Raw genomic sequence first — 47,052 nt, forward strand, 5'->3', positions numbered from 1 at the left:
CCGCTCCCGTGTACACACGTCGCGGTCGTGAGACGTTAAGACGCTGGAATCATTTTATAAAAATAAAAAAGTCCTGTCAACTTGATTCCATTGGCAGGGCGCTGTCTGCGGGGCCAAATTCTTTAGTCCTCCATTGATTTTTCGATGCTGTAGAGGGTTTTATAGAGCAGTGAGTAGAGTGTCCGAAACTCCTCTCTCGTGAGCTTTATGCAGTCTCCCATATCCCTCGGTATTGTGAGTGCGAGGTCCCGGAGCTTCGTCCCCTCTTTCGTGATTCGGACCTCCAGGGAGCGCTCGTCCCGCTCGGAGCGCTTTCTTGTGAGAAGTCCCTTTTGTTCCAGGCGCTTTAAAAGCGGCGTCAGAGTGCCCGAGTCGAGATAGAGGCTCTCTCCCAGCTCCTTGACGCTCAGCTCTCCCTTCTCCCAGAGTACCATCATCGTGATGTACTGGGTATAGGTCAGGCCGATCCGGTCGAGGAAGGGCTTATAGCGCCTTGTAATCTCCTTTGCGCAGGCGTAGAGCGGAAAACAGAGCTGATTTTCCAGCTTCAAAGCATCATAATCCGACATCGTCACTCCCTTCTAAGCTTCTCTTCCGGGGAAGCGCAGAAAACCGCCGCCCGCCGCACCAAAAGGCGCGGCAGACGGCAGAAATTCCGGTTTCAGCGGGGTTCTGCATCGAGGTAGGAAGCCGCCGCAAGTGCCGCAACTGCCCCATCCGCCGCCGCTGTGGCAAGCTGTCTCACTGCCTTCGTCCTGCCGTCTCCCGCGGCAAAGATCCCGGCTGTCTTGGTGAGGCAGTCCTCCCCGGCCACAATATAGCCCTTCTCATCCAGCTCCACCAAGGAGGAGAAGGCCGCGTTGTCCGGGCTCTGCCCGATGGCAACGAAGAGTCCATCCACCGGAAGCTCTCTCTCCGCCCCCTCCTTATCCTTTAATTCCAAGGCTGAGAGTCCGCCCTCATTCTCTTTGAGAGCGGAGATCGTGGTATTCAGGATGAACTCCACATTCTCCCTCTTCCTCAGACGTTCCAGATCCTTCTCCGCCGCGCGGAAGCCATCCCTCCTGTGGATCAGATAGACCTTCTTCACGTAATTCGAAAGAAAGAACGCGTCCTCCACTGCGGTGTTTCCTCCGCCGTTCACCGCGACAATACGGTTTCGGAAGAACATCCCGTCGCAGGTCGCGCAGTAGGACAGCCCTCTTCCGACGAGAGCCTTCTCATTCGGAAGGCCGAGCTCGCGGTTCCTGGCCCCCGTCGCGAGGATCACAGCCCTCGCCTCGTACTCTCCGCCCGTTGTCCTGACCTTTTTCGTCTGCCCCAGATCCTCGATCGAAAGCACTTTCTCGATGCGAAGCTCCGCTCCGAGATCCTTCGCCTGCTGATAGAGTCCTGTCGCGAAGTCATAGCCGGAGATATGCTTAATTCCCGGATAATTCTCGATATCCGGCGTATTGACGATCTGCCCCCCGTAGGAGCTCCCGTCGAAAAGGAGCACGGATTTCCCGGCCCTGAGTCCGTAAATCGCCGCGGATAATCCCGCCGTCCCCGCTCCGACAATGATAATATCCAACATGGTCTTTCCTCTCCCTGCCTCCGGCTCTTACTTCAAGAGCTCGAGAATCTGCTCCTTGGGAATGACGCCCACGGACTGCTTCGCGATCTCTCCGTCCTTAAAGACCAAAAGACTCGGGATGGAGCGGATGCCGTAGCGGCTCGCAAGCTCCGGCTCCTCATCGACATTTACAGCATATACCTTAAAGTCCTTCGCCTCCGCCGCAATCTCAGATACAACGGGAGAGAGCATCTTGCAGGGCCCGCACCAATCCGCCCAGAAATCCACCAAAACCGGGAGATCCGAACGTAAAACCTTTGCCTCAAAATCGCTTCCTCTAAGCTTTTCTGCTGCCATGAAAGCTATCCTCCTTTACTGACCGGCGCCCGGGAGGCGATTTCGCTCACCGCCGCTCTCCCGGACGCGTCCACCGGCTCTGCCGGAATCTAAATTCTGTGCATTTATTATTCGGCGCCGAGGATCCTTCATTTCCTTTGCGCAACTGCATTGTACACAATTTAGTTTCCTCTGTCAAGCCCTGCAGCAAACATTTCTTCTGCATTCTTTGTTCTTTGCTCCGCTCATGGGTCCGGGTCCCAGATCTCCTCCGCGCAGAGAGCCGCTCTGACTCTCTCATAGGAAAAGCCCTTCCGACAGAGGGAGGCGCAGAGCTTCTGCTTTTCCCTGGGATCCAGGCTGCGGGGATCTTCGCAGCGCTTTCGGATCTGAAGGAGAAGCGCCTCCTCTTCCCGCTCGGAAAGAGCCTCCTCCTCCCGAAGCTCCTCCTCGGCGAGCCGGATCTCCTCCCGGGGAACCCCTCTCTGAAAGAGCTTCTGCTCAATCTCCCGGAGGGACTTCTTCCCCGCATAGCTCTGGATCATCCTCTTCGCATAGCGAAGATCATCGAGGTAGCCGTATTCCTTCAGGAAGGTGATCGCCTCCTCTATGATGTCCTCCGGATACTTCCCGGAGCGGACAAGCTTCTCCCGTATCCTCCGCTCCGACTTCTCCGAATCCGTGATGAGATAGAGGCAGCGCTCCCTGCAGCGCCGGAGGAGGCCTTCTCTTTCTGAAGAAGGACTCCCCTCCGCCCCCGGCTTATTGTCCCGCATCGCTCTTCTCCGAATCCGCGGGATCCGGGACCGCTGCGGCGGCAGCCTCGTAGGGATCCGGTTTCAGTCCGAACTTCTCCCGGACCTTCCCCTCGATCTCCGCCATCACCCGGGGATTCTTCTTCAGATACTCCTTCGCATTCTCCCGGCCCTGACCGATCTTCTCCCCTTCATAGGCGAACCAGGCTCCGCTCTTATCGACGATATCCTCATTGACCGCAAGATCCAGCACATCGCCTTCTCTCGAGATGCCGCTCCCGAAGCTGATATCAAACTCGCACTGCTTGAAGGGCGGCGCGATCTTGTTCTTCACGACCTTCACCTTCACCCGATTCCCGGAGGGCTCTCCGCTGGCACTTTTGATCGGCTCTCCCTTTCTGATGTCGATGCGGATCGTCGCATAGAACTTCAGCGCGCGGCCGCCCGTCGTGGTCTCCGGGCTTCCGAACATCACTCCCACCTTCTCACGAAGCTGATTGATGAAAATGAGGATCGCGTTCGAGCGGGAGATGATAGAGGTCAGCTTCCGGAGCGCCTGTGACATGAGACGGGCCTGCAGTCCCACATGGCTGTCTCCCATCTCGCCGTCGATCTCCGCCTTCGGAACCAGCGCCGCCACAGAGTCGACGACCAGGATGTCGATCGCGCCGGAGCGAATCATGGTCTCCGCGATCTCCAGCGCCTGCTCGCCGGAATCCGGCTGCGAGATATAGAGATTGTCGATGTCCACGCCGATCTCCTTCGCATAGCGGGGATCGAGCGCATGCTCCGCATCGACAAAGCCCGCGATCCCTCCGCGCTTCTGTACCTCTGCGACCGCATGGAGCGCGAGAGTCGTCTTCCCCGAGGACTCCGGACCATAAATCTCGATGATCCTCCCCCGCGGAAATCCCCCTGCTCCGAGCGCGATGTCCAGAGAAAGCGCCCCGGTGGGCACCGTCTCGATGTCCTTGTTGACACGGGACTCGCCGAGCTTCATGACGGAGCCCTTCCCGAAGTCCTTCTCGATCTTTGTCAGCGCGACATCCAGTGCCTTCAGCTTCTCCTCGTGATCCGTGATCGCCGTAATCGCACTGACCGGCGCCTTATTCGCTTTTCCTGCCATGGCCTTTCTTCCTCTCCCCCTTCTCCGCCTCTGTCCTCAGACGAAAATATCTCAGACGAAAATATCCCGATCGAAATTATTATAAGTCATTGTCGAAGTCAGCGGCGGCAGCGTCTCCTAGATCTCCATAACTCCCTTCGTGACAGCCTGCTCGTAATCATAGATCGACTGCTCGTAATCGAGCTTCGCGGTCTTCGCCTCGCTCTCCTTCTGGAGTGCGGCGAGCTTCAGCTTCGCCGTGTCCTGGCGGCTGCTCATACCCACTGCTGCGAGATGTTCCGCCTTCTCGGCCTGCGCCTTCGCGATCTCCGCCGTCGTCTCCGACGCCTCCCAGGCGGCCGCCTTCTCCCTGGTATTCCGGGAAAGCTCCCTCACCGCAGCGCGGACTCTCTGCTCCGTCTCCGCGATACTGATCTCCCTCTTGTCCCAGGTCGTGAAATCCTTGTCCGCGATCCTCTGCGCATCCCCGAATTCCTTGTTCTGCTGCAGGGCACTCTTCGTGTCTGCCTCGAGATTCCTGCTGTCCATATAATTTCTGGGGTAATCCGGAGTATCCCCGAAGGAAACCCCCCCGCAGTTCTCCGGCTTCCAGCCCAGGGAAACCCCGACCGCGCGGCGAAGACTCGAAAGGCCGTTCTCCGCAGTCTGAAGATCCGCCTTCGCGCCGTTCAGCTCGACAAGCGCGCTCTGCAGCTCCTGCTCTGTCGCCTGACCCAGCGCCTTTTTCTTCTCCGTCTTCTCGTACTCCGCCTGATAGAGCGCCACTCTCTGCTCCTGCAAAGAGCGCGCGAGCTCCTGCTTTTTCACGCTGAAAAACTGCTCCTGCATCCCATTTTCCAGAAGCTTCTTCCCGGTATAGAAATTCGCCTTCACAGCGGTCTGCGCACTCCTCCGTGCCTGTGCCACGGAGTCCTTCGTACTGCGAAGCTGCGAGAGCGCCTCGCTCACCGCGCCCAGACTCTGATCCAGTCCGCCCACCAGCTTCCTGCTGTCCCGGACTCTTTCCATCTCCCGGATCCTGGCGGAGAGACTGTTTCTGAGCGACTCATCCCGGCTCTCCGTCCTCTGCGCCTTGAGCTCCGAAATCTCATCATTGAGCTCCGCGACGATATCCTTCCTCTGCGCGTCCACCGCATTGTCCACTGCGCTCATCCCGGCGGTACTGCTTTCCATCACGGCCTGCTCCAGCTTCGCGATGCCGCTGTACTTTTCCGTCAGCGCCGGGACCTCATAGAACTCAATCGTATTGTCCTCCAGATTCCAGGAGCTCTCCTCCGCAAGCGCCGCGCCCGTCTGCGAAAGCGCGAGACAGGAAAGGAAGAGCGCCGCTCCGGCGCACAGAGCGCCCCTTCGTCTCCATTTCTTCATTCGTTCTCCTCCTGTATAATGTTTCTTATGCCTTCCGAAGGGCTGCCGCTTTTTCTGCCGTTTTACCCACCCGGCAAAGGGCGCTCTCGCTCCGACTGCCGCAGCCAACGGCGCGTAAGCGATTTACAGAACCAAATCGCTAAGCGCCGGGGCGGCAGACGGCCTGTGCCCAGGCGGATATAAACGGCAGAGCGGCAGGCATCCCTGTGGATCCCTCTGAGGGAGATCGGCTGATGCCTCCCGGGCGAAGCCGAGTCTCTGAGCTGCGGATGCAGCGAAGAAAAAGCGCAGAAGTCCGAGCCGGATGTTTACTGGCTTCCTCCCGCCTTCGCAAGCCCCTGCTTCCCGGCCAGATAGTCATAATACGCTTCCGCGAGGCTGAGCTCCGCGATCCGCTCCGAGCGCTTTGCGCTCTCCGCCTGGTTCTTCGCGGTCTCCATCTCCCTCCGGCTCTTGCTTCCGACCGAATAGGCGCGCTCCGCGCTGCTCTGCGCGGCCTGGAGGTTCGAGCTCTGAAGACGAGCCTGCTCAAGGCCTGTCCGAGCCTGCTTCACGGCCTGATAGCGCGAGATCATATCGGCGCGCACAGACTCCTTCTGGTTCTGGAGCGTCGTATTCAGACTCGCAAGCTGAGTCTCCGTCTGAGAAACCGCAAGCTTTCGCTCCGTGATGCGGATTGGATAATTTTCCTTCAGCGCGGTCTCCGTATCCGCCTGGAGATCCAGCGCGTTGAGCTGCTCCTCCCCGGGGATCGGAGCCTCCGGGAGCTCAGGCTCATCGTTATAGCGCCATCCGAGATCTACGCGGATGAGCTCTGTATTCTTTTCCACAGAGGCATTCTCCTGAGAGAGGGAAAGCTGCGCCTTCTCTCTCGCCTCCTTCGCATTCAGGACGTCGAGATTCGTCCCCTGCCCCGCGTTGAGCTTCCGCACAGCCGCATCGTAGTTCGCACTCTCCTGATCGATATTTGTCTTCGCCGTCTCCGCCTTGGCCCTCGAGCTGTACATGGACAGGATCGACTTCCGGATCGTCTCTGTCGTCGTGAGCTCAGACTGCTCGATCTGAAGCTTCGCCGCCTCCCGATCGGAGCTCTGGGCATTGCTGTCCACATCGGAGCGGGAGGAATCGCTCTGGTAGCGCATCTCCGCCAGCGCCTCCGCGACCTCATTTCCATCCGCGGCTTCCATGGCCTTCTGATAGGCATCCTCGATCTTCTGCTCCGCCTTCTCGTAGTCGATATGATAGGCTCCGCGGTGATCGTTCTGCCGGAAGGAGATCCACATGCTCGCGATCGTGGGATTATACTCGTGAACCAGAGTCTGAATCTCATCCCACTCGATCCGGTTGTCTCTCAGCTTCGCCCACTCCTCCGCGCTCCTCTCCCTCTCAAAGGAGGTCTGATGCGGGCTTTCCGAAACATTGTCCGCGAAGACCTTGCGGCGCGGCGCGGCATACGCCGCCGTGGAAAGCGCGGAAAAAAGAAGCGCCGTACTCATGCAGGCCGCTGTCCATCTCATCTCTTTTCTTATCATATGATCCTCCGTAAAACGAAATTCGGCCTCTGCCGGAATCATCATACCACATATTTCTGTTTATATTCCTTACGACTTTTCCATGTCTATTCTGTGATCATTTCCGCTTTGTACTTGCAAAAATGCAAGAAATCGTTTAAAATTCGCTTTGTATTGTATACAGGATGTGAAAAGCTGGAAGCATTGCGCGCGCAAAGCTTCTGTTTCATCTATTTTCAGCTTATCTTGGCTTATATTTCCGATGCCGTAGGGTGCATTGGTATTGATGACAGAGCGGCATTGACATCAAATATGGCATAAGCATCCGGAGGAGAGAAGCGGGGAGAGGCATGGACATTGTCACAGACGGGCTGAAGCTTCAGGCCTATGCAAAGATCAACCTGTCTTTGGATGTTCTCCGGCAGCGTGAGGACGGCTACCATGAAGTCCGGATGGTCATGCAGACCATTCAGCTTCATGACCGGATCGATCTTTTCCCGAAAAAGGAGCCCGGCATCGACATCCACACCAATCTGAGCTTTCTTCCCGTAAATGAGAATAATCTTATGTTCCGGGCTGCAAAGCTCCTGATCGATGAGTTCGGGCTGGAAGGCGGCGTTCGGATGAGGCTCCAGAAGATCATCCCGGTCTCCGCCGGTATGGCGGGCGGCTCCAGCGACGCGGCCGCAGTATTGGATGGGATGAACCGCCTCTTTTCCCTCGGCCTGAGCCGGGAGGAGCTCCGAAAACGGGGGCTTCGGCTCGGAGCGGATGTCCCCTTCTGTCTCATGCGCGGCGCAGCGCTCTCAGAGGGAATCGGGGAAAGGCTGAATCCCCTCCCCGGGATGCCGCCCTGCTGGATCGTGATCGCAAAGCCGGCCTTCTCCATCTCCACGCGTTTCGTCTACGAAAATCTCCATGTGGGCCGTCTCCCAAGGAGCGCTCATCCCGACGTGGATGCCGTCATTTCCGCTCTTAATGCGGGAGAGATCCCGGCCCTGTCAAAGAATATGGGAAATATTCTGGAGACCGTGAGCTGCCGGGAGCACCCGGAAATCCGGTCCATCAAGGAAAGAATGCTCTCCCTCGGTGCCCTCGGCACTCTGATGTCCGGCTCCGGTCCGTCCGTCTTCGGGCTCTTTTCGGAGAAAAGTGCCGCGGAGCGCTGCCGCCGGGATTTCCGCTTCGGAGAGGGGCGGAAGCTTGCAAGGCAGGCATTCCTGACGGAGCCCTGGTTTCCGAAAGCGGCGAAGGGAAGGAAGGGCCGCATGGCAAAAATACAGCAGGAGGTTGTATGAGTGATTTTACCGTGAATATGAATGAATATCTTCCCCTCAGGGATCTGGTTTTCAATACGCTCCGACAGGCGATCCTGAAGGGGGAGCTGAAGCCCGGGGAGCGGCTTATGGAGATCCAGCTCGCGGAAAAGCTCGGAGTATCCCGGACACCGATCCGGGAGGCGATCCGAAAGCTGGAGCTGGAGGGTCTTGTTCTGATGATTCCCCGCCGCGGTGCCGAAGTCGCTAAAATCTCTCATCAGGCCCTGCAGGATGTCCTGGAGGTTCGCGGCGCACTCGAGGAGCTTGCGACCGATCTCGCCTGCCAGCGGATCACGGAGGAAGAGCTCCGGAGCCTCCGCGCCGCCGAGGACCATTTCAAAAAGGTTGTGGAATCCGGCACAGAAATGCAGATCGCCGAGGCAGACGAAGCCTATCACGACATCATCTACAAAGCGACCGGAAACAAACGCCTGATCCAGATGATCAATAATCTGCGGGAGCAGATGTACCGGTACCGTCTCGAGTATATCAAGGATGAGGCGCAGCGCGGAACACTCATCAGTGAGCACGAAAAGATCCTCGAGGCCATCCGCATCCGGGATATCATCCGGGCGAAGGCGCTGATGAAGGAGCATATCGACAATCAGGAGCTGACCGTATCCCGAAATCTCGATGCCACAGAGCACGACAGCAGGAGCAGCGGAAAGAGACGCGGCCGCTGAAGAAAGACAGAGGGCAGCAGAGCGTTGGGAGTGAAAACATCCCTCTGGCTCGAGACACGGCCTCCGAAGGAAGGCTGAGGGCAGCAGGGCGCTGAAGATACATAACCATCATCCCTCTGGCTCGAGACACAGCCGCCGAAGTAAGGCGGAGGGGAAATGCAAACACGCATGAGGCAGAGAATAATAACGCGCTAACACAAAGCAATACAGGCTTTCAAAGGCCCCAAGAATCAAAACAAGGCAGCGCCGATACCCGCAAAGTCAGAATGCAGATATCGGCGCTGTTTTTGATCCCTTGAGTCTTTGATTTTTCGATCCTTCGATCAATTCCTCAGTCAGTGTGAGCCCTTACCGTCCTCCATGAGGTCGATCGTCAGTGTCTTCTCATCCTCGTTGCAGTTCAGCAGGTAGTGATGCTGATCCACGAGATAGCTTCCCTCCACCGTGCGCTTCAGAAGATCCTCCATGAGGAGCTGCATATCCCCCATCTCGGCATCGGGACCGGCCTTCAGGAGATTCACGCTCTCCATGAAGTATGCGGCGAGCTTCTGCGCTCCCAGCTTTGCCTCATTGCCGTGCAGCGTGACACTTATGATCTTCCCCTTCTTTGTCTCGTAGCTTGCCCAGCAACCGCTCTCCTCGCTGCCCACCTTGCCGTCTTCCGCCTTCGGCGTCTCCGAGCCATAGTTTCCGTGCGTCTTTACAAAGTCGGTGAGCTCCTCCACGCTGAGCTCTGTCAGCTTCGTGGAGCCCCCCTTCCCGCCGCAGGACAAAAGCAGCATAGAAAGCAGCGCTGCCGCAAGGATAAAAATTATCGTTTTTCTTCTCATAACACCCCCATGCTCAGGACAGAAGCAGCTCCATCTGCGCTTCCCGGAAGATTCCATTCATGTTTCACCCCTCCGCCCGCATAATGCTGCTGAAAAACGCGACCGATCTTTTCCAGACAGCGGACATTGCGAAGTCCCTTTCTATCTCATGATAACGACTCAGAGCGAGCAGGACGACATTTCTGCCCTCCTCTCTATCCCTGATAGAGTACTATATCCTATGCGATATCACAAGCAGTTTCGAGCCTCAGCTTAGAGTATCTGGATGCAGGACATAGAAAGCGGGCTGCAAAGCCTCAGACACGGAATGCAAATCCCTGCCCGCGATCGATCCGGATGTTCTTTTAATTTCCGGCCGGTGCAGCGGGCGCTTCTTCCAGCCATTCCCGGATCCTCTCCAGCTTCTCCTTCATAATCCTCGCGATGCGCTCCGTCGACATCCCCTCATCCCGAAGTGACCTCGCCATCTCCCTCTTGGTCTCGGCGACTCCCTCCTGTATGCCTTCCTGTCTGCCTTCCCGTATGCCTTCCTGCCTGCCTTCCCGCATGCCTTCCTGCCTGCCCTTTTTCATGCCTTTTTGCATGCCTCGTTCTTCCGCTGTCACCATCAGCTCTTCCAGTTCCCTGCACATACGCCTGACTCCTTTCTCAGTCTCCTTCAGTTCACAGACTCGTCTCGCCAGCACCTCACTGTGCATCTCCGAAGCCTTTTTACAATGCAGATCATGCATCAGTTTCCCAAGCTCCGTATCGTCCTGAATCTTCGAATTCACATAAATGATGTGAGTCCCGTCCCCAAACTCCGCGTTCCGCTCCTGGATGATCCTCTCGATATGATAGATTGGAAGCTCATGACCGAGGACGTCGCTTCTCGTGATGAAGATCACATAACTCTCCCTCAGCTTTTGAAAATCCTCTCCGGCCTTCAGTGAATGCATATCCAAAAGTCCGCTGTAATACCTCGCACGCTTCGGGGATGCTCCCTCCCGGTCTCCCTGAATTTCGATATCGTAGAGCCTTCCCCTGCTGTCTCTCGCGACGCAGTCCATGATCGCAGAGCGCCCCTGCATGTTCTTATAGTCCTTCTGGATCTTCTGCTCTACCAGCTTAAGCTCCTTCTTCTCCAGAATTACCCGCAGGATAAATTCCGTACAGCGCTCGTCTTCCAGGACATTCCTCATGAAAAGATCGTCCATGATCGTGAGCCCCTCCAGCGCTCTCTGCCGAAGCTCCTCCTCCGTGAGAAATGCTTTCCCATCCTCTCTCTGTTTCATTCCCACCCTTCTTCTCTTTTAATCTGATCCAGGCCCTCCGCTTACCTACACCCTACTATATTCTATACATTTTCACAAGCAGCTTTCATCGGTGCTTGTCCTATTTCCGCTTTTTCAAGGACAGAAAAAGAGGAACGGCATTTGCCGCTCCCCTCTCTCTTTAGCCCCATCCGCCCTGCCTTCTGTTTGAAAGGCCGGGCGGAGATTCGGGCTTTTGTCTGCCCCGCCTGAGGCGGAGCAATCCATCCGTTGGATCTTTCCTTTACGGTCTCATCTGGATCCAAGCGCCGTCGCGGTCAACATCGTGGTTGTCCGGTGTGCGCTCTCCCATGTAGAGAGAACCGTAGGGACGTGCATTCTCCGGATTGCTGTAGACCCACTTCTGCAGATTGTGGTCGTAGCTCCAAGTCGTGCGCGGAGTATTCGGGTTCAGGAAGTACCATCTCCCGTTGACGAACTGCCAGTTGATCTGCATCGCGCCGGTCACGGTATTCAGATAATACCATCTTCCGTCGCTCTCGTCATGGTGCCAGCCCATCATCGCTCTTCCGAACCAGCCGTCGTGCGTCGTGCAGAGGAAGTACCAAGTCCCGTCGACGTCCTTGAACCAGCCGGAATCCATGATCGCGTCATCCGCGAAGTGATAACGGTAGACCACCGTCTTCCCGTCAAAGGTGTAGGAGAGGTTCGCCCAGGTCCCTCTGAGGAGAGTCTTGTTCTTGAGCTGGAACTCCCACTTGTGGTTTGCCGGGTCGATGTTGATCCAGTCTCCGTCGATTCCCACGCGGTAAGCGTTATTGTCCTGGATGGCATTAGCTTTGATACGGCTTCCTCCGGAATAGGATCCGCCGCCACCGCCACCGCCGCCACCGCCGCCGCGATGGCGATCCGGAGTATTCGGGTTCGGTCCGGGTGTCACGCCGCCGCCTCCCGTGAAGGAGTCGATCAGTGCCTTCAGACGGGCCAGTGCCGCCTCCTGCTCTGCGATCGTCGCAGAAGGATTATTCTTGTTGAATACAGCAAGGGCATCGTTTAAGGCATCCTGAAGCTGTGCCTGCTGATCTGCCGTGAGCTTGCCGCCGTTCAGGAGATCCTGTGCCTTGTCGATTCCGCCCTTCAGATCTGCGTGCGCCTTGTTCCAGTCCGGATTCTCCTCGTACCAGACATAGAGCGTCTTCTCACCGTTGAGCGGATTCGAAAGCTCATAGGCCTGATAGCTCGTCGCGGACTTCGAGAAGCCCTTCCGGATGTAGCGCTCATTGTCGAGCTTCTCCGGAATCGAAGCGGCCAGGAGAGCGTTGAAGGCATTGCTCATGGAGAGCGCCTCGCCTCTTGCCACATCGTTGATGGTCTGCGGAAGTCCCGGAGCGTCTGCGCTGTCCCCCGAGGCATTCGCAATCGTGACCGAGTAGGACCTCTTATAGGTCAGGACATAGGTCGCTCCGACCTTCGCATTCGGGATCTCCACCTGTCCGGTCGCCGGGTCGATCGAAAGACCGGCCGTCGTCAGATTGTTCACATTGTCGTCCGCATCCACCTCGACCAGCTCGAGATTGCTCGCGCCGTTTGCGAGGAGGTTCGCCGGGATCGCCCCGTATACCGTTCCGATCACGAGGTTCTTCCGCTCCGCTGTCACATCGCGGCTGGAGCCCGGCACTCTGGTTCTCCGAAGACGAACCCGCATCGCCCAGGCATACTCGAGGTTATTGCTGTCTGTGACAGCGCCCTCGACCAGCGGCTTCATGGCAGCGTTCGGTCCCGCCTTCTTCTCCAAAAGAATGCTGTAGTTGATCTTATCTGTCAGGTTCTGAATATCGTTCAGATCGTCCGTTGTGATCAGGTCTCCCTGCAGGAGATCCTGGAGGGACTTGCTCGATACGCCGAATTCCCCGTTCTTCGGGCCGAAGTCGACATTGAACATTCCCACCGGCGGGGTAGGATTCCCCGGTATGTTCGGAAGAGTAGAGGATGTCGCAAGCGCCGGGGTCTCATAGACCGGAGCCAGACGCACCGTCTCTCCCGGCATCGTGAAGCTCGAAGACCTCGTACCCGTGAAGTTTCCGGGATTTCCGAGAAGGATGTTCCAGTTCTTAAATGACTTTCCGATACTATTCGTGCTCGCCGCGTTGATCATGACCTGATCGCCCGCCTGAAGCCGAATGTGCTGATACTCTACCGTCGTGACGGTTACGGTATTCCCGCCTCTCGTATAGGAGGTCACCTTTCCGGGATCCTCGACATAGAGATCATAGAGGGTGCCTGTGGTTGTACCGCTCGAGAGATTTCCGGTGTTCACATTGGTTCCATAAGGAACACGGTTTGTCGCCGGGTCACTGGAGCCGACCGGGCGTGCCACAACGGTGTAGTTCGTGTTGGGATCCAGGTTCCGGAAGGTCGCGGGACCGCCGTTCGGATTGATGAAGCCGTCCGAGGAGCCGTCCACCGGGACCACGCGGCCGTTCTCATCGACCAGCGCATACTCGGTATTCGGAGCCGTCGGGTTCACGACCAGGGTTCTCGTATTGTCCGCCCCGTCGCTGGTGTTGAAGTTTGTGCCGATCGCGGGGATCGTGACGTCGCAGGGCGGCGCCGGATGTACCAGCGTGTCGACATAGGGGACACCGTGCGTGTCATAGTTGTGGAGCTCCGAGCTCGGGACCTCGTAGACCTTGTAGGGAGAGCCCGGGGTAAGGCCGGTGAAATCTCCGCTGCTGAGCGCAGTTCCGCTCTTGTTGTCCACGACATTTCCGTTCTCATCCACAACGACATAGGCGCGCTTCGCGTTCGGAGCCTGCACCGTGATCGTGCCGGTTCCCGTGGAGGAATCCAGCTTTCCGACCGCGGACGGCGTATGATTATAGCCGTCGTCGACGATGTTCGGAGCAAAGTTAAAGGTAAAGGTATCGGAAGCCGTGATCGCGTCTGTGGCATCGATATGCAGCACATTGCTGTCGTCATAGTGCGCAACCTGAACTCCAGCGCTGTTGAACCAGCCTGCGCCCCTGCTCTCCGCCATGCTGTAGCCATTGTTTGCGGCGACCGCGATACCACTAAGAAGATTCGAGAGCGTCGTCGTAGTGACACCCGCCGCGTCATAGGCCGGGAGCTGGTTGTTCCCCTTATAGGAGAGTCTACTAGCAGAGATACTTCCGTCTCCGCTTCCCTTCTTGAACTCGATATCGAGCCAGGCGCTCTGCTTCTTTACAACCTCTGCGACGTAGTCTTTCTCCGTATCAGAGGAGGTAAAGCTAATGGAAGTGTCCATCGCAATCTGAGCAGCGCTCGGTGCCAATGCGCCGGAGCTTGTGGCCGGGAACCAGCCCTTCAGCTCATAGTAGGGAGCATCCGTGGAGGACATCGTGATCAGTCCGCTCTCCACTGCGCCCTCCGCGACGCCGCTCACCTCAGAGAGGAGCTTCCGCATCGTCATGGAGCTGCTTTTCGGGAAATTCTTCTCCTGGTTTCCGGAGATGCTCGCACTGCTTCCGCCCGGATGCACAAAGAGCTTTACCTTCACAAAGGAAGCGGAAGAAGTATCCGGCGTGTAGTAGACCGTGAGTATTCCGCCGTGCACCGTCGGATTGATCTTCAACTTAGCAGGAGCAAGCGGGGGGACAGAGCTTCCGGCATCACTAAAGTAAGCTGAGTTGAAGTGGTAGGACGCCGGGTTCGAACTGGTATCAACCGCGACATCCGAGATCGTTCCAGTCTTATATCCCTCAGGGACATTGGGAAGCGTCACCTCTGTCTCCACGCCCGGCGTGAGATCCTTCAGATCGTCCGCAAGCGTCCCGCTTCCCGCCGCATTCGGAACCGGCTCCGTCGTTCCATCCGCATTCTTCACAAGGTATTTGATCCTGACATTCGCCTTGAACGCGGGATTCACCTTGTAAACGCAGTTGATGATGACATTCTGGTTTCCCATCTTCCACTTATTGGCGTTAAAGGAGCCGGGGAAGACGAGTCCACTGTCATTCTGTGCCGGTGCGGTATCGATATGATCAAAGAGATACTGCTTATTCCCGGAGCCGTCTACCAGGAAATGGCTCTCATCGGCCAGCGGGATATCCACCTCTTCATCCGGAGCCTTTCCGGTGACCTGACTGTCTGCGATTGGAGTCGCGACATTTCCCCCGTCTGCGAGAGTGGAGCCGTCATCCAGGCGGTAGCGCGCCGTCAGGGTAAAGGTCTGCGAGTTTCTCTTGTACTTAAAGCCGATCGCCGCATCCCGGTTCGGCATCGGTCCATCGACCGACTTCGGATCGGTCTGGGGACTTGGCTCAACGATACCTTCGTCGATCTCCGTCGCACCGTCCGGCCTCACAAATTTGTTGTTCTTAAGGATAATGGAATCCAGCTCATAGCCCGGAGGAGTGAGCGCTTCCTTCGAGATGTGGTCCTGCTTAGGAATCTGCTCTACATCCGAGAAAGCAAAGCGGTGCATATTTGCAGGCTCCGCTCCGCTCGCAGCATTCTCAAAGCTTCCCGAGGCAGTGCCATCCTTGTCAAAGAAGTGCACTACCTTCAGATGCTTCTTATGAGCACTGTCTCCCATCCAGACCGCCCGGTAAACCTCCAGGGGCTGATAGGGGAAGACCGGAACCTCATAGCTCGTCACCGTCGACAGGGTATTCTTCGAGATTGAGAGCTTCTGCCAGGCCTGGAACTTCATACCGTCCCAAGCAGGAGCATTGCCGGTGTTCCAAGGAAGCTTCGGGAGTGAAATCCCCGGAGGATTCATCGTCTCTGTTCCGGCGGTTCCTCCATTGATCGTGTTGGGATCACTCAGCCGATCTCCCGCCTTGCCCTTGATCAGAGTTCCGATCGCCCTATAGCCGGTCGGCAGGGTGGTATCAACCTCCGATGCAGTGACATGACTTCCATATGTATAGCTGCCTCCCACGGCCGGCCCATAGCCCGTATCCAAAAAGATCGCGGAGTCCTGACCCAGATTGAGCGGATGGTTCAGATCATAGTTGCCGGATATTCCCAGAGGACCGAGATAATCCGCCACCTGGTCCGGCGCCTCCACGCTGGCTGCAAGAGCCGTTCCCAGGGAGAGCTGGGAGAGCAGCATCGCCCCCGTCAGCACCCCCGAGAGAGCTCTCCTGAGCCTTCTTCGATTTGTTTTCTGTTTCATCTTCTTCTCCTTATACCGGGCGGGCTTCCCCGCCCGGTATCAAGATCATGTCGGTGCTTACTGTACGTATGCCCCGTTTGCATCTACATGGTAGCCGTCCGGAGTCTGCTCAGAGACATACATCGAGCCGAGCGGCTTCGTCGACACCTCCATGAAGACCCACTGGTCGATCCCCTCATCGAAGCGGTAGGTGATCGCCGGCGTCGCCTTCTTCTCGTTGAAGTAGTACCACTTCCCATCGATCAGATGCCAGCCAACGAACATCATGCCCGTCTCCGTATCCAGATAGTACCAGTGCTTGTCGACCGTATCATAGTGCCAGCCGGTCTTCATCTTTCCGAACCAGCCGTCGTGGATCGTGTTGCAGTAGTACCAGTTAAGCTTCTCGTCCCGGAACCAGCCGTAATCCATCAGTCCCTTCGAATTGAAGTGATACCAGCCGTTCTTCGAACGCTGATCGTAGGTGTACTCCAGCTTGGCCCAGGTGCTCTGCAGACGGATGCCGCCGTTTAAGACGAAGGCCCACTTGTGACCGGCCTCATCCACGAGCTCCCAGACTCCGTTCGTTCCAACGATGTAGTTCTTCTCCGCCGGCTGCCGGAAGCTGTTGCCGGTCACTCCGGCTCCTCTTCCGCCGCCGCCCGCAGACGAGCCGCCGTGCTGGCCGCCGTCTCTCGTGCGGGAACCGTAGTCCTCATAGCGCGGAACCAGAACGTCATCCTGATAGTGATCGTATACCTTTTTCAGCTTTCCAAAGGCCTCGATCAGCTCTCCGATCGTGGGACCCGGACGGCGATAGAGAAGCGCCTGCGCCTCTGCGATCGCATCCTTGATGACTCCCGCTTCCTTTCTCTTCAGGAAGTAGTCGTCCGCCAGGCGAAGTGCATCGTCCAGAAGCTCCTTGAATCGGTTGTACTCTCTGTCTCTCTCCTCCTTGTTGCTCTTATAGAAGGCGTAGGCAAAGGTCCTCTTCCGGATTTCGTCCTTCGCAGGATCAAACTTCTTCAGGCTGTCACGGCTCTTGCTCCAGCCCTTATAGGTCCACTCATAGCCGTCGTCATCGGTGTAATGCTCTGTCGGCACATTGACTGTGGCCCACTCCGGGTAATCCGCGGCGAGCTCGCCCCTTCTTACCTTGTAGTCCACAACCTGCTTGTCGTGATCGTTTGTGAAGGTCACATGATAAGCCCTGCTGTAGGCCATCACATAGCGCTTCCCGACATGGGCGTCGAAGCTGAAGAGCCCCGCCGTCTGCTCCGGATCGTCAGACATCGCAATCGGCGTCGCAACGACGGTTCCGCTGCTGTCGTCCACCTCGTAGAGCTGATAATCCATCTGGTCGACGTCGTCCTTATCGAGCTGGATGATCGTCTTGAAGCTCTGAGAGGTATAGCGGCTGTCATAGGTGTGGCTTCCCGGCGGATTGTAGAGCGGGTAGTTCACCTTTCTGCCGTTGACATAGCGGTCGAGGTCGATATTCAGAGACCAGGCTCCCGTATATGCCTTTTCATGCATATTGTAGGGATTGTCGTTCTTGATGATCTCATTCTCTTCCCGCTTCGGATGTCCCTTCTTATAGACGATGCGGTACTCGACGTCCGCGCCGTTTATATTCATGAGAACCTCGTCCGCGTTCGTCCGGAACTGATTCTGCAAAGCGGCATCCTCGTCCGGATCGTGGGCGAACTCACCGACCGCGCCGCCCTTGACTTCATCCGTCACCTCGACATTACTCGGGGACGCGACGGAAGGCGTGTAGTAGGCCGCCAGCACGACATTCGACTTCGGCATGGTAAAGCTGTAATTCTGATCTGTGATGTGTCCGGATACGCCCGGAATCGTTCCCGCGATTACCTTCCAGTAAAGGAAGCCGGTTGTGCTCTGCGGGCTGAGCACCACGGTCTCGCCCTCATGCGCCTCGGTGAAGCGGTTCGTTCCAACCGCGTTTCCGTTGACGCTCTCCACGGTTCCTCTCTTCGTCTCGACGATGAACTTCGGAACCTGCAGATCTCCGGCCGGATCCGTAATGATCTCCGAGCCGTCGGGCATCTGCTGCTGCGGTGTCAGGCTGCTGCCCTTCGGGCGCGCAACCACGATGTACTTCTTGTTGATCTCCAGTCCGGAGAAGGTCGCCTTCGACGGATTCGAGCCGGACGGCGTCTGCCAGCCGTCTGATCCGCACTCAGGAGTAACCACGGCGTTTCCGGTATCCGGGTCGATAACCGCATAGTCGGAATCCGGGTCCGCCGGATTGATGACGAGGACGGTCTTTCCATCGTTGTCCTCATCGTAGTTTACGACGTAGTTTGTCTCTATCGCGGGGATGAGCACATCTGTCGGGCCGCCTCTCGGCGTCACGGAGGAGATGTTGTCTCCCGGCTTCGGGGTCGGCTGAGAACGGTCGACCTCATAGACATCGTAGTGGTGCTCCGGGTAGAGGTTCTCGAAGTAGTTTTCCCTCGTGGGACTGCCCGGCTGTACCGCGATAATCTCTCCCGTAGCGGGATCGGTGATCACGTAATTGTAGTTCTGATCCGTATCGTGGACGCGGATCTGTCCCTTTCCGTTGTTGCTGTTATTGATGTGGCCGCTTGCATTCGGCGCCTGAGACGGGATGCCCCAGGGGATCGGATCCTTTCCGAACTGTGCATGGTAGGTCTCGCCCGGCTTTACGGTATCGGTCGCCTCCATCTTGTGTCCGTTCAGGAACCAGCCGTGGTGCAGGTAGTTTGGCTCCGGCGTAACGCCCGGCACGGAAACGGTCGACCACTGCTGCTCGTCATTGACATGCGCGCTCGTGGGATCGCCCGCGTTCAGGCTTCCATGAGCATCCGCGACGAACTGGATATCGCCCCAGTGCGCCGGATCCTCGATGAAGGAAGCGGTGAGCGTCTCTGTCGCGCCGCTCGCGAAGACCTCACTGTCCGGAAGCAGGGCTTCGCCCGCCTGACGGATGCCGTCTCCGTTTGTATCCCGGAACCATCCCTCAAAGAGATAGAGGTGGTCCGCCACCGCGTTCGGGATGAGGTGCTTGTCCTTCATGACCTGAATGCTGTAGGCCTCTGCCTGGTGGCTGCCGTCATTTCCGAGGACGTCGACCTTGAAGTCATTTCCGCCCGCGGAGGTCACATCCGGAGATACATAGCCCGGCGCCGTAGGATTGCTGTCATCGTTCGGCTGATTGTTCAGGCTTCCGTGTGCTCCCGGCTTAAAGATAATGTGGGACCACTTCGAGAGATCCCGATCGAAGCGATAGTTCAGATCCAGCTCTCCCTGCGGCATCATGCCGGTGAAGTCCCCGTTCGCCGCGATCGAATTCGTGACCGGCGGAGTAGCATCTGTCGTCACCGACGGATCTACATTGGAGTTTCCGACATCCAGGTTGTAGCCGTAGTACGGCATATGGTAGTCGCCCGCCGCGGACTTATTGAGTGCGGTGAAGGGCGCCGGCGTCTCATTGATCGGATCCCTGAAGTTTCTCAGGTTCCGGTCTACGGTTCCCTTATCCAGGAAGCTCGTGATAAACGGAGCCGCCATGCCGTTTGACTTATAGATAAAGACAATGTGCGTATCCCGGTTCCCTATCGTTCCGGTAAAGCTGTTCCCGGTAAAGCTTCCCTGGCTGTCCGAGTAGAGGTCCGTCGCCGGGGTGATAGGTGATCCGTCATAGTCGTCCACGACAGAGTTCGGAACTCCCGTCGGCGGCGTCTGCGTGTGGCCAAAGCCCCACTGCTTCTCTCCGTTTTGGAAGTCATAGCCGAAGATCGTGGGTGCCGTCACATTCAGAGACTCCTCCGGGAAGTGATCCGTCACGGTATCCGCCTTGATCGTCACACCGGTATCGCTCTTGTAATGGACATAGAACTTCGATTTCTGGCTGGGGTCCGTGCTCACATTATAGATGAAGTGCATCGAACCGTCCGTCCCCTCCAGCGTGGAGTGGAAGTTGTTTGAGCCGTCGAAGCCGTCTCCGCCATTCGCTATGGCGGTCGCCGTCTGCTTCAATGTGCTCGGAAGGACACTCGCCTTCGTCGAGGCCAGGTTCAGCTCATATCCCCTCGCGTGGTAGGGTCCGACCAGAATCGGAGTGCCGTAGGGGCCGTTCGCCGCCGGAGCCAGTGTCCGGAAGATGATCGAGCCGTTCGCGTTCTGATAATCAACGTTGAACTGCCTCTGGGTCGTAGTATCCAGCGTAAAGACCGCATAGTAGGTTACATCGGCATTCGGGAAATTCTGAATGCCAGGGGTCGTAAATACATCAGGAGCTGTCGCCGAAGCGGTCGTCGCCCAGCCGCGGAAGATCTTTCCATCCGATCTGCTGGGGAGAGGCACACCGACGATTGCGCTTCCCGCCTTTCCGGTCAGAGCGACCGGCGCGGTATTGCCATTCACGTTCCCGCCATTTAAGTCGAAGTTCACTGTGACATCCTTCACCTTATAGGTGTAGGTGATAATCACATCGGCATTCGGCATATCGACGGGCGTCGCTCCGATCTCGCCATTCGCTGCGGGAGCCCAGGTGGCGCCGTCAACTGTCGCGCTGCTAAAGACATAGGGAAGCTGTGTCCCCACCGTCCAGGTGGCTGCCTTTACAGAAGCTCCGGCTGTGATGTTTGCGGGAGGCGCGGCGATCTTAACCTTCGCCGACTTCGTCGCCTGTGTGGAGAAGCTTGCGCTGTCTCCGTCCCAAACACCCGCAATCCCATTTCCATCCAGAGTCGTCGTCGGAATCGCGCTGACAGGTTGTCCCCCGCCCGTGGTGAGGAGCTTCTTCCCGCTCTCATCCACGAAGTTATAGGTAATCTTGTTTCCCTCTCTGCGGAAGACTACGTTCTCCGCAGAAACCGGGGCTTCCCCATGCGCAACATCCAGGAGAGCAAGATCCGACTTGAACGGGGTGGTAGGAACCGTATTCCCACTGTTCGTCGGCACTGCTACAACCAACTGCTGCTGCGCCGAATAGCCCCCGCTGACATGGGCAGCCGGAAGCTTCTCCGTCGTGACGCCGATCGTTCCGGTAAGCTGTCCGTTTACCTTGATCTGCTGTCCATCATGGAGATAGACATTTCTGTCATTATTTCCGGCATCCTTTGCCCCGGTGATCTTGATATCCTTCTCGCCGCCGATCGTGAGGTCCGCTTCCACATTCACGAGTCCGCTCTTCTTCACGGCTCCGCCGGCCTGAATCGTAACTTCTTTTCCGGCGGTGAGGATCTCTGTGTTGCCTCCGGTAAGATTGAGTGCACTTCCCTTACCATCCACAGAACTGGAGGAGCCAGTAAGAGTGACACCGGACGTGACGGCCAGCGTTCCGCCAGTCACTTCAATCGCGGTATCCTTCGCATTGGTCCCGTTCACCTTAAGATCAGAGAGGTTCAGAGATCCGCTGCCACTCACATCCATAAGATGCCCGGCAGTTCCCGTGAACTTCAGCTCATGCGTATCGCCATACGGTTGGACATAAGTCCCATCCTGCTTATAATCCGTAGACTGGAGCGAAACCACCCGATCTGAGATCGAGATCGTCGAGGGCTGCGGGATATCCGTCTGCAAATAGATATAGCCGATATTTCCCGCCCCGATCTTATCGATCGCGTGCTGGATCGTCTTAAAGGGATGATCAAAGGTTCCGGCATTGCTGTCGCTTCCGACGCTGTCATTGACATAATAGGAAGCCGCCTGCGCGGAAAACGCAACCCTCTTTGTGATCTGCTGGTAGGGCTGCAGATAGATATTCCAGGAATAGGCAAATACGGAGTCGGTAACTCCGCTCTCGCTATGCCCCTTTCCACCGTAACGACGATTATTCTGCTTCCTGTAGCTGGAGGTGTGGAATTCTCCTGACCAGAAATTATCCACCCCTGTGATTCCCAGGCCGTAGCCCTCATCCGTCGTGATAATATCAAAAACCTGATAGGTCGGCGCCTGTGTGCCGGTCTTAGCGCCGGTTCCCACATTCACCATGTGGATGATTTTATCATGTACGTTTGTGACATTCGCGGTATCCGCGGCACTGGCTCCGGCCACCGCGCCGTCCTGCCCTACATAGGTATCGCCGTCCGTTCCGATCTGGATCGTATGGTAGTCTCCGTTGATCTCCTGCAGAGTGTAATCTGCAAGGATCATATTTCCATCCGCGCTGGGATGGAGAGTGAAACGAGCCCGTACGCCCAGGTTTCCAAGATTCTGTGCGACCCCGTTGCCCGGCAGAGGCATCTGCGCGGAGCCCGCGCTGGATCCTTGCCAGTACGCGTCATTCTTCGCGGCATTTTTTGCGGCATTCCCCGAGTCGAGCTGGCGGTAGAAGACGCAGAAACGTCCATCATTCGGCGTATGGCCGTAGCCATAGGCTGTCGTGACCTGTACCGTCTCTCCGTTCTTAAAGGAATTATCGTTGTTGGTGATGCTGCTGGCGTCCCAGTTCTTCCCATTTCCGTACTGCCCCGGCTTTACGATACCGTGCAGGTCGAATTCGTCCCCGACGCTACCGCCGCCGGAAACCGCCGCCGGAAACTGCCAGGCGGTTCTCTTTCCGCCGTTATTGTTTACATTGTAGTATTCCGGGTGGTTATCCAGTCCTGCGGCCTGAGCGGTGATTGTCGGCATCGCCACCTGCAGTCCTCCGGCGATCATAGAAGCGGAAAGCACGATCGAGAAAGCCCGCTTCGGTTTCCGAAGGAGCTCCCAGATTGCCTCCCATCTCTTTTTTCCTTTCGTTTTCATCATTTTCCCCTTTTACTTAGAGTCGGAAGCCTCCCTACTCATCCTTGAAGTTCAGCTTCATCTCCTCCGGCAGATAGGAAAGATCCGTCGTGCTTCCCGCTCCCGCGAGATATCCTCCGGCGTAATGATCCGTCTGATTCTCGTTGTAGCCGTAGAAGCCCTCTCCGCGATCGCCCTTCATCCACTTCGGAGCTCTCGACTGATCCGTCGCATATCCGACCAGCTTGTCGTCTACGATGAGGAGATATTCTCCCTCTCCCAGGCTGAGCGCTTTCCGGGTCCCCTTCATGAGGTTTCCGGCGCTGTTGATTACCCGGTACTCCGAATTCGAGACCTTGACCACACCATAGCGGTACTCCGGATTTGCCTGGAACAGAAGTCCGTTGATATAGTAGCGGTTTCCGACCTTCTCGAGGATATTGCGGTTTCCGTAAGCCTTTCCGTTTGCGGCAAAGCCGAAGGTATGCTCGCCGTCATCCAGCTTGATCTTGATATTCTTCCCGGTCTGCATGGAACCGTCGTTCCACTCGTCGACATTGAAGAAGTAGAGATCCGCTCTCTCGATACCGTAGAGGTCGCCGTTGATGAAGTTCTCCGATTCCCAGCTGTCCACGTCGTACTGCGCCACGAACTCTCTCCTCTTGTCGAAGAGGACGAAGCCCGTCTTCATTCGGCCGATGCCGTCGAAGGCGTAGCGCTTTCCGTTGATGTTGAAAATCTTGTTCCGGAGGACCTTTCCGTTGCTTCCGGCTCTCCACCAGCTGCTCTCCTGATCCTGATAGTCCTGCTCATCAAGCTGCTCGGAGGGATACATCCAGAACCAGCGATCCTTGAAAAGCTCCCCGCCGTTGTAGCCGGAGTAGAACTTCACCGGCACATCACTCGTCGGATTGGAGCGGCGGAGTGTGCTGACCGATGCGACAGAGCCCCACCACGGATCCATGACACCGTTCTCATCGAAGCCGTAGGTGATTCCCTTGACCGTCTTCTCCTTGATCTTTCCGTCTGTGCTCGCGACCTTCTTGCCCTTCTCGTCGAAGTAGAACCACATATCCTTATACTGATAGTAGTCCCGGTCTACGAGCTGGCTCTTCGTATCGGAGCCTGTGAAGGGGACCAGCTTGTCCGCGTAATGGTACCAGCCGTCCGTGACCAAAGCCCCGTCGTCTCCCCCATAGTAAACTCCCTGTACGAAGGGGTCGTCGCCGTCCACGATTCCGCCGTTCTCATCCAGCCATCCGGTGAGCATGAGACCATCCTCATTAAAGGCATAGTTCTTGCCGTCGATGACCTTCTTGAACTTGTCCCCCACCTTCCGGTAGGACTTTCCGGTGGGCCCGAAGTAGTACCAGCCCTCCGCGAAGCTGCCCTGGTCCGAACTCTGCTCGCCGCTGATATGAACCCACTGGTTCACAGCCATGACGCCGTCCTTATCCAGGTAATAGGTATCATTCTGCCAGCTGAGAAGCGAGTCTTTCAGCAGCTTCCCATCTGACCCCAGGTAGTACCAGCGCGGTCCGGACTGACGCCAGACATTTGTCATGCTCTCTTCCCGGGCGTTGTTGTACTTCCACTCCCCGCTGGAATTGTCCCAGCCGGGCAAGGCATAGCTCATTATGCCTGAAGCGGAGAAGTACAGCGCCCCGGCGGCAAGACCCGCCAGCACTCCCAGTGCTTTTCTCCTTTTCATCGCTCTTTACCTCTCTTCTCCCTCGCGGGAATACTTATTTGGAAAGATCTGGCAGGACTTCAACCCCGTTTCGAAAGGAAACGGGCGATGGACGCGCGTCATAAACGGGGAAAGCCCCGATCTTCGCCTCGATTTTACCATATTTTAAGAATATTACAAGAATTATTTTCCCTCCGTCTCCTTTTCCTTTCCGCAAACGGAAGATTTCCGAAAAATCCGGCTCGATTTATCCCCCTCCGGGGGTGATTACGGGCATTTATAAACTCAATCCACCGTGGGTGTCGACTTATTGTTTAATATTTGTTAGGAATTTTTAAAGAAAAGAGAAAGGGCAGTGCTTTCGCATTTTACATCTGTGGGAATCCATGTATAATAAATAATGAAAAGAAAGGGAGCCTGAGCCCGCGGGGAGGAAAGAATGGATGTACAGCAAACGGGTCGCTTTATACAAGCAATTAGAGGAACAGTTTAACAGTAAGATCTTGGCCTACATAACCAGTGATCGTCCCTATATGAGTGCCCAGATCTCTCCGGACGTCATCGATTACTTCATCGATCACCTCGATAAAATCGGTCCCTGCAAAAAGATTTCCCTGTATCTCTATACTCGGGGCGGAGATACCTCTGCGGCGAGAAATATAGTAAATCTTCTGCGCATATATTGCGACAGTTTACAGGTCATTGTTCCTCATAAAGCACATAGCTCCGGTACTATCATAAGCCTTGGCGCCAATGAAATCGTCATGACCAAGCAGGCCACCCTCGGCCCGATTGATCCGAGTCTCCATACCCCTTTAAATCCAAGACTAGCGGATGACCGTATCTACCCGGTAAGCGTTGAAGCGGTAAAAGGCTACTTGGAATTCGCGAAGAATGAACTATCCATTACCGACAACGGATCTTTGGCAAGTATCTTCGAAAAGCTTACGGATTTTGTCCACCCTTTGGTTTTAGGAGAGGTCTATCGTTCGAAAGCCCAAATACAGATGATGGCAAAACAGCTGCTTCAAAATCAAGTCACGGATCCGGAAAAAATCAAAAAAATAATCGCCTTCCTTTGCAGCGAATCCGGCAGTCATGATTATACCATCAACCGAAGAGAGGCCCAAAATGAATTAGGCCTCCGGATAAAAAAACCTACGCAAGAACAGTATAAGATCATAAAGCAGCTTTATGACGATATCAACGATGAGCTGCTCTTCAGCAAACCTTTTTTATTAAATGAGATCAACGGTGCTTATGCCGTCAGGAGATGTCTGCTGGAAAGTGTAATCGGCGGATCCGATTATTTTTCAACGGAAGGGCTTGTCATAAGAGCAGCTCTGCCGGATGGGCAGACTGCTCTCCAAAACCGCATTCGTTTTGAAGGATGGCGTCACGATCGTTCTTTCGATAATGAAGAAATCACAATCCACAACGGAGAAGAGGAAGTCGTTTATGAACGAGGCACAAAATATCAGACCTAATACCACAGCAGGTACTTGCAATAACGCATACTATCCTTATGTCACTTCGGCGGTTTCCACCGATACGCCGAATTATGTCCTGCTGTCGACCAAGGAAATGCCTGATGTCAGTCCGGAAAACACCGGCAAATATTCCGTCTTTGACATTGCCAACTGGTTCCTTTCAAAAGGAGAAATGACCCATAAAAAGCTTCAGAAGTTATGCTATTATGCTCAGGCTTGGTGTTATGCCCTTAAGGGATATCGTTTAGAAGATACTGATTATCAGGCCTGGATTCATGGTCCAGTTTCACCGGCACTTTGGGAACGATTCAAGTCCTTTGCTTATGATCCCATTAAAATTAAAGGGACGGTGAGATTAAGAATAGCCCCGGAAGATGAAGCACTTTTGAATGATGTGTGGGATACGTACGGAGAGAATACGGGAAATGCGCTTGAGACACTGACTCACAGAGAGTTACCGTGGATAGAGGCAAGACGAGGTTATGAGCCGGACGAAAGATGTACCGTCGTTATCTCTCCGGATACCATGGCGTCTTACTATAAATCCATCTACAGCGGCGATTAGCGATGGCAAAATTAACGCAAAAACAAAATAGAGAGGTGCCCTTCGAGTTGTGCTTTAAGTACCCCTTGGAGAATGGTTACTCCTTTAAAAATCTGAAGCCTGAAAACATAAAACAGTTTCAGGCCTTTTTAGATAAAGTATCACATATGACCGTTACTCAAGTGGATAAGGCCTTTTCCAGAAAACCGGACAGCAACGATACCTACAGGGGCATGCAAATCTACCATTATGGAGTAACGGATACTTTCCGGATCCATGTCGTAATCGAAGCCGGCTATTATAAGATCATCCGATTAGATCCCAGACATCAGGTTCACCGTGGTTGATGTTGATGAGTCTGCAAAAGGCAAAAGTCTTCCGCTGCCTTTTTCCCGACCGCGATGCCGCTCCACTCGCCCTGATGGGTGATCGAAAGGATTTCCCAGAGCGCTTCTCTCTCCCGGAAGGCGAAGAGAACCTCTTCTTCCCGCTCCCTCAGGATGCCGGAGCAGAGAAAGACGCCGCCCGGCTTCAGGAAATCTCCGGCGATCCCGCTGAGGAGGATAATGACCGGCGCCAGGATATTGGCGAGGACGATGTCAAAGCAGGAAAAGCCGAGCTCCTTCCGAAGCTCCTGTCCCTCCGGGCCGATGACATTTCCGATGCGAAGGCGAAAGCGGTCCCGGGAGAGACGATTTGCGAGGAGATTTTCTCTCACGGCCTCTGCCGCTGCCTCATCCAGGTCCGTGGCATCGACCGATACCGCGCCGAGCTTCAGCGCGGCGATCCCGAGGATGCCGGAGCCGGTCCCGATATCCAGAACCCGCATGCCGGGCCTTAAGTATTTCTTCAGACTGCGGAGACAAAGCTGCGTGCTCTCATGTCTTCCGGTCCCAAAGGCGGTCCCCGGGTCGATCTCAATCACCGTTTTCCCTTCCGCCTCCGGCGGAAGCTCCTCCCAGCTTGGCTTGATGAGGATGTCGTCCACGCTGAAGGGATGAAAGAAGCTCTTCCAGCTGTCGATCCAGTCCCTGTCCTCGGTCTCGGAGCTTTCGATTCTGCCCTCCCCTATATCACAGCAGGCCCTCATTCTCTCGATCCGATCGCGAAGCTCCCGGAGTAAGGAAGAAATCTCCTCCTCCGTATAGAGATTGTCCGAGTTTGGGAGGTAGCTTGCGTCCACGCCGGGATCCTCCCGCCTCTTTTTCAGCTCTGAAAGACGTCTTTCCTTCTCATCATGCGGCAGAATCTCCACATAAAAGCAAAGCTCCGCCCTCCCATCGTCCGGCCCGAGCTCCGGGAGGATGTCGATGAACATCTCCTTTTTCTCGGACTCGGAGAGCGGCACGCGGTCTCTGATCTCCGCCCCCAGGATGCCAAGCTCCGCGAGCTCCGAAAGCAGAATTTCCTCCGCCGATACCGTCGTATGGATCGTATACTTCCTCCAGACCATCTCTTCTCCGCCCCTTCCCGCGTATCCGCCTTTCACAGCGCTTATGCTTCACTCCCTGCATTCTCCCACAGGGCGTTCCCCCCTGTCAAGGCTGCCGGAGGGCATGCCCCCCCTTTCCATGCTCTTCCCTCCTTCGGCCGGGTCCGGGGTCCGACCCCCAAAAGAAGGAAAGGAGATAGAAAGGCGAATACCCTCTCATATCGGAGAGGGATGAGGCGGAGCGCGGATTCGGAGCGCCGGATTTGGAGAGTCGGGGAATTAGAGAGTTTTCTTCCGGCAATGGATTTTTCCCGGGGGATGCTCTATCATAGGCAACGTAGACAATGAGGCTGCCGCCCTGCCGGCCGGGCGGCAGGCGGCAAAGCGGTAGTATAAGACGGCGGGGAGGGAATTTTGCATCATTTTTTTGCGGAAGCAGCGGATATCTCGGAGAGGGAGGTGCGGCTCCGGGGAGAGAATCTAAGACATCTGAAGAATGTGCTGAGGGCGCACCCCGGAGAGCGGGTTCTCATCTCCGACGGGGAGGGGACGGATTACGAGTGCGAAGTGGCGGAGCTCGGGGAGGAGGAAATCCTTCTCAGGATCTGCTTTCGGGAGGAGATCCATGAGCTCCCGGCGGACATCTGGCTCTTTCAGGGGCTCCCAAAATCCGACAAGATGGAGCTCATCCTCCAAAAGGCGGTGGAGCTCGGCGTGCGGGGGATCATCCCTCTTGAAAGCCGGAACACGGTCGTCCGGCTGAACCCGGGGAAGGCCGCCGCAAAGAGGCAGCGCTGGCAGGCGATCGCAGAGGCCGCCGCGAAGCAGTCCAAGCGCTCGATCATCCCGGAGGTCATGCTCCCGATGCGCTGGAAGGACGCGCTCTCGCTGCTTCCGGGCTTCTCCCTCCGCCTGATCCTCTATGAAAATGCGAGGGGGGCGGAGCGGACGAGGGAGCTCCTCCTGGGCCTCCGAAAGCCATGGAAAGAGGCCGCCCGTCCAGCAGAAGCAGGAGCGGGGGCAGAGAACGAAAAAAAGACGCCGGATAGGCGTCGGAAAATCGCGGCTTTCATCGGGCCGGAGGGCGGCTTCTCCGAGGAGGAGATCGCAGAGGCGAGGGCGGCCGGGATGGAATGCCTGAGCCTCGGAAAGCGCATCCTCCGAACGGAGACCGCGGCGCTGTGCGCGCTGAGTCTCCTCATGCTCTTCCTCGAGGACTGAAGGCAAACGGGTGATTGGCTTTCCCGGAAGCCGCCGATCCAGGGATCGGACGGCGTGCATGCCGAAAAGTGCATACCGAAAAACGAGGTATGCCGGAAGCGGTCGGATCAGCGCCTTGAGAAGCGGCGGAGGATCGGAAGAAGCTCCGAGAGGGCTGCGAGCACCGCGTCGACATCCTCCGGCTCATTGTAGAAGCCGAAGGAGAAGCGGAGCGTCGAATCGAGAAGTTTCTCCGGGACGGAAATCGCGCGGAGCGTGCCGGAGATCCCGGGGTGATTCGAGGAGCAGGCGGAGCCGGAGCTCACAGAGATCCCTCTCTCCTCCAGGGCATGGAGGAGAACCTCCGCCCTCACCCCCTCAAAGGAGGCGGAGACGATCTGCGGCGCGGAGCCCTCCCCCTTTTCCGAGTATACTCTGACCCCGGGGAGCGCGAGGAGCCCGTCGATCAGCCGGTCCTTCATCTCCCGGAGGTGCTGCACCCGGACGGGGAGATCCCGGTAGCAAAGCTCCGAGGCGAGGCCGAGGCCCGCGATGCCGGGGACATTGTGCGTGCCGGAACGCATCCCCTCCTGCTGTCCTCCTCCGAGGATCAGGGGGTGGATGCGGACATGCTCGTCGATATAGAGAAATCCCGTCCCCTTCGGCCCGTGGAGCTTATGCCCGCTCGCGGAGAGGAGGTCGATCCTCTCTTTTTTCGGGCGAATCTCATACTTTCCGTAGGCCTGGATCGCATCCGTGTGAAAAAGCGTCTCCGGATTTTCTTCTTTTATAATGCGCCCGATCTCTCCGATCGGCTCCAGAGCGCCGATCTCGTTATTCACATACATGATGCTCACGAGGACAGTGTCCCGGCGGATCGCATTTCGAAGCTCCTCCAGGGAGATATGCCCCTTTTCGTCCACGGGAAGCAGGCTGATCTCAAAGCCCTCTTCCTCGAGGAAAGAAAGCGTCTGATAGACCGCCGCGTGCTCCACATTGGAGCTGATGATATGCTTTCCCTGTCTCCTCTTTGCGAGCGCCGCGCCGATCAGCGCCGCATTATCCGATTCCGTCCCTCCGGAGGTAAAGACGATCTCCCGCGGCTTCACCCTGAGAGTCTTTGCGACCTGCTCTCTCGCCCTCCGGAAAAGACGCTCCGCCTCCAGACCCTTTCTGTGCTTTGAGGACGGATTGCCGTAGTCGGAGAGCATCGCCTGCTCTACGAGCTTCGCCGCCTCGGGGAAGACTCTGGTCGTCGCCGAATTGTCCAGGTAAATCTCTCTCATCCCTTCCGTCTGCTCCACTCCCCTTTCTTCCTAACAGATATTCGCATCCCCGGCCCGGGCGCTGCCCGCTCGGCGGAGTCTGCGCCCGGAAATAAGGAGCTCATATCGCTGGTGCTATGCCGTCTCCCCGACCGCCTCCGCATAGGCTTTCAGCGCCTCCTGCTGCTTTTTGTTCAGCTTCGTCGGGACCGATACCACCAGTGTGACATACTGATCCCCCCGGACTCCGGGGCTCTGAAGATGCGGAACGCCCTTTCCGCGCAGACGGACTCTGGTATCGGTCTGTGTCCCCGCCTTTATGGAGAGCTCCACCGGCCCGTCCACGGTCTTTACGATGGTCTTCCCGCCGAGCGCCGCCTTCGCGAAGCTGATGGCCTCCGTGGAGTAGATATTGGTGCCCTGCCGCTTGAAGAAGGGATGCTGCCCCACCGCGATGTTCACAAGGAGATCCCCTCTCGGTCCGCCATTTAACCCGGGGTCGCCGCTTCCGCTGAGTCGGAGGGTCTGTCCGTCGTCGATCCCCGCCGGGATCTTGACGGAGAGCTCCTTCTCCTTCGTGATATAGCCCTCGCCGCGGCAGTCCGGGCACTTTTCCTTAATGATTTTCCCGCTCCCATGGCACTCCGGGCAGGTGACGACCTGCTGCACAGAGCCGAAAAAGCTCTGCTGCGTCATCACAAGCTGGCCCTTCCCCTTGCAGCGCGGACAGGTCTCCGGCTGCGTGCCGGGCTTCGCGCCGCTGCCGTGACAGTTCGGACAGCTGTCCTTGCTGCGGATCTTCAGCTTTTTCTCGCAGCCCTTGATCGCTTCCTCGAAGCTGATGCGAAGCCCCGCCCGGAGCGAATCCCCCCGCATGGGCCGGCTGCCCCTCTGCTGCTGTCTCCCGCTAAAGCCGCTGAATCCTCCGAAGCCTGCTCCAAAGAAATCGGAGAAGATATCGGAGAAGTCCATGTTCGAGAAGTCATAGCCGCCAAAGCCCGTGCTCGCGCCCGCCGCGGAGTTCGGGTCAAAGGCCGCGTGCCCATAGGTATCGTAAGCCTTCCTCTTTTCCGGGTCGGAGAGAACCGCGTAGGCCTCAGAGCATTCCCGGAATTTCTCCGCAGCGCCCTGGTCCCCCGGGTTCGCGTCCGGATGGTATTTCTTTGCGAGCTTTCGGTAGGCCCTCTTGATGGCAGCGTCATCCGCCGTCTTCTCTACTCCGAGCACCTCGTAGTAATCCCGTTTCTCTGCCATTTATCGTCTCCTGTCTTTCCTAAAGCACAAAATGCCTATGACCCGGAGCAGTTGCTCCAGGTCACTCTCGGGGGCTCCGGGGATTTTTGCGAAAAAGAACGCATCCATCCTTTCCAAAGCCCCCTCTTCCTTTCCGTCCCGCCAAGGATCCGGGGATCAGACCTCCTTGAAGTCCCCGTCCACGACGCCGTCATCCTTCGCATCGGACCCCGCTTCGCCCATATTTTCCGAGGAAGCGCTCTCCTGCGCGTTTGCGCCCTGTCCACCGGCCTGCTGCGCGTTCTCATAGACCTTCGTAAAGAGCGCCTGAGAGGACTTCATGAGCGTCTCCTGCGCGGCCTTGATGCGCTCCGCGCCGTCCTTCGTGATGCCCTCGAGCGGATTTGCCGCGAGCACATCCTCCAGTGCCTTAAGATCCGCCTCCACCTGGGACTTGTCGGACTCGGAGATCTTGTCCCCTACGTCCTCGAGTGCCTTCTTCGTCTGGAAGACGATGGAGTCCGCACCGTTTCTGACCTCGATGGCCTCCTTCTTCTCCTTGTCCGCCGCCTCGTACTGCGCGGCCTCCTTCACAGCCTTATCGATATCATCCTTCGACATATTCGAGCCGGAGGTGATGGTGATGTGCTGTTCCTTTCCGGTTCCCTTGTCCTTTGCCGAGACATTGACGATGCCGTTTGCGTCGATATCGAAGGTCACTTCGATCTGCGGCGTGCCTCTCTGCGCCGGGAGAATGCCGTCCAGGCGGAACTGTCCGAGAGTCTTATTGTCTCTCGCAAACTCCCGCTCTCCCTGTACGACATGGATATCCACGGCGGTCTGGTTGTCGGCCGCAGTCGAGAAGATCTGGGAGGCTCTGGTCGGGATGGTGGTATTCCTCTTGATGAGCGGAGTCGCCACACCGCCGAGCGTCTCGATGGAAAGTGTCAGCGGGGTCACATCCAGAAGAAGGACATCGCCCGCTCCCTCATCTCCCGCGAGCTTTCCGCCCTGCACCGCCGCGCCGAGAGCCACGCACTCGTCCGGGTTCAGGGTCTTGGAGGGCTCCTTTCCGGTGATCCTCTTCACCTTCTCCTGCACCACGGGCATACGGGTGGAGCCGCCGACCAAAAGGACCTTGGAGAGCTCCGCGGACGTGAGTCCGGCGTCCTTCAGGGCGTTCTGCACGGGGACCGCCGTCCTCTCCGTGAGATCCGCAGTGAGCTCCTCAAACTTCGCCCGGCTTAAGTTCATGTCGAGGTGCTTCGGCCCTCCATCCGTCGCAGTGATGAAGGGCAGGTTGATCTCCGTCGTCGTCGCAGAGGAGAGCTCCTTCTTCGCCTTCTCCGCCGCCTCCTTCAGTCTCTGGAGCGCCATCTTGTCCTTCGAGAGATCCACGCCCTCCGCCTTACGGAACTCGTCGATCATCCACTGCGTGATCCGCTCGTCGTAGTCGTCTCCACCGAGCCTCGTGTCCCCGTTCGTGGAGAGAACCTCGATGACGCCGTCTCCGATCTCGATGAGGGAGACATCGAAGGTGCCTCCTCCGAGATCATAGACCATGATCTTCTGCTCGGACTCATCATCCAGTCCGTAGGCGAGCGCCGCCGCTGTCGGCTCGTTGATGATCCGCTTCACATCCAGTCCCGCGATCTTTCCCGCATCCTTCGTCGCCTGTCTCTGCGCGTCGTTGAAATAGGCCGGGACGGTGATGACGGCCTCCGTGACCTTCTCTCCGAGATAGGCCTCTGCGTCCGCCTTCAGCTTCTGAAGGATCATCGCAGAGATTTCCTGCGGCGTATAATCCTTTCCGTCAATCGATACTTTATAATCTGTCCCCATGTGCCTCTTGATGGAGGAGACCGTCCTCTCCGCATTGGTCACGGCCTGACGCTTCGCGGGCTCTCCCACGAGACGCTCCCCGTTCTTCGTAAACGCCACCACGGACGGGGTCGTTCTCATACCCTCCGAGTTGGGGATGACCGTGGGCTTTCCGCCCTCCATGACTGCCACACAGCTGTTTGTCGTTCCAAGATCAATTCCGATGATTTTTCCCATAGCTTCCTCTTCCTTTCCCAAGCTCTTCCCCGGATCCTTCCGGGTTCCGCTTCGAATCCGTTTTCTTTTGCTGCTCTTCCTTCGTTCTGCTTCTCTTCGTTTTCTTAATGCTTTTAGTTCTGCTGCTTCTTCCTGCTGGCTCTGCCTCTTCTTACTGCTCTTGTTTCTTTCTTGCTGCCTTCCTCTGCTTTTTCTTTCCCTTCTGTCTCTTCTTTTTTCCTCTGTCTTTTTTCTGTTTCTCTAAGCTCTTTGGTTTTTACGGCTTTTCCTTGCCGAGTGCCTGTAGTGCCTGTATCAATTCCTTTCTGCTTCACCGCCTTATCTGCCGGGCAGTCGCTCCATAAGCAGGCCGTCTGCCGCCCCGGCGACTCGGCTTCGCCCGGGTGGCTTCAGCCGACCTCCCTGCGGGAGGCACTTCTCTACGAGAAGTGGTCAAGAACGCTCCGAGTCTGCCTGATGGCAGACTTCTGCGCTTGCGCCGCTGGCCGCGGCAGTCGGAGCGAGAGCGTCCTGTGTTGGAGCGGCTGCCCGACAGATAGAGATGCAATCAACAGAAAGTTATTCTCATTTTTTCACCTTTACCATGGAGTGCCTTATCACCGAGCCCCGGAAGGTATAGCCCTTTTGGAGGTCCGCGGTGATCGTGCCTTCCTCCGCATCTCCCTCCTCGTCCGCCATGACGGCATTGTGAAGCGCGGGATCGAACTTCTTTCCCTCCGCCTCGATCTCCTTCACGTCGAGATCCGAGAAGAGCTTTCGGAGCTGGCGGTAGATCCCGTCTACTCCCTTTTCAAAGGGTTCTTCCTTCTCCCCTTCAGAGAGCGCGTCCAATGCTCTCTCGAAATTGTCCGCGATGGGAAGAAGCTTCTCTATGACATCCCCTGCGCCGAGCTCGAACATCCGGGACTTCTCCCGCTCCGTCCGCTTTCTGTAATTATCAAACTCCGCGTAGAGCCTGGTGTATTTATCCTTCCAATCGGACAGCTCCTTCTCATAGCGCTTTTTCAAAAGCTCATTTTCCGCTCCGTCCGACGGCTCGTTCTCCGCTCGCTCTGAATCGGGAGCGCGCTCTCCTTCTTCCTCACCTGACTCTCTCTCCGCCTCCTCTTCCGGCTTTTCCTCTGCCTTCTCTCTCTGCTCCGCCCCCGGCTCTTCCGGCGCGCTTTCGCCTTGCTCCGAGGCGTTCTCGTTCTTTTTCTCCTCTTTTCTCTCTTCTTTTACACTCTCTTCGATTACATTCTCTTCTGTCCCGCTCCCGCCCTCTCCGGGCGTCTTCCAATCCTCCGACATAAGTCCTCCTTCTCGCTTCTTTCGCGCTCCGGTCCTTTCCCTTCCTTATCCCGCTATCCGTTTCCGGGAAAAGCCTGATCCATCTCGTTCATAAGCCTCGTGAGGATCTCCAGAACCTTTTCGTAGTCCATCCGCTTCGGTCCGATCACGCCGATCGTGCCCCGCATGCCGTTCCCAATCTCATAATTTGCGGTGACGACGGAGCAGTCTCCTATGTCCCGAAGCGGAGATTCTTTTCCGATATAGACCTGTATCTGTCCCTTGGACTCTGAGTCCGGCTCCTCCATAAGCTCCAGGAGCTCGTCCTTTTTCTCGAGCGCGGCGATCAGCCGCTCCGCATTTTCCGAATCCGTGAGCTCCGGATACTTAAAGATATTCGTCGCCCCGGAGGTGTAAATCTGCCTCTCCTCCCCGTCCGTGTCCAGGATAGAGATAAGGCTTTTCAAAACAGCCCGGAGTGTGCCGCGGAGTCCGGATCTCGCGCAGACCTTCGCGCATCTCCCCTCCGTAAGGTCATCGCCGCCAAGGCCGGAGAGTTCATCATTCAGGAGAAGATTCAAAGAGAGCACTGTGTTGAAATCGAGCTCCTCCCTCTCGTCCCTCCGGACCATCGCGGTTCGCACGATATTTCCCTCAAACATGACGACGAGGAGCAGCCTCCGCGAGTCCACGAGGGAGAGCTGGAGGAAGCGGATCCGTCTCCTCTGTATGCTCGGCCCCGAGATCATCGCCGCGTAGTGAGTATTCTCCGCGATGCTTCGGACCAGGGATTTCAGGACGGTCTCCAGGCGGTCCACCCGCTGGAACATGCTGCTCTTCACCTCATCCAGCTCCCGCACCTGTTTCTGCATGAGCTGATCCACGTAGAAGCGATAGCCCTTGTCGGAGGGAATCCGGCCGGCAGAGGTATGCGGCTGCAGGATATAGCCCATCTCCTCCAGGTCACTCATCTCATTTCGGATCGTCGCGGAGCTCAGATTCAGCCCGGAGTATTTGCTGATGGTTCTGGAGCCCACCGGCTCTCCGGTCTCGAGGTAGTTTTTGATGATCGCAGTGAGAATAATAAGCTTTCGATCGTCCAATGTCATCCTCTCCCTCCTTTCCCAGGAAGTACTCTGAGCACTCGCTTTGCCTCTTCCCTGTTAGCACTCTATTGATCGGAGTGCTAACATCTATGCAGTATGATACTATCCGCGTTTCCGGATGTCAAGCATAAATCCAAGTTTTCTCAGAAAAAAAAAAGCGGGGCAGGCCCGCTCTTCTTTCCTTCTCTCCTCGATTCCGCTGTATCAGTCTCTATTCCTCTTCCGCCGGGCGGCCGCTCCGTAAGCAGTCCATCTGCCGCCCCGAAGACTCGGCTTCGCCCGGGTGGCTTCAGCCGACCTCCCTCCGGGAGGCACTTCTCTACGAGAAGTGGTCAAGAACGCTCCGAGTCTGCCTGATGGCAGACTTCTGCGCTTGAGACTCGGCTTCGCCCGGGCGGTTTCAGCCGACCTCCCTCCGGGAGGTACTTCTCTTCGAGAAGACTCAAGTACCGCTCTATTTCTTCGGAACGGCGAGGAAGACCTCCGCATATCGGTTTCCGTTCCAGGTCACGCCGAGCGCTTCCTCTCTGCTGTCGAAATAGATGTCGATCATCTGTCCCTTCACGCCGCTCCCGATATCCTCCACCGTATAGACGGTATTTCCGATGAAAATCTTGGTCCCAAGAGGGAGGACGCTTGTGTCCGCCGCAATGGTGTGATTGCTCTTTGTGGGTTTTCCGGAGTAGGTGTTTCCATCGCCGTAATAGCCGGTGATCATGAAGACGCCCTTCTTCTCCCCTCTCGTATACAGCTTCGATTCCTCCGTCAGCACATTGCCGATGGGGGTTTCCGCTATCTTTCCGATATCAGGCAATGCCGGAGCGGCCGCGGCCTCCGGGACATTCGCTCCCTTATCCTCTCCTTCAAAGACCTCTGAGGCGGCCGCCGGCGCCACTCTCGCGATTTCCTCCTCCGCCAAGGCCGGAAACGCCGCAAAGAGAAGCAGCAAAGCCGCTGTCAAAACGGATATCTGATATTTTTTCATATCCTCTCCTTCCTCTTCTCGTCGGTCGGAACAGACGATGTCCGTCTAAGGGTAGCCGAAAGTGCGGCGATCCGTCAAGCGACTTTTTTCTGACAATGCTTCTTTATGCGCAAAGCCCTATACCACTCTTTCTTGACTTTGTCAAGTATAAAAAGTAGAATAAGAACAAAAGATAGGGAAGAAGGTGTTGAGAATGCCAGGTGTTTCCGTAAATGTTCAGCCTGCAATCCTTGATTGGGCAATGCAAAAGGCCCAAATGGGAAATGCAGGCAGTTCTGTAATTGAAATGATTGCTAAGTGGATTTCTGGCGAAAAAGCGCCTACTTTCAATCAAATTGAGGATGTCAGTAAAAAAATAAGCATTCCTTTCGGTTTCTTTTTCTTAAAGGAGCCTCCGATTGATGAATGTAAAATTGTCGATTTCCGTACTGTTGACAGTATTTCTGTGCAAAACCCGAGCAGGAATTTGATAGATACCGTCGACCTTATGTCCAATGTCCAGGAATGGATGGCGGAATATAATAAGGACAACGGGATCTCCGCTTATCCTTTTGTCGGCAGTGCCAAGATAAGCGATGGCGTGGCGATTACTGCAAACGCTATCCGAGCGGAATTGGAATTAAGCCTTAATTGGTTTGATGATTTTAAAAGTTCTGCAGAAGCATTTAAGAGCCTTCGAAATTCCATCATGAATCTCGGAGTACTGGTCATGATGAACGGTGTCGTAGGCAATAGCACTCATCGCACACTTAATGTTAAGGAATTCAGGGCATTTACTCTTATAGATCCGTATGCGCCTTTGATCTTTATTAATTCCAAAGACAGCGTAAATGGGAGACTCTTCTCTCTTCTGCATGAGTTGGTACATGTTTGGATAGGACAAGATAATTTTTATAATGACAGATATGGGACATCTCAGAAGGTAAGCAGGGAAGAGCAGTTCTGCAATGCTGTAGCCGCTGAGATTTTGGTTCCGACTTCTCTATTTTCTGCGGATTGGTCTATGCAGAGTGGAGACGCAGAAAGTATTATCAATGCGTTGGGAAAGCGTTTTATTTGCAGCCGCTTTGTATTACTGAGAAAAGCTTTAGACACATGCAAAATAGGCCAGGCAGAGTATGAAGGATTGCTGAAAATATTTCAAAAACAATTTAGGGCAACTCAGGATCAGAAGCCGGATAAAGGATCTGGTGGAGGAGATTTTTATCGCACTCTCAGAACAAAATGGGATCGCAGATTTATACAAGCACTCTATGCCAGCGCACAGAGCGGAAGAACTCAATATAAGGATGTTTATCGCCTTACAAATACAACCGGAAAGACCTTTCATGAACTTGTAGAAAGGATGGGTGGTATTTGATGACCGAAATATATCTTTTGGATGCGAATGTCTTTATCACACCGCATAGGCTCTATTACCCATTTGATTTTGCACAAGGATTTTGGGATCAGTTGGCAGAGAGGCTGAAGCTCGATAATGTAGCTGTATTGGACGTAGTTGTTTCTGAAGTTTCAAAAATGGAAGATGAGTTATCCTCATGGATTGGAAATCTTGAAGAATTTGAGTCATTATCCATAAAAGCCCCCTCTTTTGTCGCTAATTATGGCAGGGTGCTCAACTATATAAAAGATTGTGGATTGTATCGAGAGGGAGCTCTTCGTAGTTGGGCCAGAGGAGATATAGCGGACCCGTGGTTAATTGCTGTTGCCATGGATACCGGGGCGGTCATTATTACAGAAGAGACAAGTGCAGGACCAATTTCTCCCAAGAATAAGTCCAGGAATGCAAAGCTTCCTGATGTTGCGGCACATTTTGGAGTAAGGTGTGCGAATCTGTTTTATTTTATGAGACAGATGAAATTTAAATTGTAAAAGCTCATAAAAAACAAAAAGTAAGAGGAAGATGCGAAGTTGTAACCTGAGATAAAGATTCGCAGATCCGACTCAGATATTCTCTTCCAGAAGGAGCTGGCTTAAGAGCATGTTGCTGATCATCATGCCTCTCTCCGTGAAATAGAAGCGGGCATTCTCCTTAACGAGAAGACCCTGGCGGAGGAAGCGCTTCAGGCTGGGCCCGAAGATGCTGAAGAGATCGACCGAGAAGCGGGAGACGAAGTCGATCTCCGATACACCGGCGGTACGCCGAAGTCCGAGAAAGAGAAATTCATTGATCTCGTCCCGCCTGGAGAGCTTCTTGTATTCCTCCCGGAGCTTCGGGCACCCCGCCTCCGCATCCTTCCGGAGGTCCAGGGTGAGGTAGTCCGAAAGATCCCGGAGATTATGCCAGCGGCTCCCCTCAAAGCAGGAGGAGGCCCCCAGGCCAAAGCCGAGATACGGGATATTGGACCAGTAGCCGTAGTTATGGCGACAGAAATATCCCGGCCTCGCGTAGTTGCTGATCTCATAGCGCGAGTAACCGTGCTTTTCCGTGAGCTCCTTCGCGATTTCGTCGATCTCCTCCTCCATATCCTCGTCCGGAAGCTCGAGCTCTCCCTTTCGGTCCAGCTCATAAAAGGGCGTGCCCTCCTCCACGATCAGGTCATAGAGCGAGAGGTGCTCGGGCTTCAGCATAATGACATTTTTCAGGCTCTTTCTCCAGGAGGCAGGAGTCTGCCCCGGGATATTCTTCATAAGATCAATGCTGATGTTCTGAAATCCCTCCAGACGGGCCCCCTGGTAGCATTTCAGGAAGTCCTCAAAGATGTGAATCCGGCCGAGGCGATGAAGCTCCTCATTGTTCGCGGATTGAAGGCCGATGGAGAGGCGGTTGATGCCGGAGCGGAGGTAGGAGGCGAATTTATAGCGAAGCGTCGAGGCGGGATTCACCTCGATCGTGATCTCCGCGTCGTCCCGGAGATGATAGTGCTCCCGGATCGTCTGGAGAAGCGCTTCGATAAAATGCGGGTCCAGCACGGAGGGCGTTCCCCCGCCGATAAAGACGCTGGATATCTCATAATCTGATGCCGCTTTGGAAAAAAGCGAGAGCTCCTGGCAGAGCTTCCCGATATAAGGCGCGTGCTCCCTCGCATTTACGGAAAAGGAGAGAAAGTCGCAGTAGCTACACTTCCTCGCACAAAACGGGATGTGGAGATAGAGCTCCAGGAGCTTCGCTTCCTTCTGCCCCTCCTGTATGGGGGAAAGCCCGCACATCCTTCGATAAATCCTGTCCATCCTTCTGTCCTCTTCCGTTCCTTTCTATCCTGTTTGTAACTTTCCGTCCCGCTGTAAGCATCTGTGAGCGATCCCCGCCGCGCAGCCGGACTCCGGGACGGCAGCGCCACGCCACACCGCTGCTTTGTCCGTCTGTGCACAGGCCGTCTGCCGCCCTGCCGCTTTACTGGTCCATAAGCAGGCCGTCTGCCGCCCCGGCGACTCGGCTTCGCCCGGGTGGCTCTTCTCTCCGAGAAGTGGTCAAGAACGCTCCGAGTCTACCTGATGACAGACTTCTGCGCTCACGCCGCTGGTCGCGGCAGCCGGAGCGAGAGCGTCCTGCGTTGGCCCGACATGGCGGCAGAAAAGGCGGCTATGAGAGGAGGAGAAGCTCCACTGCCATTCGATCGGAGAGCTTCCCGCTTTTGATTGCGGCGTCGTAGCGGAGGCAGCGCGCGAGGCGCTCCTTTAAGTCCTGCGTCGTGCTGTGCCTCGCCTGCGCCATGAGCTTCCCCGCGATATAGGGCTTTACCCCGAGTATTCCCGCGCTCTCCCTCTCATTTTTCCCCTTTTCCACACACTCCCTCGCAAGGAGAAGCTGGTTAAAGCTCCTTCGGAAAAGCGCGAGGATTTTCATCGGCGCCTCCTCTCTTGCGAGGAGCTCCCGGTAGCAGCAAAGCGCCCCCGCGCGGTTCCCCCGTCCGAGCTCTGAGAGCATCTCAAAGACCCGGTCCTCCGCATTCTGAGAGAGAATCGCATCAAGGTCCTCCTCCTCGACCAGCTCTCTCTCCCCCAGATAGGCAGAGAGCTTCTGGAGCTCTGTCAGGATGTGCTCCATGCTCTTTCCCGTCCGCTCCAGAAGAAGCGCCATCGTAGCGGGGCGGATTCTCTTTCCCTCCTTTTTCAGGATGCGCGCCGCCCAGGCGGAGAGGGCCCTCTCATCCTGCTCCGCCAGCTCACAGCAGAGCCCTCCCTGATCCAGCAGCTTATAGAGGCGGTTCCTCTTGTCCACCTCCTTCTCGATCAGCATGAGGTGGCTGCTCTTTGGCATCTTGGGGAGATAGGCGCAGAGTCTTTCGGGGGCGGAGTGCCTGCAAAAGCCGCTGTCCTCCAAAATCACCAGGCGTCCCTCCGCGAGGAAGGGGAGCGTCTCCAGCACGGACAGAAGCTCGTCGAGCTCGACATTCCCCTCGAAATAGCTGTAATTCATGCCGTCTTTTCCGCCGAATGCCTTCCGAAAGCTCTTTTTATAGGAAGTCTTTAAGTAGCTCTCCTCCCCATAGAGGAGATAAAAGGGGCGGTAGCTCTGCGCCTTCAGATCCTGATTGAGCAAAAGGTACTGCTGTCTGTCTTTCTTTTTTCCGCTTCCTCTCTCCGCCAAGGGTTTCCCTCCAAAAACCGCCCCGCCGCTATGGCAGGGCGGTCCGTCCGCTCCGGGCTCCCCCGGCTTTTTCGCCGCGGATGCCTTCGATCCGCCTTTATTCGATCACCCTCCGGATCCAGCCCTCCGGGGCCTCGAGCCTTCCATGCTGGATGTCGCTCAGAGTCCGGTAGAGCTCCCCGATCACTTCGCCGGCCCGCTCCATGCCGCTCGGGAGATTGATCTCTCTTCCGTGGTCGACGATCCTTCCGACCGGAGAGATGACCGCCGCCGTTCCGCAGAGCCCGCATTCCATGAAATCCGGAAGCTCCGAGAATCGGACCGCTCTCTCCTCCGCCTTCAGATGGAGGTAGTGCTCCGCCACATAGACCAGGGACCTCCTGGTAATGGATGGCAGGATCGAGGAGGATTTCGGTACGATGAGCTTTCTCTCCCGGTCCACAAAAAGGACATTCGCGCCGCCGGTCTCCTCGACATAGCTCCGGCTCGCGGCGTCCAGATAGAGATTCTCCGAGAAGCCATTCTGGTGCGCGATCACGGAGGCATGCAGACTCATGGCGTAGTTCAGCCCCGCCTTGATCGCCCCGGTTCCGTGGGGTGCCGCCCGGTCAAAGTCAGAGACCTGGATGGAGATCGGCGTCGCGCCTCCCTTATAATAGGGGCCGACCGGCGTGGTAAAGATCCGAAACTGATACTCCTCCGCGGGCTTTACGCCGATCACGATGCCGCTCGCAAACTCATAGGGGCGGATGTAGAGACTCGCGCCCGATCCATAGGGCGGGATCCAGTCCGCATTGGCCCGGACGACGGCGTCGACGGCGGAGAGGAAGCGCTCCTTCGGGAAGGGCGGCATCTCCATCCACTCCGCAGAGTGGTACATCCTCTCCGCGTTCAGATCCGGGCGGAAGCAGACCACGGAGCCATCCTCCCAGGTATAGGCCTTCAGGCCCTCAAAAACCTGCTGGCAATACTGCAAAATCCCGGCGGATTCGTTCAGGACGACGTCGGCATCGGGGGTGAGTCCTCCCTCATCCCACGCGCCGTCCCGATAGTTGGAACGATAACGCATATCAGTCTTTCGGTAGGCAAAGCCAATATTTTCCCAATCCAGATCCTTTCTGGCCATAAGCGCTCCCCTTTCTCATCCCAAAATAAAGATCGCCCGATGCCTCCGCTCTGTCCCTTTCGCCGCTTTTCCGCCGTTTGACAGGGCGCTTCCGCTCCGCAGCATGGGCCTATACAGTATAAGTCCGGGCGCCCTGATTTTCAAGCCGGGAGCGAAGGCTCCGCTCTCTTTAAAGAGCTTCCTCTCCGGAAAAAACGCGCTCTCTCCTCACTCGTCCAGCTTTAGTACGCTCATAAAGGCGCTCTGCGGGATCTCGACATTTCCAAACTGCCGCATCCGTTTTTTTCCCTCCTTTTGCTTTTCCAGAAGCTTTTTCTTCCGGGAGACATCCCCGCCGTAGCACTTTGCGAGGACATCCTTTCGGAGGGCCTTGATGGTCTCCCTGGCCTGGACATGTCCGCCGATCGCCGCCTGGATCGGAATCTCAAAGAGCTGTCGGGGAATCTCATTCTTCAGCTTCTCGCACATCTTCTTCCCCCGCTCATAGGCGGAGTCCGCGTGGACGATGAAGGAGAGCGCGTCGATCTGCTGCTTATTCACCAGGATGTCCAGCTTCACCATCTTTCCGGTCCGGTAAGAGGAGAGCTCGTAATCAAAGCTCGCATAGCCGCGGCTTCTGGATTTCAGAGCGTCGAAGAAGTCATAGATGATCTCATTTAAGGGGAGCTCGTATCGGAGCACCGCTCTCGTCGACTCGATGTATTCCGTCTCCTGATAAATCCCCCGGCGCTCCTGGCAGAGCTTCATGATCGGCCCGATGAACTCGGATGTCACCATGATCTCCGCCTTTACGATCGGCTCCTCGATATGGTCGATCTCCGAGGGATCCGGGAGATTCGAGGGGTTGGTGAGCTCAATCATGCTCCCGTCCGTCTTGTAGACATGGTAGACCACGGAGGGAGCCGTGGTCACGAGATCGAGGCCGTACTCCCTCTCCAGCCTCTCCTGTATGACATCGAGATGAAGAAGCCCCAGGAAGCCGCAGCGGAAGCCGAAGCCGAGCGCCGCCGAGGTCTCCGGCTCATAGCGGAGCGCGGCGTCGTTAAGCTGAAGCTTCTCCAGGGCATCCCGAAGGTCCGGGTACTTCGTCGTATCCGCGGGATAGATGCCGCAGAAAACCATGCTCTGGACTTTCTTATAGCCGGGGAGAGGCTTCACCGCCGGTCTCTGTGCCGATGTCACGGTGTCCCCGACCCGCGCATCCCGGATATTTTTGATGGAGGCCGTGAGATATCCCACCATGCCGGCCGAGAGCTCCTCGCAGGGGATGAAGCGGCCGGGCCCGAAGTAGCCGACCTCCGTCACAGAAAACTCCGCCCCGCTCGCCATCAGGCGGATCGGGGTCCCCTTCCGGACACTTCCCTCTTTGATCCTGCAAAAGATGATGACACCCCGGTAGGAGTCGTAGAGAGAGTCGAAGATCAGCGCCTGCAGGGGATTTTCCGCATCCCCTCCCGGAGCCGGGAGCTTCTTCACGATGGCCTCCAGCACCTCCTCCGCATTTTCTCCGGTTTTTGCGGAGATGCGGGGGGCGTCCATCGCCTCGATCCCGATCACATCCTCAATCTCCCTCGCCGCTCTCTCGGGATCTGCGGAGGGGAGGTCGATCTTGTTGATGACCGGCAGGATCTCGAGATCGTGATCCAGCGCGAGATAGGTGTTCGCGAGCGTCTGCGCCTGGATCCCCTGACTCGCATCCACGACCAGGATCGCGCCGTCGCAGGCTGCGAGAGCCCGGGATACCTCGTAATTAAAGTCCACATGACCCGGCGTATCGATGAGGTTAAAGATATATTCCTTCCCGTCCCTCGCCCGATAGATGACTCGCGCGGTCTGAGATTTAATCGTGATTCCCCGCTCCCGCTCGATATCCATATTGTCGAGGACCTGGGCCTGCATTTCCCGCTCCGTGAGAGTGCCTGTCATCTCCAGGATGCGGTCCGCGAGGGTGGATTTCCCGTGGTCAATGTGGGCAATGATGCAAAAATTCCGGATCCTCTGCTGCTCGATACTCGCCATCTTCTCTCCTCTATGCTCCGACTCCGACGATCTCCGCCGTCTCTTCTGCCCCGGGCGAAGCCAAATCATCGATGCCGCTGTCTGCACCGCCTGTTTCGCCGGCCGCCTTTTCTGTTCCAAGGGCAAAGCCAAATCCCACGAGCGGCGCGAAATGAAGCTGTATGTCAAGCTCTTCTCTCAAAGCCTCGGCCGCCGAATCCCACGAACGATGCACGAAATGGACCGCTGGCGCGGCGCCGACATCTCTGCCCTCTCCCTTTACTATAAGAATAAGCGTACAGCCTGTCCCCTATAGTAGCATGGAAAAACGGCATTCACAATAAGCCGCGGGGCCTCTTCGGAGGGATTGACAGCGAAGGGCCTTTTTTATATGATATCTGGGATATCATAAGTCTTTGCCACAGCACTGCTTCAGGATGGCATTCTCTTGTGATGTTTTTCTGTTTTCAAACTGTCCGTGTCCAGATATTTGAAAACCTCTCCCGGTAAAGCGCATCTTCTTTGCCTTTTACCGATGCTGTGAACCCCGGCGCTCCCATCCTCCGCGTCGGCCGGATCACCGAAATTCCGATTGAAAGGTGGCTGAAAATGGCAAATATCAAGTCTGCAAAGAAAAGGATTCTCGTTGCCGCGAAAAGGAGCGAGAGAAACAAGTCCATCCGCTCCGAGGTGAAGACCTACATCAAGAAGGTCTATGCCGCGGTGGAGGCCGGCGATAAGGAGACCGCCGAGCTCATGCTGAAGACCGCTCAGAAGAAGATCTGCATGGCGCGGAGCAAGGGCGTTCTGAAGGCGAACAATGCCTCCCGGAAGGTCTCGCACATCGCGAAGGCCGTCTCCTCCATGAACTAAGAAAGAAAGCACTGTCAGCAAGGGAAAAAGTCCCGCAGTCCGCATCTATTGTGAGCTGCGGGACTTTTTGTATTCTCACGGGGCTCCTCTCCCCTTGACAAAACCTCTCTTTTTTCACGAAGCTTCTCTCATCTTCGCAAAGCATCTCCCTTCTTTTCGGAGTTTTCCCTTTTCTTCACAGAACCTTCCCTCTTCTTCATAAAACTTCCCCTCTTTTTTGCAGAGCTTCCTTCTTCACAGGGCCTCCCCCTCTCCGAAAAGGGGCCTGTCTGACTGGCCCCTTCTCAGAAAAGCGACGCGGCAAAGGCAGAATCAAATCCCGCCCTCAAAGCTTCATATCTCCCCTTTTCACCCAGCCAAAGCGGATACAGAGTGTATTGATAAGAGGGGTGAGAAACGCGGGGAGGATCAGGCAGATAAAAAGAAGGCCCGCCCAGTCAAAGGCGCTGATCCCTGTCTTTCCCCCATTGGAAATATCCTGGATCCAGCCGGTATAGACGCCGATCGGCCCTACCAGTCCGCAGGTCCCCATCCCGGAGGACACGGCGGCTCCGTTCATTCTGAGCTTGAAGATGCAGGTCGCGATGGGGCCCGTGATCACAGAGACCAGGCAGGGGGCGATCCAGATCCTTGGATTTTTTACGATATTTCCCATCTGCAGCATGGAGGTCCCAAGGCCCTGCGAGATCAGCCCTCCCCAGCCGTTTTCCGGAAAAGACATAAAGGCGAAGCCCACCATCTGCGCGCAGCAGCCGGCCAGGGCTGCGCCCCCCGCAAGTCCCGTCAGCCCGAGGGCCGCGCAGATGGCCGCCGAGGAGATGGGGAGCGTTAGCGCCATTCCCACCGAAAGGGAAACCAGCATTCCCATGAAAAAGGGCTGCAGCTCGGTGCCCCAGATAATAATGTCCCCGAGCTTCATGGCGGCCTTCCCCAGAGCAGGTGCCAGCCACGCGGAGAGCAGCATGCCTGAGAGGATGGTGAGGCAGGGGGTGACGAGAATGTCGACCTTCGTCTCCTTGGATACGGCCTTCCCGATTTCGGCGGAGAGGATCGCGACGAAAAGCACTGCCAGAGGCCCTCCGGCACCCCCCAGGGCATTGGAGGCAAAGCCGACGGTGATCAGGGAAAAAAGCACGAGAGGCGGACAGTGCAGGGCGTAACCGATGGCCACCGCCATTGCGGGACCACTCATTGCCGCCGCGAGTCCTCCCACGGTATATTCCGTCCCGGCTATCGTGGCTATGGTTTTGCTCAGAGCCTTTATGCCAAACTGAAGTCCGATGGTATTGATGATCGTACCGATCAGGAGGGAGCAGAACAAGCCCTGCGCCATCGCCCCCATGGCGTCAATCCCATAGCGCTTTGCGGATATTATGATATCCTTTCGTTTCAGAAACTTTTTTACGCTTTCCATAGAAATTCTCCTATCTTCTCTTCCCCTATTTCCTTCCCAAAGCTTCTCCTATGCCTTTCCCGCTGTGGGCCTCTCCTATTATGCCACAGCCGCTGTAAAATATTCCATAGTAAATCCTTATCTCTGTGATGCCGATTGTGCTGCCAAAAATGCCGCAGGCTTGGAAGGGAGGTCGGCTGACGCCTCCCGGGCGAAGCCGAGTCTCTAAGCGTAGAAGTCTGCCATCAGGCAGACTCGGA

At 56.3% G+C, this 47,052-nt stretch carries 35 protein-coding genes and 1 pseudogene; 9 read left to right on the forward strand and 27 right to left on the reverse strand.

What is annotated here, in order from left to right; translation table 11 throughout:
• Positions 1-122: 122 nt before the first annotated feature.
• The 7 genes from HMPREF1986_RS03265 to HMPREF1986_RS03295 form a co-directional block, all read right to left on the reverse strand.
• A complete protein-coding gene (locus HMPREF1986_RS03265; RefSeq protein ID WP_021773335.1) occupies positions 123-569 on the reverse strand; it encodes a MarR family winged helix-turn-helix transcriptional regulator in 447 nt (148 codons plus the stop codon).
• A gap of 92 nt (positions 570-661) precedes the next feature.
• Positions 662-1,576 (reverse strand): NAD(P)/FAD-dependent oxidoreductase, encoded by a 915-nt coding sequence (locus tag HMPREF1986_RS03270; RefSeq protein WP_021773337.1) that lies wholly within the window; start codon positions 1,574-1,576, stop codon positions 662-664.
• 27 nt (positions 1,577-1,603) lie between these two features.
• Positions 1,604-1,912 (reverse strand): thioredoxin, encoded by a 309-nt coding sequence (gene trxA, locus HMPREF1986_RS03275; protein ID WP_021773338.1) that lies wholly within the window; start codon positions 1,910-1,912, stop codon positions 1,604-1,606.
• A 224-nt stretch (positions 1,913-2,136) separates the two neighbouring features.
• Positions 2,137-2,667, reverse strand: a complete 531-nt coding sequence (locus HMPREF1986_RS03280; protein WP_021773339.1) for a regulatory protein RecX — start codon at positions 2,665-2,667, stop codon at positions 2,137-2,139.
• Entirely contained in the window at positions 2,654-3,772 is a 1,119-nt protein-coding gene (gene recA / locus HMPREF1986_RS03285; protein WP_009213678.1) for a recombinase RecA, read from the reverse strand. Before recA ends, HMPREF1986_RS03280 begins: the two co-directional genes overlap by 14 nt.
• A 117-nt stretch (positions 3,773-3,889) precedes the next feature.
• Positions 3,890-5,140 (reverse strand): hypothetical protein, encoded by a 1,251-nt coding sequence (locus HMPREF1986_RS03290; protein WP_021773340.1) that lies wholly within the window; start codon positions 5,138-5,140, stop codon positions 3,890-3,892.
• Positions 5,141-5,448: 308 nt separating this feature from the next.
• Entirely contained in the window at positions 5,449-6,672 is a 1,224-nt protein-coding gene (locus HMPREF1986_RS03295; protein ID WP_036599178.1) for a TolC family protein, read from the reverse strand.
• Positions 6,673-7,001: 329 nt separating this feature from the next.
• On the opposite strand from HMPREF1986_RS03295, the gene ispE reads away from it, so the two are divergent.
• Positions 7,002-7,949, forward strand: coding sequence for a 4-(cytidine 5'-diphospho)-2-C-methyl-D-erythritol kinase (ispE, locus tag HMPREF1986_RS03300; RefSeq protein ID WP_021773344.1), 948 nt, complete (start codon positions 7,002-7,004; stop codon positions 7,947-7,949).
• A complete protein-coding gene (locus HMPREF1986_RS03305) occupies positions 7,946-8,653 on the forward strand; it encodes a GntR family transcriptional regulator (protein ID WP_009213673.1) in 708 nt (235 codons plus the stop codon). Before ispE ends, HMPREF1986_RS03305 begins: the two co-directional genes overlap by 4 nt.
• A gap of 335 nt (positions 8,654-8,988) precedes the next feature.
• Here the strand turns inward: HMPREF1986_RS03305 and HMPREF1986_RS03310 are convergent, their stop codons facing one another.
• The 5 genes from HMPREF1986_RS03310 to HMPREF1986_RS03330 all read right to left on the reverse strand — a co-directional run bounded on the left by HMPREF1986_RS03310 (position 8,989) and on the right by HMPREF1986_RS03330 (position 24,310).
• Complete coding sequence (locus HMPREF1986_RS03310; protein WP_021773345.1) at positions 8,989-9,483, reverse strand: hypothetical protein; 495 nt, start codon at positions 9,481-9,483, stop codon at positions 8,989-8,991.
• 344 nt (positions 9,484-9,827) lie between these two features.
• On the reverse strand, positions 9,828-10,757 hold the full coding sequence (locus HMPREF1986_RS03315) for an Rpn family recombination-promoting nuclease/putative transposase (RefSeq protein WP_021773346.1): 930 nt from the start codon (positions 10,755-10,757) through the stop codon (positions 9,828-9,830).
• A gap of 262 nt (positions 10,758-11,019) precedes the next feature.
• Positions 11,020-15,897, reverse strand: a complete 4,878-nt coding sequence (locus HMPREF1986_RS03320; protein ID WP_021773348.1) for an N-acetylmuramoyl-L-alanine amidase family protein — start codon at positions 15,895-15,897, stop codon at positions 11,020-11,022.
• A gap of 57 nt (positions 15,898-15,954) precedes the next feature.
• Positions 15,955-22,623 carry a hypothetical protein gene (locus HMPREF1986_RS03325; RefSeq protein WP_021773349.1) on the reverse strand — a complete coding sequence of 2,223 codons (6,669 nt, stop codon included), beginning with the start codon at positions 22,621-22,623 and terminating at the stop codon, positions 15,955-15,957.
• 31 nt (positions 22,624-22,654) lie between these two features.
• Positions 22,655-24,310 carry a cell wall-binding repeat protein gene (locus HMPREF1986_RS03330; RefSeq protein WP_021773350.1) on the reverse strand — a complete coding sequence of 552 codons (1,656 nt, stop codon included), beginning with the start codon at positions 24,308-24,310 and terminating at the stop codon, positions 22,655-22,657.
• Between the two features lie 422 nt (positions 24,311-24,732).
• On the opposite strand from HMPREF1986_RS03330, the gene HMPREF1986_RS03335 reads away from it, so the two are divergent.
• From HMPREF1986_RS03335 to HMPREF1986_RS13250, 3 genes are read left to right on the forward strand one after another with little or no spacing between them, the layout of a single operon-like run.
• Positions 24,733-25,776, forward strand: a complete 1,044-nt coding sequence (locus HMPREF1986_RS03335; protein WP_021773352.1) for an SDH family Clp fold serine proteinase — start codon at positions 24,733-24,735, stop codon at positions 25,774-25,776.
• Positions 25,748-26,344: a Panacea domain-containing protein gene (locus tag HMPREF1986_RS03340; protein ID WP_196806096.1), complete on the forward strand. Its 597-nt coding sequence runs from the start codon at positions 25,748-25,750 to the stop codon at positions 26,342-26,344. The genes HMPREF1986_RS03335 and HMPREF1986_RS03340 overlap by 29 nt, the downstream gene beginning before the upstream one ends.
• 2 nt (positions 26,345-26,346) lie before the next feature.
• Positions 26,347-26,670 (forward strand): MAG6450 family protein, encoded by a 324-nt coding sequence (locus HMPREF1986_RS13250; protein WP_009213657.1) that lies wholly within the window; start codon positions 26,347-26,349, stop codon positions 26,668-26,670.
• Here the strand turns inward: HMPREF1986_RS13250 and HMPREF1986_RS03350 are convergent.
• Positions 26,658-27,776, reverse strand: a complete 1,119-nt coding sequence (locus HMPREF1986_RS03350) for a 50S ribosomal protein L11 methyltransferase (RefSeq protein WP_081688429.1) — start codon at positions 27,774-27,776, stop codon at positions 26,658-26,660. The two genes, HMPREF1986_RS13250 and HMPREF1986_RS03350, sit on opposite strands and share 13 nt — an antisense overlap.
• Before the next feature lie 393 nt (positions 27,777-28,169).
• On the opposite strand from HMPREF1986_RS03350, the gene HMPREF1986_RS03360 reads away from it, so the two are divergent.
• The gene (locus HMPREF1986_RS03360) at positions 28,170-28,976 is read left to right on the forward strand and encodes a 16S rRNA (uracil(1498)-N(3))-methyltransferase (protein ID WP_021773355.1); all 807 of its coding nucleotides are present in this window, start codon (positions 28,170-28,172) and stop codon (positions 28,974-28,976) included.
• A 107-nt stretch (positions 28,977-29,083) separates the two neighbouring features.
• On the opposite strand, the gene HMPREF1986_RS03365 is transcribed toward HMPREF1986_RS03360, so the two are convergent.
• From HMPREF1986_RS03365 to HMPREF1986_RS03395, 7 genes are all read right to left on the reverse strand, one after another.
• Entirely contained in the window at positions 29,084-30,241 is a 1,158-nt protein-coding gene (locus HMPREF1986_RS03365; protein WP_036599182.1) for a cysteine desulfurase family protein, read from the reverse strand.
• Positions 30,242-30,355: 114 nt separating this feature from the next.
• The gene (gene dnaJ / locus HMPREF1986_RS03370) at positions 30,356-31,474 is read right to left on the reverse strand and encodes a molecular chaperone DnaJ (protein ID WP_009213652.1); all 1,119 of its coding nucleotides are present in this window, start codon (positions 31,472-31,474) and stop codon (positions 30,356-30,358) included.
• Positions 31,475-31,630: 156 nt separating this feature from the next.
• Complete coding sequence (gene dnaK, locus HMPREF1986_RS03375) at positions 31,631-33,511, reverse strand: molecular chaperone DnaK (protein ID WP_036599120.1); 1,881 nt, start codon at positions 33,509-33,511, stop codon at positions 31,631-31,633.
• Positions 33,512-33,624: 113 nt separating this feature from the next.
• Positions 33,625-33,825 (reverse strand): hypothetical protein, encoded by a 201-nt coding sequence (locus HMPREF1986_RS03380; protein WP_021773357.1) that lies wholly within the window; start codon positions 33,823-33,825, stop codon positions 33,625-33,627.
• Positions 33,826-34,075: 250 nt separating this feature from the next.
• Positions 34,076-34,801: a nucleotide exchange factor GrpE gene (gene grpE / locus HMPREF1986_RS03385; RefSeq protein WP_021773358.1), complete on the reverse strand. Its 726-nt coding sequence runs from the start codon at positions 34,799-34,801 to the stop codon at positions 34,076-34,078.
• A gap of 53 nt (positions 34,802-34,854) precedes the next feature.
• Positions 34,855-35,889 carry a heat-inducible transcriptional repressor HrcA gene (gene hrcA / locus HMPREF1986_RS03390; protein WP_021773359.1) on the reverse strand — a complete coding sequence of 345 codons (1,035 nt, stop codon included), beginning with the start codon at positions 35,887-35,889 and terminating at the stop codon, positions 34,855-34,857.
• Between the two features lie 451 nt (positions 35,890-36,340).
• Entirely contained in the window at positions 36,341-36,871 is a 531-nt protein-coding gene (locus HMPREF1986_RS03395; protein ID WP_021773361.1) for a 3D domain-containing protein, read from the reverse strand.
• A gap of 193 nt (positions 36,872-37,064) precedes the next feature.
• Between HMPREF1986_RS03395 and HMPREF1986_RS03400 the strand changes: the two genes are divergently transcribed.
• Together HMPREF1986_RS03400 and HMPREF1986_RS03405 are read left to right on the forward strand one after the other, a co-directional pair.
• Positions 37,065-38,231, forward strand: coding sequence for an ImmA/IrrE family metallo-endopeptidase (locus tag HMPREF1986_RS03400; RefSeq protein ID WP_021773362.1), 1,167 nt, complete (start codon positions 37,065-37,067; stop codon positions 38,229-38,231).
• On the forward strand, positions 38,231-38,743 hold the full coding sequence (locus HMPREF1986_RS03405; protein WP_021773363.1) for a DUF4411 family protein: 513 nt from the start codon (positions 38,231-38,233) through the stop codon (positions 38,741-38,743). Before HMPREF1986_RS03400 ends, HMPREF1986_RS03405 begins: the two co-directional genes overlap by 1 nt.
• 72 nt (positions 38,744-38,815) lie before the next feature.
• Here HMPREF1986_RS03405 and hemW read toward each other — a convergent pair whose 3' ends face one another.
• From hemW to HMPREF1986_RS13085, 5 genes are all read right to left on the reverse strand, one after another.
• On the reverse strand, positions 38,816-40,042 hold the full coding sequence (gene hemW, locus HMPREF1986_RS03410) for a radical SAM family heme chaperone HemW (protein WP_021773364.1): 1,227 nt from the start codon (positions 40,040-40,042) through the stop codon (positions 38,816-38,818).
• A gap of 352 nt (positions 40,043-40,394) precedes the next feature.
• The gene (gene holA, locus HMPREF1986_RS03415; RefSeq protein ID WP_021773365.1) at positions 40,395-41,402 is read right to left on the reverse strand and encodes a DNA polymerase III subunit delta; all 1,008 of its coding nucleotides are present in this window, start codon (positions 41,400-41,402) and stop codon (positions 40,395-40,397) included.
• Positions 41,403-41,499: 97 nt separating this feature from the next.
• Positions 41,500-42,528 (reverse strand): branched-chain amino acid aminotransferase, encoded by a 1,029-nt coding sequence (locus tag HMPREF1986_RS03420; RefSeq protein WP_021773366.1) that lies wholly within the window; start codon positions 42,526-42,528, stop codon positions 41,500-41,502.
• Between the two features lie 207 nt (positions 42,529-42,735).
• The gene (lepA, locus tag HMPREF1986_RS03425) at positions 42,736-44,547 is read right to left on the reverse strand and encodes a translation elongation factor 4 (RefSeq protein ID WP_021773368.1); all 1,812 of its coding nucleotides are present in this window, start codon (positions 44,545-44,547) and stop codon (positions 42,736-42,738) included.
• Between the two features lie 10 nt (positions 44,548-44,557).
• On the reverse strand, positions 44,558-44,728 hold the full coding sequence (locus tag HMPREF1986_RS13085; protein ID WP_155978756.1) for a hypothetical protein: 171 nt from the start codon (positions 44,726-44,728) through the stop codon (positions 44,558-44,560).
• 407 nt (positions 44,729-45,135) lie between these two features.
• Here HMPREF1986_RS13085 and rpsT point away from each other — a divergent pair, with 407 nt between their 5' ends.
• Positions 45,136-45,399, forward strand: a complete 264-nt coding sequence (rpsT, locus tag HMPREF1986_RS03430) for a 30S ribosomal protein S20 (protein WP_036599125.1) — start codon at positions 45,136-45,138, stop codon at positions 45,397-45,399.
• A gap of 325 nt (positions 45,400-45,724) precedes the next feature.
• Here the strand turns inward: rpsT and HMPREF1986_RS03435 are convergent, their stop codons facing one another.
• Together HMPREF1986_RS03435 and HMPREF1986_RS13355 are read right to left on the reverse strand one after the other, a co-directional pair.
• Positions 45,725-46,813 carry a PTS transporter subunit IIC gene (locus HMPREF1986_RS03435; RefSeq protein WP_021773372.1) on the reverse strand — a complete coding sequence of 363 codons (1,089 nt, stop codon included), beginning with the start codon at positions 46,811-46,813 and terminating at the stop codon, positions 45,725-45,727.
• A 25-nt stretch (positions 46,814-46,838) separates the two neighbouring features.
• Positions 46,839-47,052, reverse strand: a pseudogene (locus HMPREF1986_RS13355) (hypothetical protein); the annotation flags it as partial.

It is taken from the genome of Oribacterium sp. oral taxon 078 str. F0263, assembly GCF_000469565.1.
GTDB lineage: Bacteria > Bacillota > Clostridia > Lachnospirales > Lachnospiraceae > Oribacterium.

Excerpts from the sequence above, each read along its gene's own strand:
- HMPREF1986_RS03315 (WP_021773346.1), bottom strand. The coding sequence starts at position 10,757 with ATGAAACAGAGAGAGGATGGGAAAGCATTTCTCACGGAGGAGGAGCTT.
- HMPREF1986_RS03395 (WP_021773361.1), bottom strand. The coding sequence starts at position 36,871 with ATGAAAAAATATCAGATATCCGTTTTGACAGCGGCTTTGCTGCTTCTC.
- grpE (WP_021773358.1), bottom strand. The coding sequence starts at position 34,801 with ATGTCGGAGGATTGGAAGACGCCCGGAGAGGGCGGGAGCGGGACAGAA.
- rpsT (WP_036599125.1), top strand. The coding sequence starts at position 45,136 with ATGGCAAATATCAAGTCTGCAAAGAAAAGGATTCTCGTTGCCGCGAAA.
- recA (WP_009213678.1), bottom strand. The coding sequence starts at position 3,772 with ATGGCAGGAAAAGCGAATAAGGCGCCGGTCAGTGCGATTACGGCGATC.
- HMPREF1986_RS03280 (WP_021773339.1), bottom strand. The coding sequence starts at position 2,667 with ATGCGGGACAATAAGCCGGGGGCGGAGGGGAGTCCTTCTTCAGAAAGA.
- HMPREF1986_RS03325 (WP_021773349.1), bottom strand. The coding sequence starts at position 22,623 with ATGATGAAAACGAAAGGAAAAAAGAGATGGGAGGCAATCTGGGAGCTC.
- HMPREF1986_RS13250 (WP_009213657.1), top strand. The coding sequence starts at position 26,347 with ATGGCAAAATTAACGCAAAAACAAAATAGAGAGGTGCCCTTCGAGTTG.
- lepA (WP_021773368.1), bottom strand. The coding sequence starts at position 44,547 with ATGGCGAGTATCGAGCAGCAGAGGATCCGGAATTTTTGCATCATTGCC.
- HMPREF1986_RS03340 (WP_196806096.1), top strand. The coding sequence starts at position 25,748 with ATGAACGAGGCACAAAATATCAGACCTAATACCACAGCAGGTACTTGC.
- hrcA (WP_021773359.1), bottom strand. The coding sequence starts at position 35,889 with ATGACATTGGACGATCGAAAGCTTATTATTCTCACTGCGATCATCAAA.
- dnaJ (WP_009213652.1), bottom strand. The coding sequence starts at position 31,474 with ATGGCAGAGAAACGGGATTACTACGAGGTGCTCGGAGTAGAGAAGACG.
- ispE (WP_021773344.1), top strand. The coding sequence starts at position 7,002 with ATGGACATTGTCACAGACGGGCTGAAGCTTCAGGCCTATGCAAAGATC.
- trxA (WP_021773338.1), bottom strand. The coding sequence starts at position 1,912 with ATGGCAGCAGAAAAGCTTAGAGGAAGCGATTTTGAGGCAAAGGTTTTA.
- HMPREF1986_RS03330 (WP_021773350.1), bottom strand. The coding sequence starts at position 24,310 with ATGAAAAGGAGAAAAGCACTGGGAGTGCTGGCGGGTCTTGCCGCCGGG.
- HMPREF1986_RS03305 (WP_009213673.1), top strand. The coding sequence starts at position 7,946 with ATGAGTGATTTTACCGTGAATATGAATGAATATCTTCCCCTCAGGGAT.
- HMPREF1986_RS03320 (WP_021773348.1), bottom strand. The coding sequence starts at position 15,897 with ATGAAACAGAAAACAAATCGAAGAAGGCTCAGGAGAGCTCTCTCGGGG.
- HMPREF1986_RS03350 (WP_081688429.1), bottom strand. The coding sequence starts at position 27,776 with ATGGTCTGGAGGAAGTATACGATCCATACGACGGTATCGGCGGAGGAA.
- HMPREF1986_RS03420 (WP_021773366.1), bottom strand. The coding sequence starts at position 42,528 with ATGGCCAGAAAGGATCTGGATTGGGAAAATATTGGCTTTGCCTACCGA.
- HMPREF1986_RS03270 (WP_021773337.1), bottom strand. The coding sequence starts at position 1,576 with ATGTTGGATATTATCATTGTCGGAGCGGGGACGGCGGGATTATCCGCG.
- HMPREF1986_RS03365 (WP_036599182.1), bottom strand. The coding sequence starts at position 30,241 with ATGAGAGAGATTTACCTGGACAATTCGGCGACGACCAGAGTCTTCCCC.
- HMPREF1986_RS03400 (WP_021773362.1), top strand. The coding sequence starts at position 37,065 with ATGCCAGGTGTTTCCGTAAATGTTCAGCCTGCAATCCTTGATTGGGCA.
- hemW (WP_021773364.1), bottom strand. The coding sequence starts at position 40,042 with ATGGACAGGATTTATCGAAGGATGTGCGGGCTTTCCCCCATACAGGAG.
- HMPREF1986_RS03335 (WP_021773352.1), top strand. The coding sequence starts at position 24,733 with ATGTACAGCAAACGGGTCGCTTTATACAAGCAATTAGAGGAACAGTTT.
- HMPREF1986_RS03295 (WP_036599178.1), bottom strand. The coding sequence starts at position 6,672 with ATGATAAGAAAAGAGATGAGATGGACAGCGGCCTGCATGAGTACGGCG.
- HMPREF1986_RS03435 (WP_021773372.1), bottom strand. The coding sequence starts at position 46,813 with ATGGAAAGCGTAAAAAAGTTTCTGAAACGAAAGGATATCATAATATCC.
- HMPREF1986_RS03290 (WP_021773340.1), bottom strand. The coding sequence starts at position 5,140 with ATGAAGAAATGGAGACGAAGGGGCGCTCTGTGCGCCGGAGCGGCGCTC.
- HMPREF1986_RS03310 (WP_021773345.1), bottom strand. The coding sequence starts at position 9,483 with ATGAGAAGAAAAACGATAATTTTTATCCTTGCGGCAGCGCTGCTTTCT.
- HMPREF1986_RS03405 (WP_021773363.1), top strand. The coding sequence starts at position 38,231 with ATGACCGAAATATATCTTTTGGATGCGAATGTCTTTATCACACCGCAT.
- HMPREF1986_RS03265 (WP_021773335.1), bottom strand. The coding sequence starts at position 569 with ATGTCGGATTATGATGCTTTGAAGCTGGAAAATCAGCTCTGTTTTCCG.
- dnaK (WP_036599120.1), bottom strand. The coding sequence starts at position 33,511 with ATGGGAAAAATCATCGGAATTGATCTTGGAACGACAAACAGCTGTGTG.